This is a genomic window from Actinoplanes sandaracinus (assembly GCF_030009775.1).
GTDB classification, from domain to species: Bacteria; Actinomycetota; Actinomycetes; order Mycobacteriales; family Micromonosporaceae; genus Actinoplanes; species Actinoplanes sandaracinus.
The window spans coordinates 89,383-144,933 of sequence record NZ_JASCTH010000025.1; the positions used below are offsets into that span (position 1 = coordinate 89,383).

General features: G+C 71.6%; 54 protein-coding genes and 1 pseudogene (1 of these 55 only partly in view). 21 read left to right on the plus strand and 34 right to left on the minus strand.

Annotated features, from left to right (window positions below; all coding sequences use genetic code 11):
- Positions 1-108: 108 nt before the first annotated feature.
- Entirely contained in the window at positions 109-2,151 is a 2,043-nt protein-coding gene (gene paaZ / locus QLQ12_RS32780) for a phenylacetic acid degradation bifunctional protein PaaZ (protein ID WP_282764463.1), read from the minus strand.
- 186 nt (positions 2,152-2,337) lie between these two features.
- Here paaZ and paaA point away from each other — a divergent pair, with 186 nt between their 5' ends.
- From paaA to QLQ12_RS32815, 7 genes are all read left to right on the plus strand, one after another.
- The gene (gene paaA / locus QLQ12_RS32785) at positions 2,338-3,201 is read left to right on the plus strand and encodes a 1,2-phenylacetyl-CoA epoxidase subunit PaaA (RefSeq protein ID WP_456049092.1); all 864 of its coding nucleotides are present in this window, start codon (positions 2,338-2,340) and stop codon (positions 3,199-3,201) included.
- On the plus strand, positions 3,198-3,491 hold the full coding sequence (paaB, locus tag QLQ12_RS32790; protein ID WP_282764465.1) for a 1,2-phenylacetyl-CoA epoxidase subunit PaaB: 294 nt from the start codon (positions 3,198-3,200) through the stop codon (positions 3,489-3,491). The genes paaA and paaB overlap by 4 nt, the downstream gene beginning before the upstream one ends.
- A 10-nt stretch (positions 3,492-3,501) precedes the next feature.
- Positions 3,502-4,401, plus strand: coding sequence for a 1,2-phenylacetyl-CoA epoxidase subunit PaaC (gene paaC, locus QLQ12_RS32795; RefSeq protein ID WP_282764470.1), 900 nt, complete (start codon positions 3,502-3,504; stop codon positions 4,399-4,401).
- The gene (gene paaD, locus QLQ12_RS32800; protein ID WP_282764472.1) at positions 4,395-4,895 is read left to right on the plus strand and encodes a 1,2-phenylacetyl-CoA epoxidase subunit PaaD; all 501 of its coding nucleotides are present in this window, start codon (positions 4,395-4,397) and stop codon (positions 4,893-4,895) included. Before paaC ends, paaD begins: the two co-directional genes overlap by 7 nt.
- Entirely contained in the window at positions 4,895-5,968 is a 1,074-nt protein-coding gene (gene paaE, locus QLQ12_RS32805) for a 1,2-phenylacetyl-CoA epoxidase subunit PaaE (RefSeq protein ID WP_282764474.1), read from the plus strand. Before paaD ends, paaE begins: the two co-directional genes overlap by 1 nt.
- A 51-nt stretch (positions 5,969-6,019) precedes the next feature.
- A complete protein-coding gene (locus QLQ12_RS32810; RefSeq protein WP_282764476.1) occupies positions 6,020-7,198 on the plus strand; it encodes a thiolase family protein in 1,179 nt (392 codons plus the stop codon).
- Between the two features lie 64 nt (positions 7,199-7,262).
- Positions 7,263-8,084 carry a 3-hydroxyacyl-CoA dehydrogenase family protein gene (locus tag QLQ12_RS32815; protein WP_282764478.1) on the plus strand — a complete coding sequence of 274 codons (822 nt, stop codon included), beginning with the start codon at positions 7,263-7,265 and terminating at the stop codon, positions 8,082-8,084.
- 66 nt (positions 8,085-8,150) lie between these two features.
- Here the strand turns inward: QLQ12_RS32815 and QLQ12_RS32820 are convergent, their stop codons facing one another.
- From QLQ12_RS32820 to QLQ12_RS32835, 5 genes are all read right to left on the minus strand, one after another.
- Positions 8,151-8,771 (minus strand): TetR/AcrR family transcriptional regulator, encoded by a 621-nt coding sequence (locus QLQ12_RS32820; RefSeq protein WP_282764480.1) that lies wholly within the window; start codon positions 8,769-8,771, stop codon positions 8,151-8,153.
- Between the two features lie 44 nt (positions 8,772-8,815).
- Complete coding sequence (locus tag QLQ12_RS32825) at positions 8,816-10,033, minus strand: McrC family protein (protein ID WP_282764482.1); 1,218 nt, start codon at positions 10,031-10,033, stop codon at positions 8,816-8,818.
- A complete protein-coding gene (locus QLQ12_RS32830) occupies positions 10,026-12,224 on the minus strand; it encodes an McrB family protein (RefSeq protein WP_282764484.1) in 2,199 nt (732 codons plus the stop codon). The genes QLQ12_RS32825 and QLQ12_RS32830 overlap by 8 nt, the downstream gene beginning before the upstream one ends.
- 98 nt (positions 12,225-12,322) lie before the next feature.
- Entirely contained in the window at positions 12,323-12,553 is a 231-nt protein-coding gene (locus QLQ12_RS47195; protein WP_407651657.1) for a hypothetical protein, read from the minus strand.
- Positions 12,501-13,028 (minus strand): AfsR/SARP family transcriptional regulator, encoded by a 528-nt coding sequence (locus QLQ12_RS32835; RefSeq protein WP_282764486.1) that lies wholly within the window; start codon positions 13,026-13,028, stop codon positions 12,501-12,503. Before QLQ12_RS32835 ends, QLQ12_RS47195 begins: the two co-directional genes overlap by 53 nt.
- A 190-nt stretch (positions 13,029-13,218) precedes the next feature.
- Here QLQ12_RS32835 and QLQ12_RS32840 point away from each other — a divergent pair, with 190 nt between their 5' ends.
- Complete coding sequence (locus QLQ12_RS32840; protein WP_282764488.1) at positions 13,219-13,497, plus strand: hypothetical protein; 279 nt, start codon at positions 13,219-13,221, stop codon at positions 13,495-13,497.
- Here QLQ12_RS32840 and QLQ12_RS32845 read toward each other — a convergent pair.
- The 3 genes from QLQ12_RS32845 to QLQ12_RS32855 form a co-directional block, all read right to left on the minus strand.
- Positions 13,476-14,192 (minus strand): polyamine aminopropyltransferase, encoded by a 717-nt coding sequence (locus QLQ12_RS32845; RefSeq protein ID WP_282764490.1) that lies wholly within the window; start codon positions 14,190-14,192, stop codon positions 13,476-13,478. The genes QLQ12_RS32840 and QLQ12_RS32845 overlap by 22 nt on opposite strands.
- 40 nt (positions 14,193-14,232) lie before the next feature.
- Positions 14,233-15,819: a peptide chain release factor 3 gene (locus tag QLQ12_RS32850; RefSeq protein ID WP_282764492.1), complete on the minus strand. Its 1,587-nt coding sequence runs from the start codon at positions 15,817-15,819 to the stop codon at positions 14,233-14,235.
- 262 nt (positions 15,820-16,081) lie between these two features.
- The gene (locus tag QLQ12_RS32855) at positions 16,082-16,768 is read right to left on the minus strand and encodes a S1 family peptidase (RefSeq protein WP_282764623.1); all 687 of its coding nucleotides are present in this window, start codon (positions 16,766-16,768) and stop codon (positions 16,082-16,084) included.
- Between the two features lie 368 nt (positions 16,769-17,136).
- Here QLQ12_RS32855 and QLQ12_RS32860 point away from each other — a divergent pair.
- Positions 17,137-17,983, plus strand: a pseudogene (locus QLQ12_RS32860) (hypothetical protein).
- 80 nt (positions 17,984-18,063) lie between these two features.
- Here the strand turns inward: QLQ12_RS32860 and QLQ12_RS32865 are convergent.
- The 4 genes from QLQ12_RS32865 to QLQ12_RS32880 form a co-directional block, all read right to left on the minus strand.
- A complete protein-coding gene (locus QLQ12_RS32865) occupies positions 18,064-18,456 on the minus strand; it encodes a nucleoside triphosphate pyrophosphohydrolase family protein (RefSeq protein ID WP_282764494.1) in 393 nt (130 codons plus the stop codon).
- Entirely contained in the window at positions 18,453-19,652 is a 1,200-nt protein-coding gene (locus QLQ12_RS32870) for an MAB_1171c family putative transporter (RefSeq protein ID WP_282764495.1), read from the minus strand. The genes QLQ12_RS32865 and QLQ12_RS32870 overlap by 4 nt, the downstream gene beginning before the upstream one ends.
- A 4-nt stretch (positions 19,653-19,656) precedes the next feature.
- Positions 19,657-20,181 carry a hypothetical protein gene (locus tag QLQ12_RS32875; RefSeq protein WP_282764497.1) on the minus strand — a complete coding sequence of 175 codons (525 nt, stop codon included), beginning with the start codon at positions 20,179-20,181 and terminating at the stop codon, positions 19,657-19,659.
- Between the two features lie 72 nt (positions 20,182-20,253).
- Positions 20,254-20,748, minus strand: coding sequence for an aldo-keto reductase family protein (locus tag QLQ12_RS32880; RefSeq protein WP_282764625.1), 495 nt, complete (start codon positions 20,746-20,748; stop codon positions 20,254-20,256).
- Between the two features lie 346 nt (positions 20,749-21,094).
- On the opposite strand from QLQ12_RS32880, the gene QLQ12_RS32885 reads away from it, so the two are divergent.
- On the plus strand, positions 21,095-23,137 hold the full coding sequence (locus QLQ12_RS32885) for a GDSL-type esterase/lipase family protein (RefSeq protein WP_282764499.1): 2,043 nt from the start codon (positions 21,095-21,097) through the stop codon (positions 23,135-23,137).
- 43 nt (positions 23,138-23,180) lie between these two features.
- Here QLQ12_RS32885 and QLQ12_RS32890 read toward each other — a convergent pair whose 3' ends face one another.
- The 5 genes from QLQ12_RS32890 to QLQ12_RS32910 form a co-directional block, all read right to left on the minus strand.
- The gene (locus QLQ12_RS32890; protein WP_282764501.1) at positions 23,181-23,654 is read right to left on the minus strand and encodes a hypothetical protein; all 474 of its coding nucleotides are present in this window, start codon (positions 23,652-23,654) and stop codon (positions 23,181-23,183) included.
- A 62-nt stretch (positions 23,655-23,716) separates the two neighbouring features.
- Positions 23,717-25,453: a putative bifunctional diguanylate cyclase/phosphodiesterase gene (locus QLQ12_RS32895; protein WP_282764503.1), complete on the minus strand. Its 1,737-nt coding sequence runs from the start codon at positions 25,451-25,453 to the stop codon at positions 23,717-23,719.
- A 103-nt stretch (positions 25,454-25,556) separates the two neighbouring features.
- Positions 25,557-26,417 carry an NAD(P)-dependent oxidoreductase gene (locus QLQ12_RS32900; protein ID WP_282764505.1) on the minus strand — a complete coding sequence of 287 codons (861 nt, stop codon included), beginning with the start codon at positions 26,415-26,417 and terminating at the stop codon, positions 25,557-25,559.
- A gap of 127 nt (positions 26,418-26,544) precedes the next feature.
- Positions 26,545-27,066, minus strand: a complete 522-nt coding sequence (locus QLQ12_RS32905) for a hypothetical protein (RefSeq protein ID WP_282764507.1) — start codon at positions 27,064-27,066, stop codon at positions 26,545-26,547.
- On the minus strand, positions 27,063-27,704 hold the full coding sequence (locus QLQ12_RS32910) for a CDP-alcohol phosphatidyltransferase family protein (protein WP_282764509.1): 642 nt from the start codon (positions 27,702-27,704) through the stop codon (positions 27,063-27,065). Before QLQ12_RS32910 ends, QLQ12_RS32905 begins: the two co-directional genes overlap by 4 nt.
- Before the next feature lie 264 nt (positions 27,705-27,968).
- On the opposite strand from QLQ12_RS32910, the gene QLQ12_RS32915 reads away from it, so the two are divergent.
- The 3 genes from QLQ12_RS32915 (at position 27,969) to QLQ12_RS32925 (ending at position 33,115) form a co-directional block, all read left to right on the plus strand.
- Positions 27,969-29,183 (plus strand): hypothetical protein, encoded by a 1,215-nt coding sequence (locus QLQ12_RS32915; RefSeq protein WP_282764511.1) that lies wholly within the window; start codon positions 27,969-27,971, stop codon positions 29,181-29,183.
- A 213-nt stretch (positions 29,184-29,396) separates the two neighbouring features.
- A complete protein-coding gene (locus QLQ12_RS32920; RefSeq protein ID WP_282764512.1) occupies positions 29,397-30,047 on the plus strand; it encodes a hypothetical protein in 651 nt (216 codons plus the stop codon).
- Entirely contained in the window at positions 30,044-33,115 is a 3,072-nt protein-coding gene (locus tag QLQ12_RS32925; protein WP_282764513.1) for a helicase HerA domain-containing protein, read from the plus strand. The genes QLQ12_RS32920 and QLQ12_RS32925 overlap by 4 nt, the downstream gene beginning before the upstream one ends.
- Before the next feature lie 24 nt (positions 33,116-33,139).
- Here QLQ12_RS32925 and QLQ12_RS32930 read toward each other — a convergent pair whose 3' ends face one another.
- The gene (locus QLQ12_RS32930) at positions 33,140-34,642 is read right to left on the minus strand and encodes a class I SAM-dependent methyltransferase (protein WP_282764515.1); all 1,503 of its coding nucleotides are present in this window, start codon (positions 34,640-34,642) and stop codon (positions 33,140-33,142) included.
- 189 nt (positions 34,643-34,831) lie between these two features.
- Here QLQ12_RS32930 and QLQ12_RS32935 point away from each other — a divergent pair, with 189 nt between their 5' ends.
- Entirely contained in the window at positions 34,832-35,467 is a 636-nt protein-coding gene (locus QLQ12_RS32935) for a TetR/AcrR family transcriptional regulator (RefSeq protein ID WP_282764517.1), read from the plus strand.
- On the plus strand, positions 35,464-35,913 hold the full coding sequence (locus QLQ12_RS32940; RefSeq protein ID WP_282764519.1) for an acyl-CoA thioesterase: 450 nt from the start codon (positions 35,464-35,466) through the stop codon (positions 35,911-35,913). The genes QLQ12_RS32935 and QLQ12_RS32940 overlap by 4 nt, the downstream gene beginning before the upstream one ends.
- Before the next feature lie 76 nt (positions 35,914-35,989).
- Here the strand turns inward: QLQ12_RS32940 and QLQ12_RS32945 are convergent, their stop codons facing one another.
- From QLQ12_RS32945 to QLQ12_RS32955, 3 genes are read right to left on the minus strand one after another with little or no spacing between them, the layout of a single operon-like run.
- Entirely contained in the window at positions 35,990-36,835 is an 846-nt protein-coding gene (locus QLQ12_RS32945; protein WP_282764520.1) for a geranyl diphosphate 2-C-methyltransferase, read from the minus strand.
- A 1-nt stretch (position 36,836) separates the two neighbouring features.
- Positions 36,837-37,901 (minus strand): family 2 encapsulin nanocompartment cargo protein terpene cyclase, encoded by a 1,065-nt coding sequence (locus QLQ12_RS32950; RefSeq protein ID WP_282764522.1) that lies wholly within the window; start codon positions 37,899-37,901, stop codon positions 36,837-36,839.
- Entirely contained in the window at positions 37,901-39,313 is a 1,413-nt protein-coding gene (locus tag QLQ12_RS32955; protein ID WP_282764524.1) for a family 2B encapsulin nanocompartment shell protein, read from the minus strand. Before QLQ12_RS32955 ends, QLQ12_RS32950 begins: the two co-directional genes overlap by 1 nt.
- A 121-nt stretch (positions 39,314-39,434) precedes the next feature.
- On the opposite strand from QLQ12_RS32955, the gene ispH reads away from it, so the two are divergent.
- Positions 39,435-40,373 (plus strand): 4-hydroxy-3-methylbut-2-enyl diphosphate reductase, encoded by a 939-nt coding sequence (gene ispH, locus QLQ12_RS32960; RefSeq protein ID WP_282764525.1) that lies wholly within the window; start codon positions 39,435-39,437, stop codon positions 40,371-40,373.
- Here ispH and QLQ12_RS32965 read toward each other — a convergent pair.
- From QLQ12_RS32965 to QLQ12_RS32975, 3 genes are all read right to left on the minus strand, one after another.
- On the minus strand, positions 40,306-41,280 hold the full coding sequence (locus QLQ12_RS32965; protein WP_282764527.1) for an AraC family transcriptional regulator: 975 nt from the start codon (positions 41,278-41,280) through the stop codon (positions 40,306-40,308). The genes ispH and QLQ12_RS32965 overlap by 68 nt on opposite strands.
- A 106-nt stretch (positions 41,281-41,386) precedes the next feature.
- The gene (locus tag QLQ12_RS32970) at positions 41,387-42,199 is read right to left on the minus strand and encodes a Rossmann-fold NAD(P)-binding domain-containing protein (RefSeq protein ID WP_282764529.1); all 813 of its coding nucleotides are present in this window, start codon (positions 42,197-42,199) and stop codon (positions 41,387-41,389) included.
- A gap of 77 nt (positions 42,200-42,276) precedes the next feature.
- On the minus strand, positions 42,277-43,083 hold the full coding sequence (locus tag QLQ12_RS32975) for an alpha/beta fold hydrolase (RefSeq protein WP_282764531.1): 807 nt from the start codon (positions 43,081-43,083) through the stop codon (positions 42,277-42,279).
- A gap of 54 nt (positions 43,084-43,137) precedes the next feature.
- Here QLQ12_RS32975 and QLQ12_RS32980 point away from each other — a divergent pair, with 54 nt between their 5' ends.
- Entirely contained in the window at positions 43,138-43,461 is a 324-nt protein-coding gene (locus QLQ12_RS32980; RefSeq protein WP_282764532.1) for a hypothetical protein, read from the plus strand.
- 43 nt (positions 43,462-43,504) lie between these two features.
- Entirely contained in the window at positions 43,505-45,790 is a 2,286-nt protein-coding gene (locus QLQ12_RS32985) for a putative bifunctional diguanylate cyclase/phosphodiesterase (protein WP_282764534.1), read from the plus strand.
- Here QLQ12_RS32985 and QLQ12_RS32990 read toward each other — a convergent pair.
- The 6 genes from QLQ12_RS32990 to QLQ12_RS33015 form a co-directional block, all read right to left on the minus strand.
- Positions 45,772-46,956: a S8 family peptidase gene (locus QLQ12_RS32990; protein ID WP_282764536.1), complete on the minus strand. Its 1,185-nt coding sequence runs from the start codon at positions 46,954-46,956 to the stop codon at positions 45,772-45,774. The two genes, QLQ12_RS32985 and QLQ12_RS32990, sit on opposite strands and share 19 nt — an antisense overlap.
- Before the next feature lie 82 nt (positions 46,957-47,038).
- The gene (locus tag QLQ12_RS32995; protein ID WP_282764538.1) at positions 47,039-47,434 is read right to left on the minus strand and encodes an ATP-binding protein; all 396 of its coding nucleotides are present in this window, start codon (positions 47,432-47,434) and stop codon (positions 47,039-47,041) included.
- A 262-nt stretch (positions 47,435-47,696) separates the two neighbouring features.
- Complete coding sequence (locus QLQ12_RS33000) at positions 47,697-48,305, minus strand: hypothetical protein (RefSeq protein WP_282764539.1); 609 nt, start codon at positions 48,303-48,305, stop codon at positions 47,697-47,699.
- Between the two features lie 329 nt (positions 48,306-48,634).
- The gene (locus QLQ12_RS33005; protein ID WP_282764541.1) at positions 48,635-49,249 is read right to left on the minus strand and encodes a hypothetical protein; all 615 of its coding nucleotides are present in this window, start codon (positions 49,247-49,249) and stop codon (positions 48,635-48,637) included.
- Positions 49,250-49,476: 227 nt separating this feature from the next.
- Positions 49,477-50,463 (minus strand): permease prefix domain 1-containing protein, encoded by a 987-nt coding sequence (locus tag QLQ12_RS33010; RefSeq protein ID WP_282764543.1) that lies wholly within the window; start codon positions 50,461-50,463, stop codon positions 49,477-49,479.
- Complete coding sequence (locus QLQ12_RS33015; RefSeq protein ID WP_282764545.1) at positions 50,460-50,819, minus strand: PadR family transcriptional regulator; 360 nt, start codon at positions 50,817-50,819, stop codon at positions 50,460-50,462. The genes QLQ12_RS33010 and QLQ12_RS33015 overlap by 4 nt, the downstream gene beginning before the upstream one ends.
- Before the next feature lie 210 nt (positions 50,820-51,029).
- Here QLQ12_RS33015 and QLQ12_RS33020 point away from each other — a divergent pair, with 210 nt between their 5' ends.
- Both QLQ12_RS33020 and QLQ12_RS33025 read left to right on the plus strand, forming a co-directional pair.
- On the plus strand, positions 51,030-51,494 hold the full coding sequence (locus QLQ12_RS33020; RefSeq protein ID WP_282764548.1) for an Asp23/Gls24 family envelope stress response protein: 465 nt from the start codon (positions 51,030-51,032) through the stop codon (positions 51,492-51,494).
- Positions 51,495-51,608: 114 nt separating this feature from the next.
- On the plus strand, positions 51,609-52,199 hold the full coding sequence (locus QLQ12_RS33025; RefSeq protein ID WP_282764550.1) for a hypothetical protein: 591 nt from the start codon (positions 51,609-51,611) through the stop codon (positions 52,197-52,199).
- A 32-nt stretch (positions 52,200-52,231) separates the two neighbouring features.
- Here QLQ12_RS33025 and QLQ12_RS33030 read toward each other — a convergent pair whose 3' ends face one another.
- From QLQ12_RS33030 to QLQ12_RS33040, 3 genes are all read right to left on the minus strand, one after another.
- The gene (locus tag QLQ12_RS33030; RefSeq protein ID WP_282764552.1) at positions 52,232-53,155 is read right to left on the minus strand and encodes a PfkB family carbohydrate kinase; all 924 of its coding nucleotides are present in this window, start codon (positions 53,153-53,155) and stop codon (positions 52,232-52,234) included.
- Between the two features lie 103 nt (positions 53,156-53,258).
- A complete protein-coding gene (locus QLQ12_RS33035; RefSeq protein ID WP_282764554.1) occupies positions 53,259-53,777 on the minus strand; it encodes an RDD family protein in 519 nt (172 codons plus the stop codon).
- Between the two features lie 29 nt (positions 53,778-53,806).
- A complete protein-coding gene (locus QLQ12_RS33040; RefSeq protein ID WP_282764556.1) occupies positions 53,807-54,196 on the minus strand; it encodes a DUF2752 domain-containing protein in 390 nt (129 codons plus the stop codon).
- A gap of 311 nt (positions 54,197-54,507) precedes the next feature.
- Between QLQ12_RS33040 and QLQ12_RS33045 the strand changes: the two genes are divergently transcribed.
- On the plus strand, positions 54,508-55,551 hold the 5' portion of the coding sequence (locus QLQ12_RS33045) for a protein adenylyltransferase SelO (protein ID WP_282764558.1). 384 nt of this gene lie beyond the right edge of the window; only the first 1,044 of its 1,428 coding nucleotides appear in the window; it begins with the start codon at positions 54,508-54,510; the stop codon falls past the right edge of the window.

Below are 55,551 nucleotides of genomic sequence, written 5' to 3' on the forward strand. Positions count from 1 at the left end.
GGGTTTGGGCGGGGGGGGGGTTTTTGTTCCCCCCCAAACCCCCCGCCCCGGCTCCACCGGGCACGCGGCCGGTGGAGGGTCTGTTCAGTACGGCGGCGGCGCGTGCCGTCAGCCCTCGGACGGCCAGGTCTTGGCGACGAGGGTGAGCACGTCGTAAGTGGCCACCGGCTGGCCGTCCTGGTTGGTGACCACGGCGTCCCAGCGGACCTCGCCGTAATCGGCGCTGTTGCGCGGCTTGATCTGCTTGACGGTCAGCGTGACCGCGATGGTGTCGTCGGCCTTGACCGGCGTCAGGAACCGCAGGTTGTCGACGCCGAAGTTGGCCAGCACCGGGCCCGGTGACGGCTCGACGAACAGACCGGCCGCCAGCGAGACGACCAGGTAGCCGTGGGCGACGATGCCGCCGAACAGCGGGTTGCGGGCCGCCGCCTCGGCATCGGTGTGCGCGTAGAACGTGTCACCGGTGAACTCGGCGAAGTGTTCGATGTCGGCGAGGCTGACCGTGCGCTGCCCGGACCGGATCGTGTCACCGATGCGCAGCTCGGCCAGGCTCTTGCGGAACGGGTGGACGTCGTCGTCACGCCGGGCCGCGCCGGTGGTCCACTGCCCGGTGACCGCGGTCAGCAGGTCCGGCGACGCCTGGACGGCGGTGCGCTGCATGTGGTGCAGGACCGCGCGGATCCCGCCGAGTTCCTCGCCGCCGCCGGCGCGCCCCGGACCGCCGTGGACCAGCGTCGGCAGCGGGGAGCCGTGACCGGTGGACTCCTTGGCGTCGTCGCGGTCGAGCACGAGCACCCGGCCGTGCCACGGCGCCAGGCCGAGGACGATGGCGCGGGCGACGTCCGGGTCATGGGTGGCCACGGACGCGACGAGGCTGCCCTTGCCGCGGGCGGCCAGGGCGACGGCCTCGTCGATGCCGTCGTAGGCCAGCACGGTGCTGACCGGCCCGAACGGCTCGACGTTGTGCGGTTCGGCCGCACCCGGCCGGGCCCGCAGCACCAGCGGCGTCAGGAAGGCGCCGCGTTCGGCGTCACCGTCGAGCAGCGGCCCGCCGTCGGGGTCGCCGAAGACGATCTCGGAGCCGGCCCGCAGCGACTCGACCGCCTTGCGGACCTCGTCGCGCTGACCGAGACTGGCCAGCGCACCCATGCGCACGTCGGGGTTGCGCGGGTCACCGACGGTGATCTTGGACAGCCGTGCGGCGAGGGCGTCCTCCACCTGGCCGGCGATCTGCGACGGGACGATGACACGACGGATGGCGGTGCACTTCTGGCCGGCCTTGACCGTCATCTCGGCGACGACGCCCTTGATGAACAGGTCGAACTCGGGATCGTCGGACCGCACGTCCGGGCCCAGGATCGAGCAGTTCAGGGAGTCGGCCTCGACGCCCAGCCGTACCCCGCCGTCGAGGATGTTGGGGTGGCGGCGCAGGATGCCGGCGGTGTGCGCCGAGCCGGTGAAGGCCACCGAGTCCTGCAGGGTCAGCTCGTCGAGCAGGCTGCCGGCGCTGCCGGAGATCAGCTGCAGAGCGCCGTCGGGCAGCAGCCCGGACTCGATGATCCGCCGGACCACCAGCTCGGTGAGGTACGCCGTCTGGCTGCCCGGCTTGACGATCGTCGGCAACCCGGCCAGGAAGGCGGGCGCGAGCTTCTCCAACATGCCCCAGACCGGGAAGTTGAAGGCGTTGATCTGTACGGCCACGCCGGGCCGGGACGTGTAGATGTGCCGGCCGACGAAGGTGCCGCCCTTGCTGAGGGGCTCGACGGCGCCGTCCAGCACGATCGTGTCGTTGGGTAGTTCGCGGGTGCCCTTGCCTGCGAAGCTGAACAGCGTGCCGATGCCGCCGTCGACGTCCACCGCGGTGTCGCGGCTGGTCGCGCCGGTGCGCACGGACAGCGCGTAGAACTCGTCCTTGCCGGCGAGCAGGTGCTTGGCCAGCGCCTTGAGGGCGGAGGCGCGCTCATGGAAGGTCAGTGCCCGCAGGGCCGGCCCGCCGACCTCCCGGGCGTGGCGCAGCATCGCCCCGGTGTCCAGGCCGCGGCTGGAGATCCGTGCGACCTCCTCGCCGGTGGCGGCGTCCAGCAGGGGTTCGCCCTCGTCTGCGGAGCGGAACCATCGTCCGGCGGCGTAGCTCTCCAGCAGCGTGCTCACGCTGACTCCTTCGGATGTCGGGACTGTTGCGTAAAGCGGCAGGCTCTGTCACCGTATTACAGACCGATCGTTTAGTAAATGCGAGGGGCTATGACGACCACGCCGATGCCGCCCACCGAGGCCGCCCTCCAAGCCTCCTTCGACGCGACGATCGCGCACCACGACCGCATCGAACCCCGTGACTGGATGCCCGAGGGCTATCGCAAGACGCTCATCCGGCAGATCGCCCAGCACGCGCACTCCGAGATCATCGGCATGCAGCCGGAGGGCAACTGGATCAGCCGGGCCCCGTCCCTGCGGCGCAAGGCGATCCTGCTCGCCAAGGTCCAGGACGAGGCCGGCCACGGGCTGTACCTCTACTCCGCCTGCGAGACGCTCGGCGTCTCCCGCGCGGAACTGGTCGAGCTGCTGCTCGCCGGCAAGCAGAAGTACTCCTCCATCTTCAACTACCCGACGCTGTCCTACGCCGACGTCGGCACGATCGGCTGGCTCGTCGACGGCGCCGCGATCTGCAACCAGGTGCCGCTGTGCCGCACCTCCTACGGGCCGTACGGCCGGGCGATGATCCGCATCTGCAAGGAGGAGTCCTTCCACCAGCGGCAGGGCTACGAGCTGCTGATGACGATGATGCGCGGCACCGACGAGCAGCGGGCCATGGTGCAGGAGTCGGTCGACCGGTTCTGGTGGCCGTCGCTGATGATGTTCGGGCCGCCCGACGACGCGTCACCCAACAGCGAGCAGTCGATGGCCTGGGGCGTCAAACGCAACTCCAACGACGAGCTGCGCCAGAAGTTCGTCGACATGACCGTGCCGCAGGCCGAGGCGCTCGGCGTCACTCTGCCCGACCCCGACCTGCGCTGGAACGCCGAACGTGGCCACCACGACTTCGGCGAGCCCGACTGGGCCGAGCTCACCGCCGTGATCCGCGGCAACGGCCCCTGCAACGCCCAGCGCATGGCGCACCGCCGGGCCGCTCACGAGAACGGCGCCTGGGTTCGCGAGGCCGCGACCGCATTCGCCGCCCGCACGGCACAGGAGGCACAGCGATGACCGGCGACCGGCGGGACTGGCCGCTCTACGAGGTGTTCCTGCGCGGCAAGCGGGGCCTCAACCACGTGCACGTCGGCTCCCTGCACGCGCCCGACGACGCGTTCGCGCTGTCGCACGCCCGCGACGTCTACACCCGCCGCAACGAGGGCGTCAGCATCTGGGTGGTCCGCGCCGACGCGATCACCGCGTCCAGCCCCGACGAGAAGGACCCGCTGTTCGCCCCCAGCGGCGACAAGGTCTACCGGCACCCCACCTTCTACGAGATCCCCGCCGACGTCCCCCACATGTGAGAAGGCCACGATGAACGACAGCGTCTACGACGGCCTGCTCGGCGGCGACTCGTCCCAGTGGGCGTTCGGCACGGACTTCGAGGACCCCCTCGCCGGCGTCGACACCAGCGTGCCGGCCGGGATCGACGCCGCCGAGCTGGCCGCGTACTGCCTGATGCTCGGCGACGACACCCTCGTGCTCTCCCAGCGACTGTCCGAGTGGTGCAGCCGCGCCCCGGAGCTCGAGGAGGACATCGCGCTGGCCAACATGGCCCTCGACCTGCTCGGGCAGGCGCGGCTGCTGCTCGCCCGGGCCGCCGCCGCCGACCCGGCGTGCGTCCCGTCGCTGCCGGCCGGCTCACCCGTCCCCGACGAGGACGCCCTGGCGTTCTTCCGCGACGCCGGGCAGTTCCGCAACGTCCGCATGGCCGAGGTGCCCAACGGCGACTTCGCCCACGTCGTCGTACGGCTGCTGCTCTTCTCGAACGCCCGCCTGGCGATCCTCTCGCGGTTGCGGGACAGCGCCGACGCGGTGCTCGCCGCGGTGGCCGCCAAGGGCGTCAAGGAGCTGACCTACCACCGTGACTGGGCCGGCCGCTGGTTCGTCACGTGCGCGCAGGGCACCGAGGAGTCCCGCCGGCGGCTGATCGACGCGCTCGGCATGCTCTGGCCCCTGTACGACGAACTGTTCGCGGCACACCCGGTCGAGCGGTCCCTGGCCGCCGCCGGCGCGGGCGTCGACCCGGAAACCGTCCGCGCGGAGGCCGACGTCGTCCTCGACCAGGTGTTCGCCGTCGCCGACGTGCCGCGCCCGCCGCTCGTCGGCGTCCGGGGGCGCACCGGACGCGACGGGCTGCACACCGAGGCGCTGAGCCTGATGCTGGCCGAGATGCAGGTGGTCGCCCGCGCCCACCCCTCCGGCCGATGGTGAGCGTCCGGGAGCGGGCCGCCGCCGTCGCCGCGGAGGTGCGCGACCCCGAGATGCCGATGCTGACCCTCGCCGACCTCGGCGTGCTGCGCGACGTCCAGGTCGACGGCGACACCGTCGTCGCGTCGATCACCCCGACCTACTCCGGGTGCCCCGCGATGGCCACGATGCGCGACGACCTCGTGCACCGGCTCACCGACGCCGGGTTCGCGCGGGTCGAGGTGCGGGTGGTGCTCTCCCCGGCGTGGTCCAGCGACTGGATCACCGAGCACGGGCGCGCCGCGCTGCGCGCCGCCGGTCTCTCACCGCCCGGCCCGGCGCCTCGATCATCCGGCCCGGTGCCGCTGACCCTCGGCCCCGCCCGGCGCGCGCTGACCTGCCCGCTGTGCGGCTCGTCCCGCACCGAACCGGTCTCCGAGTTCGGCGCCACCGCGTGCAAGGCCCTCTACCGCTGCGCGGACTGCCTCGAACCGTTCGACCACGTCAAGGAGATCTGATGACCGTCGCCGCGCGCCCCCGGACCGCGTTTCATCCGCTGCGGGTCGCGGCCGTCGACCGGCTGTGCGACGACGCGGTCGCCGTGACCTTCACGGTTCCCGAGGAGCTGCGCGACGCGTACGCGTTCCGGGCCGGGCAGGCGCTCACCCTGCGCCGCGTGATCGACGGCCGGGAGGAACGCCGCTCCTACTCGATCTGCGCGCCGGTCGGGTCGGCGCCGCGGATCGGCGTCCGCGAGATCCCGGACGGGCTGTTCTCCTCCTGGCTGGTCCACGACGTCACGCCGGGAACGGTCATCGAGGTGCAGACACCCACCGGCGCCTGGGACGCCGACCCGGCCGGCGGCGAGCGGCACCTGTGCGTCGCGGCCGGCTCCGGCATCACCCCGCTGCTGTCGATCGCCGCCACCGTCCTGACCCACCCGGCCGCCGAGGTGTCCCTGCTCTACGGCAACCGGGCCGGCAACACCGTCATGTTCGCCGAGGAGCTGGGCGACCTGAAGAACCGGTACGGCCACCGCCTGCAGGTGTCGCACGTGCTGTCCCGCGAACCCCGCGACGTGGAGCTGTTCTCCGGCCGGCTCGACCACGACCGGCTGCGCCGGCTGCTCACCGACGTCATCCCGGCCGAGACGTACGACCACGTCTGGCTCTGCGGGCCGCTGCAGATGATCGAGGACGCGCGTACGGTCCTCGCCGGGCTCGGGATTCCGGACGGGCGGGTGCACGTCGAGTTGTTCTACGTCGACGCGCCCCCACCGCGGCCGCGCCGCGCCGCGGTGGAGATCTCCGGCGCCACCACCGCGCTGACCACCGTTCTCGACGGCCGGCAGGCCACCGCGACCGTCGCGCAGGACACCACCCTGCTCGACGGCGCCCAGGCCAGCCGGGCCGACCTGCCGTTCGCCTGCAAGGGCGGGGTGTGCGGCACCTGCCGGGCCCTGGTGCGTCACGGCGAGGTGGACATGCGCCGCAACTACGCCCTCGAACCGGGCGAGGTCGCCGCCGGCTTCGTCCTGACCTGCCAGACGTTCCCGGTCAGTGACGCGGTCACGGTCGACTACGACGCCTGATCGCCTTCGGTCACTCGTACCCACCCTCGCCTTTGATCTGGAGTCCCACCGATGTCTGAAGCCTTCGTCCTGTCCGGGGTCCGGACGCCGATCGGCCGTTACGGCGGCGTGCTGGCCCACGTGCGCCCGGACGACCTCGCGGCACTCGTCGTCGCCGAAGCCGTCGCCCGCGCCGGCATCGAACCGGACACGATCGACGAGGTGATCCTCGGCGCCGCCAACCAGGCGGGCGAGGACAACCGCAACGTCGCCCGGATGGCGGCACTGCTCGCCGGGCTGCCCGACACGGTTCCCGGCTTCACCGTGAACCGGCTGTGCGCCTCCGGCCTCACCGCGGTGGCGACCGCCCGGGCGATGATCGCCGCCGGTGACGCGGACGTCGTCGTGGCCGGCGGGGTGGAGTCGATGACCCGGGCGCCGTGGGTCACCGAGAAACCGGCCAAGGCGTTCGCCAAGCCCGGGCCCAGCTTCGACACGTCGATCGGGTGGCGCTTCACCAATCCCCGGTTCGCGCCGGCCGTCACCGCCTCGATGCCGCAGACCGCCGAGACCGTGGCCCAGCGCTGGAACCTCACCCGCGAGGAGCTGGACGCGTTCGCGCTGCGATCGCACGAACGGGCGGTCGCCGCGATCAAGGACGGCCGTTTCGCCGCCGAGATCGTCGCGGTCGGTGTCCGTGACACCCTCGTCGACACCGACGAGGGCCCCCGCGCCGACACCAGCCTGGAACGACTCGCCCGGCTGCGCCCGATCCACGGCGACGGCGGCCTCGTCACGGCCGGGAACTCGTCGTCGCTCAACGACGGCGCGGCAGCGGTCGTGATCGTCAGCGGCCGGTTCCTCGACCGGACCGGTCTGCGGCCGCGGGCCCGCCTGGTGGCCGCCGCCAACGCCGGGGTCGCCCCGGAGATCATGGGCGTCGGCCCGGTCCCGGCGACCCGCAAGGTCCTGGAACGCGCCGGGTGGACCGTCGACGACCTGGACGCCGTCGAACTCAACGAGGCCTTCGCCTCGCAGTCGCTGGCCTGCATCCGCGACCTCGGCCTGGACCCCGACCGGGTGAACGCCGACGGCGGCGCCATCGCCCTCGGCCACCCGCTCGGCGCGTCCGGCGCCCGCATCCTCGTCACCCTGCTCGGCCGCCTCGAACGCGGCGGCGGACGCCGGGGCCTCGCGACCATGTGCGTCGGCGTCGGCCAGGGCAGCGCTCTGCTGGTGGAACGCCCGTGACCGCACGGCCGGCCGGAGGCGTCCGCCCCGACACGCTCACGCGCAGACGAAAGGCCCGATTCTGATGAGCGCACTACCCGCCACGGTGGGAGTCTTCGGCGGCGGGCGCATGGGCGCCGGGATCGCGCACGCCTTCCTGACCGCGGGCAGCGACGTGATCGTCGTCGAGACCAGCCTGCAGACGGCCGGAGCGGCCCGCGAGCGGGTCCAGCGTTACCTGGACAAGGGCGGGCCGCTCCGGACCGGCGCACGGCTGCGGGTCACCACGGAGGCGTCCGCGCTGGCCGGGTGCGGCTTGGTCGTCGAGGCCGTCCCGGAGGACGCGGCGCTCAAGCGCGCCGTGCTGGCCACCGTGGAACGACACGCGCCGGGCGCGATGCTGGCGACCAACACCAGCAGTCTGTCCATCGACGCCCTGGCCGCGGCGCTGGACGGCCCCGGCACCCTCGTGGGCCTGCATTTCTTCAACCCGGTCCCGGTCAGCGGCCTTGTCGAGATCGTCGCCGGGCCCCGGACCCGGCCCACACTGGTCGCCGAGGCCCGCGGCTGGGTGGAGGAACTCGGCAAGACCCCGATCGTCGTGCACGACACCCCGGGATTCGCCAGCAGCCGGCTCGGCGTGCACCTCGCTCTGGAAGCGATGCGGATGCTCGAGGAAGGCGTGGCCAGCGCCGCCGACATCGACACCGCGATGACGCTCGGCTACCGGCACCCGACCGGGCCGCTGCGCACCACCGACATCGTCGGCCTCGACGTGCGGCTCGCCATCGCCGAACATCTGGCACGTGAGCTCGGGCCACGCTTCGAGCCGCCGGCCATCCTGCGCGAGCTGGTCGCCGCCGGGCACCTCGGCCGCAAGACCGGGAAAGGGTTCTTCACCTGGTGAACCAGCGCAACGGCGCCGGGACCGGGCCGGCGGGGAATGCCGCCGGCCGGGGTGCTCTGTCGAGGGTCAGCGCCGCACCAGGCCGTCGAACGCGATCGAGGCGATCGCGTCGGCGACCGTCGCCGCGTCGTGGGCGCCTTCCGGCCGGTACCACTCGACCAGCGAGTTCACCATGCCGAACAGCAGCCGGCTGACCAGGTCCGGTGAGATGTCGTCGCGCAGCGCGCCCTCGGCCGCGGCGTCGCGCACCAGCCCGGCGAGCTGATCGTCGAGCCAGCGGCGTCGTTTGACGGCCTCCACCTCGGTCGGGGTGTTGCCGCGCACCCGCAGCAACAGCGTGACCGCGGGCTGGTGGGCGGCGAGCACCTCGACCGAGCGCCGGAGCACCTCGCGCAGCCGGTCGCGGGCGCTGGCGCCGTCGGCGTCGCTGACCGCGGCGGACACCACCGCGGTCAGCTCGTCGAGGGCGTCGTCCAGCGCCAGCCGGAGCAGGTCCTCCTTGCTGGCGAAGTGGTGATAGATCGCGGACTTCGTGACGCCGAGCTCGGCGGCGAGGTCACCGATGCTGGTCGCGTCGTATCCCCGGCGGTTGAACAGCGCGACCGCGGTCCGCAGCACCGCCGCCTGATCGTGCCCGGGTCGTCCGCGGCCGCGGCGAGGTGGCGCTGCGGGCTCGGGTGCTGTCACAGCGGAAGCGTCTCACGTCGCCGCCGCGAGCCTCCACCGGCCCGTCAGCCGGTCCCCGCCGCGCCGGCGTGCCGGACGGGGCCGGGCGGCTCGCCGAGCGCCGCGCGGGCCACCGCGCCGACGGCTTCCAGGATCTGTCGCGGTGACGCGGTCAGGTCCAGCGGGTGGTGCACGATGTCGATGCCGCTGTTGCGGACGCGGTGGCGCGACGGTGTGGCGCCCTGTGCGTAGATCAGCCAGCCGGTCGGAAGGTTCAGGGCGGTGCAGTAGGCGAGCATCTGATAGGCGTCGGCGTTGGGGTATCGCGAGCCGGGACCCTCGAGTTTGTACTTGGCGTCGAAGACGGCGACCGGGCGGTGGCCGACGACGTGGACGGCGTCGGGTCTGATGGGAACGGCCCGGCCGGTGTCGAGATATGCCGGGTACTGGCTCTGCGTGCGTCCCGGGTACGGGGCCAGCGCCTCGCGGAGCGCGGTCGTGACGAAGTCCTCGAAGACCTTCGCCATGGAGACGACGAACGCCGCCGTGGTGACGCCGCCGGGGCCGGGTTCGGCGGACTGGTGACGCAGGATGATCTCGGCCAGTCGCAGGGCGGGGACGTACCGGGCGTTGAGGCGGCTGGGCCGCCACGCCGGCGCGGTGGCCCCGGGGGCGAGGACCCGTACGCCGTCGAGCCGGCTGTCGAGGTGGGCCAGCCGTGACCGGGCGGCCGCCGGCAGCCGGGGCACGGCCGTCATCCGGCGCAGGGCGGTGCGCAGGATCCGGTTCTCCGCGATGTCGGTGGCGTACTCGTCGTAGCGGACCTCGATGGGCAGGAGCATGCCGGGACGGCGGGCGAACTGGTCGGCGAACCTGATGCGGCCGCGGACCAGCGGCAGCGCCTCGTCGACACGGAGGTAACCCTGCAGGACGCCGGGCGCGAGGGCGTGTTCGGCCTGCCTGACCAGTGACTCGGCCAGCGCCGGCCACAGGTCGGGTTCGGCGTCCGCCGTGCTGTCGAAGGCGCGGAAACCCGGGTCGAGAGCGTAACCGAGCAGGAACAGCAGCCGGGTGATGCCGGCCTTGGGCTGAACCCGCACGTCCAGGCCGCCGATCCGGACGGCGCCGACCTTCCCGGTGGGCGTCAGCCGCCACCACCCCGCGCCGTCGGGACGCGTCTCCAGCAGCCCGGTGGCGGTGAGGGCGTTCGCCGTGTCGTCGTCGAGCCGGCGCCGGACTCCGATGAGGTCGAGTTCCGCGAGAACGATGGGCGGCTCACTCATGGTGCTGGATCCTGGCGCGGATGGCGGCGAGCCCGAACCGGTCACGAATCTGCGCGCGGCTGAGCCGGCCGTAGTAGTGCTCCTCCAGCAGCGGCATCAGGTCGTACCGCCAGACCCGGTCGAGAGCGGCTTCGCTGTCGAGGTTCGGGCGCATCAGGTACGACGGGCCGATCTTGAAGTCGCGGTCCTGCTCGTCGTCGATCGCGTCGTTGAGCGCGGTCAGCAGCGCCGCCCGTTCGTCTCCGGGTTCGGCGTTGCCGTCCAGCCAGGTGGAGAGCACCTCGCGGACCGGGGATTCGTCCGGGTGCAGTTCGATGAACGCGAAGCGCCGCCGGATCGCCGCGTCGACGAGGGCGATCGACCGGTCCGCGGTGTTCATGGTGCCGATGATGAACACGTTGGGCGGCAAGCCGAACGGATCCGAGGGGGAGTACTGCAGTCGTACGGTGGCCTGGCGGTACTCCAGGAGGAAATACAGTTCGCCGAACACCTTGGCCAGGTTGGCGCGGTTGATCTCGTCGATGATCAGAACGTACGGCTGCTCCGGGTTCTCCTTCGCCTCGGCGGCGATCTCGCGCAGCGGCCCGGGTGTCTTCGCGAAGCCGACCGTGCCGTCGGCGCCCTCGACCGGGCGGAAACCTTCGAAGAAGTCCTCGTACGCGTACGACGGGTGGAACTGCACCAGCCGCACCGCGTCGCGATCGGCGACGTGCGAGGCGAGAGCCCGGGCCAGGTATGTCTTGCCGGTGCCGGGCGGGCCGTAGAGGACGATCTGGGACCGGTCGCGCCACACCTCGATGATCTCCTGCAGCCACGGCCGGCCGATGTGCACCCGGCCGGCGAGCTCGTCGGTCGCCGGCTTGAGTTTCGGCGCGGTACGCGGAGCCGGTGACGTCTGCTCGGGCTCTCTGGGGGCGTCGGCGTCCTCCTCAGCGCCGATCATGGGGGTGAAGAGGTCGATCGCCCCGGTCAGGTCCACCACGGCGCCCTGCTGATCGAGTTCCGTGGGCAGGGACTCCACCGGGATCGGGTCGTGGGTCAGCCACCCCGTCGTGCGGCGCAGCGACGCGGCGTCGTCGTCGGGGTGGTGCTCCGGTTCACCGGCGAGAACGCCGACGTGCAGATGCTCGTCGAGCAGGGTCACCACGATGTCGTCACCCGCCATCCTCGACAGGAAGGCGTGGAACTCGATGGCCAGGCTCATCCGTTGCGCGTAGTCGACATGCGGGTAACCGGCCTCCACCGCGGCACGGACCTCGGCCCGCGACGCGCCCGGCGCCACCTCACCCAGATGGGAGGCGGCCAGCGACACGAACGATTCCGCTCGCCATCGGCGCACGAGTTCCGGGCCACCCTGTCGCGGGCGCACCAGCCAGGCCCGGCGTTCTCCGGGCGGCCGTTCCGCCTGCTTGCGCCACATGTGCGCGAACGCGCTCTGCCGGTAGAAGTCGACCGGCTGTCCCGTCTGCCGCTGAATACGTACCGTGATCTCGAACAGATCCCGGTTCAGGTCGCCGGTGAGGGGCGTGCCCGGGTCGGCGAACGTGTCGCGGATCGCCTTCTTGTCCGCGACGCTGAGAATGGGCAGGAAGTGCGTCGGGAACGCCAGGTACAGCAGCTCCTCGCGCAGCGACGGCATGTATCCGCGCCGGTAGACGACCTCCTGCCAGGCCCAGGGGCCGGCGAGGGCCGCGTCGCGCTGATCGGACGGCAGCGACCACCAGTAGCCGAGGAAGTCGACGGCGTCGGCCAGCCACTTCCACAACATGGTGTGCGCGCCGATGCCACCGCTCCACGTGCCCTGACTGAACGCGGCGAGGACGTGTGGCGGGATGCTGACCGGCCGGCGCATCCAGCTCAGGACCTCGGTGACCCGCTCGCGCAGCGTCGCCGCCGTCAGATTGACCAGCGGTAGCCCCTGCAGCGTGAGGAGCTCCGCCGCCAGCTGGATGGCATCGTCGGACGCCGTGGCGAGCTGGCGGCGGAGCTTGACCACGAACCGGTCGGCGCTCGTGTCGGGCTGCTCGTTGTAGAGCCTGTGCAACTCGGTCACGGTGGGCTCGGTCCACACCGCCCGGTCGGGTGTGAACATCGAGCGGCCCTGGCCCAGACCCCGTTCCAGCAACTCCCTGCCCACTCGCCGGACCAGTTCGTCGGGTCGCGGCGGCATGATCACCGGATCGTCGCTCACTCGGGGGTCTCCTCTCCGTCCGCTCGCGCCGGCCCTCGCTCACCAGGACCGTCCGAACGGGCTCGCCGATGCCTGCGTCGTGGGGCGGCGGACGTACGTTACGTCATCGCGTAGCGACCTGGTGTGTTTCGCGCCGGTCCCCCAGGCGTGCGGCGACGAGGGGTTCCACCCGGTCGATGAGCCGCGCCGCCCGCGCCCCGGTCGCGGCGGCGGTCTCGGCGTCCCCATCGGCGGGCGGCTACCAGCTCACGCACCTCGGGCACGAGTGGCTGGGCGTCACCGCACCGCAGGTCGGCCTCGACGCGGTCCTCCAGCGCGGTGACCCGCAGTTCCTTCCAGCCGGACCGCGAGCGGCCCGGCGAACGACGCCGCGCCGACGTCGGCCAGCGCGGGTCCACGCCACAGCGCCAGCGCCTCGCGCAGCACCGCGCCGGCCCGCGCGTCGTCGCCCTCGGCGAGAGCGCCGCGCCCGGCCCGGACGAGCCGCTCGAACCGGTGGACGTCGACGTCGTCGGCGGCGGCCGTGAAGCGGTAGCCCGCCGGATCCGAGGCCACCGCGTCGCCGACGAGCCGGCGCAGCCTGGCCACCTGTGAGCGCAGCGCGTTGACCGCGCCAGCCGGTGGGCGGTCGCCGTACACGCCGTCGATGAGCTGTTCGACCGTGACGGCCCGGCCGGCGTGGGCGAGCAGAAGGGCCAGCAGCGCCCGCAGTCGCGGGCCGCCGACCGGCACCACCCGGCCGTCGGTGGACCGCGCCAGGGTCGAACCCAGGATGCCGAATCTCACCGCAGCGCTGAACGTCACTCGAGCATTGTCACGATCAACGGCGGCTCGTGCCGTCCCGGTGACCGGTTCGTGCCCGGCCGGTGCTCGGCACGCCGCATGGTGAGGCCACAGACCCGGTGTCGCCGGGGACGCCGGCCGCGGCCGGCGGGGGGCGCGCGGCGCGCTGACGACGCTGACTCCGACGAATGCGATCGACGGGAAGACATAGATGCGAAGGATCGTCATGGCCGCGCTCGCGGCGATGCTGGGCACGTTCGCCGCCGTGCCGGCGTACGCCGAGCCGGCCGGCGTGACCACCACGGATGTCACGTTCGCCGGGGCCGACGGCGTGGTGCTGCACGGCACCGTCCTCACGCCCGCTCACGCCGGCACGGGGACGCGGCGCCCGGGCATCGTGATGCTGGAGGGCGCGGGCAACCGTGGCCGGGAGTACCGGTCATCGTCGCCGGGCGCCGGCGGTTCCCGTCAGGAGGGCCGCGCCAGGTAGACGGTGTTGGTGCTGATGCGCCGCTGCAGCGGGTTGTCGAACTCGACGACGTCGGTGCGGACGGTCGGGAAGACCTCGTCCAGGTTCTTGAGGAACTCGTCATCGGGCCCGTCGTTGGACCAGAGCCCGAACACTCCCGCCGGCCGGAGGTGCCCGGCCAGGCGCCGCAACCCTGCGACGGTGTAGAACGGGCTGTTCTCGGACCGCAGAAGATGTCGCGGGCTGTGGTCGATGTCGACCAGGATCGCGTCCAGCCGCCGGCCCGGCTCGTCCGGGTCGTACCCGGCGGCGCCGGCGGTGAGCGCGAAGAAGTCGCCGTGCACCAGCCGGCAGCGGTCGTCCCCGGTCAGCTTCCGCGCTTGCGGAACCAGGCCGCCGCGATGCCACTCGATGAGCTCGGCGAGGGCGTCGACGACGATCAGGGACCGCACCCGCGTGTCCGCCAGCACGGTCGCCGCGGTGTAGCCGAGCCCGAGGCCGCCGACGACCACGTCGAGGCCGTCGCCGTCCAGTAGGGCCAGCGCGCGGCTGGACAGCTCCTCCTCGGCGACGGTGAACAGGCTCGACATCAGGAACTCGTCGCCCAGCTTGACCTCGTAGACGTCGGCGCCGGTGACCGGCTCGTACCGTCGCCGCAGGCTGAGTTCGCCCAGCGCCGTGTCGTGCCAGGCGAGTTCCTCGAAACGTGCTGACATCGCGTCCGTCATCCCCTCAGTCGCGTGACGCCGGCCGGCGTCACGCGTCGAGCCGCAGGTCGGGGTGCCGGCCGGCCACCGAACGCATCCGCCACCGGTGCGGGAACACCGCCAGCAGGGCGTCGTCGCGCACGCGGGTCATCACCTCGACGTTCGCCTCGGTGCGCAGGATCTCGCGGCCGGCGGCATCGGTGCGGGCCGCCACCTCGTACGGCAGGTGGTCCAGTTGCACCTTCACCCCGAACTCGGCCTCGAGGCGGAAGGTGGCCACCTCGAACTGCATCGGCCCCACCGCGGCCAGCACCGGAGCCTGGTCGCCGCGCTGCTCGGAGCGCAGCACCTGGACCACCCCCTCGCCGTCGAGCTGCTCGATGCCGCGGCGGAAGCGCTTGAAGGCCGAGGTGTCGGAGGTGCGCACGACGGCGAAGTGCTCCGGCGGGAACGACGGCAGCGGCGGGTACCGCACCGGGTCGCCCGCGTACAGGGTGTCGCCGATGCCGAGCGTGGTGGCGTTGACCAGGCCGACCACATCACCGGGGAACGCCTCGTCGATGGTGTCGCGGCCCTGCCCGAAGATCTGCTGGGCGTACTTGGTGGCGAACGGCTTGCCGGTGCCGGCGTGGGTGACGATCATGCCGCGCTCGAAACGGCCGGAACAGATCCGCATGAACGCGACCTGGTCGCGGTGGGCGCGGTTCATGTTCGCCTGCATCTTGAACACGAATCCGGAGAACGCGCCGTCGACCGGCTGATCCGTGCCGGCGGCGGTCGGCCGGGCCGACGGCGGCGGGGCCAGTTCCACCAGCAGGTTCAGCAACTGTCGTACGCCCAGGTTGGCGACCGCAGCGCCGAACAGCACCGGCGTGGTCGTCGCCGCCAGGAACGCGTCCTGGTCGTGGTCGGCGCCGGTCATCGCGAGCAGTTCCAGTTCCTCGGTCGCGGTGGCCCAGTCCGCGCCGTACCGCTGCGCCGCCTCGGCCGCGCTCATCTCCTCCTCGATGGCGAGGTCGGCGCCGCCGGGGGAGCGCTGCATGCGGGTGAACACGCCGGTGCGGCGGTCGATCACGCCGTGGAACTGCCCGGCGATACCGACCGGCCACGTCAGCGGGGTCGGCTTCAGCCCGATCCGCTGTTCGATCTCGTCCATCAGCGCGAGGGCGTCATGGCCGGGCCGGTCCCACTTGTTGATGAACGTCATCACCGGGATGTTGCGCTGCCGGCACACCTCGAACAGTTTCAGCGTCTGCGGTTCCAGGCCCTTGGCGGCGTCCAGCAGCATCACCGCGCTGTCGACCGCGGTCAGCACCCGATAGGTGTCCTCGGAGAAGTCGGCGTGCCCGGGCGTGTCCAGCAGGTTGATCACGGTGTCGCGGTAGGAGAACTGGAGCGCCGCCGAGGTCACCGAGATGCCGCGCTGCTGCTCCATCGCCATCCAGTCGGACACCACGCCACGGCGGTCGCCCTTGCCGTGCACCGCGCCGGCCTGCCCGATCACCCGCGCGTGCAGGGCCAGCGCTTCGGTCATGGTGGACTTACCGGCGTCCGGGTGTGAGATCACCGCGAACGTACGCCTCCGGCTCGCCTGGACGGCGACACCCGCCGCCGACGCCAGTACGTTCTGACTCACGATCCGCTCCCCACGACCACAGTATCGACGCCGCCACCACACATCCGGTGTACGACCTGCCGCACGCTATCTCCTCGTGGGCGACTTAGAGTCTTACCAGGCCGTGATGGCCCTCACCCACCCGGCACCGACTGCTCGAACGGGCGTGCGCCTGGCGTATGTCCGGCGTCACGAACGGCGGCCGTAGGTGTGGACGTGCCCGGACAGACAGCCGGGCGGGACGGCGAAGGGCTTCGCCGTCCCGCCCGGGTGCGGGGGAGGATCAGGCGGGCAGGCCGCCGACCTGGGTGTTCACCCAGGCCCGGATGGAGGACAGGTCGCCGTAGATGGACGGGGCGGTCGCGCAGGTGGAGCTGTTGTTGCCGGCCCGGCTGGTCACGCCGATCAGGGCCCAGCGGCCGCTGACCTGACGGACCTGCGGGCCGCCGGAGTCGCCGTAGCAGGCGCCGGCGTTGCCGTTCGTGTTGTTGGTGCAGATCTCGTACGCGGCGTCGATGCCGGAGCAACGGCTGTCGGCGACGATCGACGTGTTCAGCTCGTTGGCGACGCGCGGAGCCGAGCCGCAGCCCCGCGTCGGGCAGGTCTGGCCCCAGCCGATGATGCGGGTGGCGGTGCCCACGGCGCCGGACGCGGTGGGGATCGGGGCCGGGGCGTACGTCACCGAGGAGGCCAGTTCGAGCAGCTTGACGTCGATCCTCGGGTGGTTGACGGCCCGGCGCACGGCGACGACGGTGCCGCCGCTGGAGCGGTCGATGCTGCCGACGCGTACCGAAGCCGGCGTGGGACAGTGTTTGGCGGTCACGGCCCAGTTCGCCTTGATCAGCGAGCCGGTGCAACCGGACACGTAAACCATGAACGGGTAGTTCTGGGTGGCCGGCTCGCCGCCGACCACCTGCGTGCCGGGTGTCGGCTCGGCCGGGGCCGCGATCGCGGCGGCCGGTGCGAACATGCCGGCTACGGCGATGGCCGCGGCCAGGAGGATCCGGGCGGGGGTGCGCATGGGGGAACGTCCCTTCTGCCTTCGGGGAACGGGCGGATGCCCGGGCACGAAGGTAGCGGGAAATTAACATTTGTCGATACATCTCAAGCGCCGCCTCTATCCGAGGTGATGACGCGACGTCGCCTGCCGCCGCCGCCGGCGGCGGCGGAGCGCGGTGATGACCTTCCGGCCGATGGGCGGTGGCCCACTTTATCGATGCCCGGGTAGCGAAACGGGCGATGTGTGTGGTTCGATTTGAAGCGAAAGGCCGGGCATCTCCCCCCGTGGATGCCTGGCCTTTCCTATGAGCCGAGGTGGGTCGAGGGAGGTGTTCGCCGGTGACGGCAGCTCCGCTCCCGGTCTCCGAAGCGTTCTTCAGCGACCCCTACCCGGCCTGGGCGCGCCTGCGGGAGAGCGCGCCCGCCTGCCTCGCCGTTCTGCCCGACGGATCGCCGGTGTGGCTGGTCACGCGCCATGCTGACGTGCGCGCCCTGCTCGCCGATCCGCGGCTGTCGGTGGACAAGGCCAGCGGCGACGGCAGCTGGCGCGGCTTCTCGCTGCCGCCGGCGCTCGACGCGCACCTGCTGAACATGGATCCGCCGAACCACACCCGGATCCGCCGGCTGGTGTCGCAGGCGTTCACTCCGCGCCGGGTGGAGGGGCTGCGGCCGTTCATCCAGGAGACCGCCGACGCCCTGCTGGACGAGCTCGGCGACGGCGAGGCCGACCTGGTCCGTGACTTCGCCGGGCCGCTGCCGGTCGCGGTGATCTCCGACCTGCTCGGCGTGCCCCACGCGGACCGGGCGGACTTCAAGTCCTGGTCCGACACCATGCTGGTGCCACCGGCCGGCGACCGCCGCGCCGTCGCGCGGGCCATCGGCGCCATCCACGCGTACCTGGTCGGGCTCGTCGCGGCCAAGCGTGCGGAACCCGCCGGCGACCTGCTCTCCGCGCTGATCGCCGCGCGGGAGGACGAGGACCGGCTCAGCGAGGACGAGCTGACGTCGCTGGCCTTCCTGCTGCTGCGTGGCCGCTCCGCTCGCCCGGATCGAGCTGGAGATCGCCCTCGGCACGGTGCTGCGCCGCTTCCCGGCAGCGCGCCTGGCCGTGCCGGCCGAGGATCTGCCCTGGCGCCCGTCGTTCCGGGCCCGCGGCCTTGCCGCGCTGCCGGTCCTGTTGCGCTGAAGCGGCGCTGCCGGTCCCGTTGCGCTGAGGCCGCGCCGCAGGTCCTGTTGGGGTGCGGCTCATAAGCGTTGGGGTGCGGCTCAGAAGCGCACGCCGCCGTGGCGGTAACCGTTCAGAGTGTCGGCCGTCTTCGCGACCAGGGCGGCACCGAGATCGACACCCAGATACTCGGACAGCTCCAGAGTCCGGATGAGGATGTCGGCCAGTTCGAGGCTCAGCGAGTCGTCCGGGCGCCGGGCGGCCGGGTGGAGATCGAGCGACCGGTCGCGGATCTCCTGCAGAGCCTCGCTGACCTCGCTCTGCAGCAGCGCCATCCGGGTCGCCGCGACATAGGCCCGCCCACTCGGATGAGCGGCCTCGATGTCGTCGGCGCCGGAGAACAGATCGATGCTCCGGGCGTACGCGTGGGCGCTGCGCTGTGCCTCCGGCAGCAGCGCGGCGAGTGCCTGGATGTGCCGTAGTGCGTCGCTCATCGTGCCGCCATCCGTTCGGTCCCGGCCGTTCCGGGGATCTCGAGCGCCCGCAGTTGCCGGGCGATGCGCAGCAGGTGCGCCGTCTCCTCCGCCATGTCGGTGCCGCCGCGCGGACCGGGGGTCCAGCGTTCCACCGGCTCCTCGCCGCGGGCCTTGGCCCGGGCCGCCGCGACGAGCACCGCCGCGTGCACCCGATCCTCGCGTTCGTCGTCCGGAAGGCCGGCGGCCCCGGCGGCTTCGACGGCCTCGCGGGCGACGCGGGCGTCGAACCAGGGCCGCAGCGCCAGCCAGCCGTCGCGGATCTCCACCACCAGGCGGACGAGCCGGTACTCGATGTCGCGGACGGCGACGCGGCGTGACCGGCCGGGGTCGAGCGCGATCTCCGGGGTGGCCCGGCGGAGCAGTTCCCAGAGCGGGTGCAGGCGCTGGTAGGTGCGCAGCCGCCGCGGCCAGGCGCCGGCCGCCGCGGCCCGCGGCCCCCAGGCGGGGATGGTGAACCCGATCAGCATCAGGACGCAGCCCGGCCCGGTGAGCAGGGGCGACAGTTGTTGCTGGACCTCGGCCGGGATCGGGTCGTAACCGGCGTTGCGGGCCGCGATGTAGAAACCCTTCTCCAGGCAGTAGGCGAGGCCGAAGACGGCGCCGTAGCTGACCAGCCGCAGCCCGGCGCGCAGGAACCGCTGCCGGGTGAGGCCCGCGAAGCGCGCGGACAGGCGCAGGATGTCGACGAGGGCGACCACGAAGTAGCCGAGGTACACCAGCATGTACTGCGCCATGTACGGCGCATCGCCGTAGCGGACGGTGAACCCGCTGGTCAGTGAGGTGTCGAGAGGTGCCAGCACGAAGAAGACGGCCATCGCCACGACGGCCGCGCCCACCGCCAGAAGCCGCAGCCAGGTGCTCCGGCGCGGCGGGTTCTCGACCGTCCAGTGCAGCAGCAGCAACTGCACCGAGACGGCGAACCCGATGATCCCGTAGTGGGCGATCAACCGGGCCAGGTTCGGCACGCCGATCAACTCGTCGAAGCGCACGTAGACGAACGGGGTGTTCATGGCGGGGGCCCACGCCAGGCAGGCGAGCATCGCCACCAGCGCGCGGCGTGCGGGTTCGCGCGGATCACGGATCAACGGCGGGATCTTGTACGCCAGCGCGATCAGGGCCAGCACGGCGACCACCGGGTAGATCACCTTGGACACGGGTTCACCCGCGCCCGGGATCGATGAGCGTGTGGTGCAACCGGCCGAGCACGGGCGACGTGCCGGCGTCGTCGTGCGGGGCGTGGCCGGCGCCGGCGAGCACCGAACGGCGCAGCAGCAGGGAGGCGATCAGCTCGGCCTCCTTCTCCTCGACCTCGCTGTAGTTGGTGCGGCCCAGCACGGCGCGCACGAGCGACGGATCGAGGTCGGGCAGCAGCAGCCGGGACGCCTCCGCGTCGAGGACCGGGGCGGTCAGATGGCCGCAGATCAGGTGGCCGAGCTCGTGCCGGATGATGTGGTCCTGGTGCAGCCGGCTCGTGCCGGCCTCATAGAAGATCGCGTCGAAGCGCTCGGTGCGCACGGCGAGCCCGCACGGGCTCATCGCCGGCAGGTGTTCCGCGATGAGGTGGATGGGGCGGCCCTGGCGCTCGGCGAGGACGTCGCACAGGTCCCGGACATCGATGGCGTCCGGAAGACCGAGGCCGGTGAGGATTCTCTCGCATCGGCGGCGGAGCGTGCGGTCTGCCATGTTCCTCCCTTCGGCGTCAGCATGATGTCATCGGCCGACCATCGTGGATAGTGCCGGGCGATCCGCCGACGGTCAGCTCTCGTCGAGGCCCTCGAGTTTGCGGCAGCGGTCGACGAGCAGCTCGATGAGGTGGGCGCTGTCGTCGGACAGGCCCTGCTGGCGCAGCACCCGCCGCAGCGCCACCTGCTGGACCTTCATCTGCCGGAGCTCGTTGAGCATGTCGATCTGCTCCCGCACCCGGCGGGTGACCTGGTCGTCGACGAAGAATCCGGGGTCGACGCCGAACGCCCGCGCGAGGGCCTGCACGTGTGAGGTGCGCGGGTCGGTGGTGATGCCGCGCCGCATCTCACCGACGTAGGCGGCGCTGATCGTCACCCCGGTGCCGTCCCTGCGGGCGGTCTCGTTGATCTTGTTGGCGATCTCCTTAGTGGTGTACCTGCGGCCGGGCTCCTCACCCGCCCCCAACTCGCCCGCGGTGGGCCGCACCCGCTCGAAGAGGAACTCCAGCCGGGCGGCCAGGGTGTCGAGCGGAGGCAGCTCGCTTCCCGCGGGCTCGGTTTCGTTCAGGGCCACCACTCCTCCTAGGTGGACGTTCGGAAACATCCGTATCACGTATCGCCGGAGGACGATACGTTCGTTGACATTGCTACGGCTCGACAGCGTATAGTCACGGCGGCGAGAAACATGCGTGGATCGTTGCCGAAATCTAGAGCAACAGGCGTGTTCTAAGCCAGTGCGCTGCCCCACGGGGACTGAGGGGCGTGGCGAATGCGGCCGCGCGCCTCTGGGGGTTGGGCGGCCGGCAGGGGCATGCCCCTGCCGGCCCGCCCCCCGCCAAGCCCCGACAGGCGCGAGAAAACCGGATGAGGGCGCCCCCATCCGGCGACGGTGGGACCGTCGCGAGGTGACACCGGTGGCTGATGTGTACGGGCCGATGCGGCGAACATCGATCTTCATTCTGGCGCTGTCCGCGCTGCTGGGCGTCGCCCGGCACGAAGCGCCCGCGCTGACCGTCTGGGTCATGTTCGCGATCTTCATCAGCGTGGCGACGGTCTGGATCCGCGGGCAGTACGCGGACAGCCTCGACGGGCGGCAGTGGGTGATCCCGTACTGGATCGGGGTGCCGGCCTTCGTCCTCGCGACCGGGCTGGCGGTACTGATCTTCGTGGCCGACCCGAGCACGTTCGACAAAGGGCTGCTCACCATCAGCGCCCTGGCCCTGGTCTACCTGGTGATCGGCTCCGGCCTCACCCAGCTCCGGCAGAGCCCGTCGGTCCCCCTGGCGGGCCGGTCGATCAGAACCGGGCACTGCGGCGCCGGCATGACCGCCGCCGGCCTCACCTGTGTGGTCGGCGGCGCGGCTCTCCTCGGGCCCGCTGAACTGGAGCTCGCCGGTGCTCTGCTGATCGCGGGCGGCGTGCTCGTGCTGATCCCGGTCGGCCTGGCCCTGTGGTCCGAAGGGCTGCTCCGCCGGCTGTGCGAACAGAACGTCGCCAATTCGCGGCTGTTGGCGCTCGGCGGCGCCGGTCTCGCCGTCTTCGCCGGCGCCACCGCCGCCGCCGCGTACTTCAGCCACTCGACCTGGTTGGTCACCGTCCTGGTGGTGCTCGGGCTGCTGATGGTCGCTCTGGTCTCGACGACCCAGGCCGACATCGTCGCCGTGACGGCCGTCGTCGCCCTGATGGGCGTGACGCCGCCACAGGCGCCGAAGGCGGAGACGCCCGCGCCCGGTAAGGCCAGTAAGGTGCTGGTGGCCCTCGGCGACTCCTTCATGTCCGGTGAAGGCGCCCAGGTCTACCACCAGGGCACCGACGACGGCGGCGAGAACGAATGCCGGCGGTCACCGACGGCCTGGGCCGCCCTGGCCGCCCAGAACCGGATGAACTTCGACGGCCTCATGTTCCTGGCCTGTTCCGGAGCCCGGACGGAGAACATCCTGTCCACGGCCGGCGACGCGTTCTACTCCGAGACCCGCCAGGGCGTAATCGGGATGCCGGAGCCGAGCGCGCAGCCCGGCGAGGGTCACACCCAACTGGACGCCTACGGTCTCCGCGGGCGGTTCAGGACGGAGCTGGTGGTCCTGAGCATCGGCGGGAACGACGCGGGCTTCTCGACGATCGGCCTGATGTGCATGGCGCCCGGCAACTGCGACGAGAAGGAGTATCTCTGGACGGAGTCGATCGACCAGGTGCGGGCCCAGCTCCACGAGACGTACCGGCAGGTGAACCAGGCCTTCCCCGGGGTGCCGGTGGTGGTCGTGCCCTACCCGGACCCGATCCGATTCGTCGAGGGGCGAAAGTGCCGCCAGGTCGCCCTGTCGGAGTCCGAGCAGCGGTTCATCCACACCTACCTGACCCACCATCTGAACAGCACGATCCGGGATGTCGCCCAGCAGTACGGCTTCTACTACCTCGACGAGATGCAGAACGCGCTCGCCGATCGGGGGCTTCAGCTGTGCGACGAGCACAACGGCGAACGACCGGGGATCAACTTCATCGGCCTGCGGTCGGTACGCGGGGTCGCTGAGCAACGCTTCAACCCGGCCAACTGGCTGCACAGTAGCCTGCACCCGAACGAACGCGGTCACGCCGCGATGCTGGGCGTGTTCGAGACCTGGCTGGCGGCTAAAAAGACGGTGATCAAGGAGCAGCCGCGGGCCGTGCCGTCCCGTGCCGTGACGCCGGCGCCCACCGGGCCGGGGAACGGCCGAGGCGACGTGTCGCAGAGGTTGGGACCGTGCGGCCTGTTCGACACCACCGGCGGTGACGGATGCCGCACACAGGGCCAGCGGTGGGCTTACCAGCAGCTCGGCCACACCCTGCTGGGCAAGGCGCTCTGGCTGTGGATCGCCCTGGCGTGCGGTGGCGCCTGGTGTGCCGCGATCGCGTTCTTCGGGTACCGCCGCCGGGTGTGGGCCCACAGGCTGTCGTGCCCCCTATCGGAGGACCGGTCCTGAGCTCCGGCCCGCCCATCGACCACCCGGAGCGGGCAGCCGCGGATCACTTCCGCCGGCGGCCCTCGGCGAGTTGCAACGCGAGATGCCCGGCGAACTCCACGGCCGCCATCCGCACCGCCAAGGCCCGTGTCGGATGCGGGTGGCCGCTGCCGGTGAGCCGCGTCAGCCACCGCTTCTCCAGCCGCCGGCGGCCGATCATCGCCGCCACGGACAGGCCGACGACGCCCGCGGCGACGATCGCCTTGCGCTTGTCGAACTCGACGTCCGGCCCGTCGTGCTCGCCGGCCGGCGGCGGATCGGTCACCGCGAACGGACGGTCGGCGAGGACGATCTCGCCGGACTGGCCGGACTCCTTCGGAGCGGCGGCCCACACGATCGCCGTCGCCGCCGAGACCGCCCCGAGCCGGGCCAGGCGTCGCTTGGCCGGGGACAGTTCCCCCGCGGCGATCCAGGCGCCACCGAGAGCGGCTTGCAGGGCGGCCTTCGCGACGGCCCGTGGGTAAGAGACGACTGCCATGGCAGAACGGTAGCCCCGAAGGTCAACGTCGCCACCCGGGCGTCACCGTGCCGGGGATGATCTCAGACCGCGGCGATCGCCGGGCCCGCCGCGGTGGACCGGGACAGCCAGTCGGTCAGGTCGGCCGCCGGGAGCGGCCGGCTGATGTGGTAGCCCTGCGCCTCGTGACAGCCGAGGTCGCTGAGCGCCTCGAGCGCCGTCGCGGTCTCGACCCCTTCGGCGACGACCTTCAGGTGCAGGTTCTTGGCCAGCTCGACGACCGCCCGCACGATCGTCTCGTCCCGGGCGTTCTCACACATCTTCATCACGAAGCTCCGGTCGATCTTCAGCTCGTGCGGAGGCATGTCCCGCAGGTGTGCGATCGACGAGTATCCGGTGCCGAAGTCGTCGATCGAGATGTTGACACCCCGCGCGCGCAGCCCGGCCAGCACCTCGCCGGCGCGCAGCATGTCCCCGATCACGGCACTCTCGGTGATCTCCAGGGTCAGCAGCTCCGGCCGTACCCCATGGCGGGCGAGAGCCACGGCGATCGTCTCCGGGAAGGTGTCGTCGGCCAGGGACCGCGCCGGGATGTTGACCGAGACCGGGAGCTCGTGACCCAGCACCGACCACCGGGAGATCTGCGCCAGCGCCTGGTCCAGTACCTCGGCGGTGACCAGGTCGATCAGCCCGCTGTCCTCGGCCAGCGGAATGAAGGTGTCCGGGCCGAGCAGCCCGCGCACCGGGTGCTGCCAGCGGACCAGGGCCTCGGCCCCGCACGGCGTCCGGGTGGCCAGGTTGACCTTGGGCTGGTAGAAGACGACCAGCTCGCCGCGCTCGATGCCCTGCCGCAGCTCGCTCTGCATGCTCAGCCGGCTCGCGTCGTGACCGTCCATCGCCGCGTCGTATCCGGTGACCCCGCTGTGCCGGCGCTTCGCCGCGTACATCGCGACGTCCGCGTGCTGCAGAAGCTCGGCGGCGTCATGGCCGTCGGCGGGGTACGACGAGACACCGATGCTCGCGTCGATGTCGATCAGAAGCCCGTTCAGCCTGATCGGCCCGCGGAGCGCCCGCAGCAGGCGGCGGCCGGCCTCCAGCGCGTCCGCCCGGCTCCGGGTGGTCGGCAGGACCAGGGCGAACTCGTCACCGCCGAGCCGCATCACGGTGTCGCCCGAGCGGCACGCCTGGACCAGCCGCTGGGCCACCTCGCACAGCAGCACGTCACCGGCGTGGTGGCCGAGCGTGTCGTTGACCTCCTTGAACCGGTCCAGGTCGACGAGCAGCAGGCTGAACGGCTCGCCGGCCTCCGCGCCGTGACGCACCGCCTCGCCGAGCCGCTCCTGGAACATGGCCCGGTTGCCGAGCCCGGTGAGCGGGTCGTGGGTGGCCTCGTGCAGCCGCCGCTTCGACTGTCGCTCGGCCCGCCGCTGGTGGCCGACGAGGACGAGTGCGCACACGGCGAAGAGCAGGACCACGACGGGGATCGTCAGCCCGGCCACGGTACGCAGCAGCGCCACGCGCCGGTCCACGATCTCCAGCTGGGCGGCGAGGGACCGCTCACTGCGACCGACGGTGCCGAGAACCTCGTCCCGCAGCGCACGCAGGTCCGCGTCCTGGGTGTCGATCCGCGCCGAGATGTCGGTCAGGACCCGGGTGACCTCCTGGGCGCGGCGTACCTCCCTGGTCGCCTCGGCGGTGACCGTGAAAGACAGCACGGCGCAGGCCGCCAGGACGGTGATGCCCACGGCGGTGCCGGCGATGGCCGCCCGTGCCGTCGTACGACCGACCTTGAACCTGCTCCACCGCGTACGTGACTCCACTGCCGCATCCCCGCTCACGGGGTCTGTTTCGGCGCGGACGCCGGGGAACTGCGCGCTCGGCCCAGACTGCAGCCGTCCGGCAACCCGGCCGCCCGCGCCGGAATCAGCCCGCCGGCCTGCGGAACTGCTCGATCAGCGCGGCGTAGCTGGATTTCGCGTGGCCCTCGGCGACCCCGCGTTCGGCGAGCGCCCGGAACGAGCGGGGCAGGGCGGTGTCGACGCCGCGCACCTCGCTCTCGTGCACCAGGTGGTGGATCGGTGACAGGTGCGTCTCCAGGGTGGCGTCGTGCGCCGGGTACGCGCCCTCGTCCACCTGCCGGGCCAGGTCCGGCAGGAAGGTGGCGACGCCGCCCAGCCATGAGGTCGCGAACGGCAGGAACGTCGTGGCCTCGACCTTCTCCGTGCCGACCAGAGCCAGTGCGTGCAGGAAACTGTTGAGCGTGCCCCACATGAGGCCGAGCAGCGCCACGTCGTACAACGCGGGGATCCCGTGGTCGTCGCTCAGGCGGGTGGTGCCGCCGCCCAGCCGGGCCAGGGTGGCCTCGTGCTCGTCGAACAGCTCCCGGGAGCCGCCGTAGAGGATGGCGGCGTGCGGCTGGCCGATGCCGGGCGGGGTCATCATGATCGCGCCGTCGAGGTACCGGGCGCCGATCCCGGCGGCCCACCCGGCGGTCGCGCGGGCCTCCTCGGAGGTGCCCGAGGTGAGGTTGACCAGGGTGCGCCCGGCCAGCAGGGCCTCGGCCGGCTCGAGCACCGACCGGACGGCCCGGTAGTCGCGGACGCAGATCACCACGAGCGGTGAGGCCTCGACGGCCTCGGCGAGGCTGCCGGCGTACACCGCGCCGCGGTCGGTCAGCGGCGCGGCCCGGCCGGGCGTGCGGTTCCACACCGTGACCGGGTGGCCGCCGTCGAGGAACGCCCCGGCCAGGGCGGTGCCCATCATGCCGAGGCCGAGAACTGTCACAGGGGCAGGGGAAATGGCGGACATCAATCCTCCGGGAATGGTGAGTAGAACCATTTCCAGAATGGCGGCGCCGATCATCCCGAACAAGTACCCACAAAATTGTCAGCACTTACCCCGAGGTTGGTGCTCAGCCCAGGATCAGCCCCGGCGCCAGCGCGATCGTCAACATCCGGACCGAACGGCCGGTCAGGCAGGTCAGCAGGAACACCGACGCCCGCATCTTCCCGGCCGCGGTCGTGAAGGTCATGATGATCAGCGGCGGGATGCCGACCACCGCGCTCAGCAGGAGGACCGGGACGGTCACCGAGGTGCGGTCGAGTTGGGCCAGCTTGGCCATCCTGGTCCGGGAGCGGCGCATCCACCCGGGGTTCTCCGGCTGATTCCCGGACTTGCGCGCCGCCTTGCTCTCCATCTGCTCGCGTTTCCTGGCGATCCACCGGCGTAGCGCCGGGGCCCGCAGCGTGCCCCGCACGGCCAGCAGCATGGCTAGTTTGCCGAAGCTCTGCCCGATGGCCGTCGCCAGCGCCAGAAGCACGGGATTCGCGCTGGTCGTCGCGACGGCGCCGAGGAGGTAGGGCTCGGCCGGCAGGCCGGGGAAGAAGGCGGAGACGAAACCGACGCCGAGCGAGGTGGCCAGGATCCCGATCATCGTGGCCCGGGGATCCCGGGAGCCGGCAGCCGCGACACGACGCGCAGCGACACCACCTTGATGACGGTGATGCCGAGGGCGAGCACGGCGCCGATCCACGGATAGTCGGCGGCGACGATCACCACCACCAGGCTGGTGGTGTTGAGCACCTTCGCCGGGGGCCACCAATTCCACCGGTAGACGCCCCGGTGCACCACCTCGAAGTAGTTGGGACTCAGGATCGGCCAGCGCAGGAAGGACAGGCTCAGCATCGTGTCGAGCGTCAGGAACTGGAACAGGAGAATGGCGCCGGCCAGGACCGACTCCGGCTGGAGCACCAGCAGGCCCGCCGCGGCGAGGGAGAAGCACGCTCGGTCGCAGATGATGTCGAACACCGCGCCGAACCGGGTCTCCTGGCCCAGCAGCCGGGCCGTCAGGCCGTCGAGGACGTCACCGATCCAGTAACACGCGTAGGCGGTGACGATCAGCCACATGCTGCCCTGCGCCAGCCCGGCCGCGGCGAGCGCCACCGAGGCAGCCGTCCGGACCAGGGTGATGACGTTCGGGACGTTGAGCTGGAAGACGTCGGACCGGGAATCGATCGCGAGGGGACCGGTCTCAGGAGCCGGCTGCTGAAGGGAGGGGATCCCCGTGGTCATGTCGATTCTCCGTATCTCGGTCGGAGAGTTGCGGTTCCGGTCCGGTCGCGATTTGCGCCCTTTCCCCAACAACGTAGGTCACGGCAGGCCACCGGGACACCGCCGTCCATACTCCGTCAACCTCGCAAGGAGCAGTCCGGTACGGCGCGAGCCGACACATCGATGAACTTGACAGTCTTCACGGGGGTGCGGAGACTTCTGGCAATCCCCCATGGGAGCGCTCACATGCCCCGATGTGAGTCGATTTTTGGAGAAGGAATCCCCATGACTTCCCCCGCACCCACCACATCCCCACGTCGTTGGCGGACCGCCCTGGTCGCGCTGGTCACCGTCGGTCTCGCCAGTGCCGGCGCCGCGGTCGGACTCCAGCGGGCCGACGCCGCCACCACTCCCACCACCGCCACTACCGCCGGCGCCGCGGCCGCCTGCGGCGCCGGCACCTTCCAGTCCCAGGTGACCGTCAGCGGCACCACCTGGACGGCCCGCAACGCCGCCGGCTCCAGCGTCTACAGCGGCGGCGACTTCCGCGCCGCGGTCCAGGCCGGCATCGGCAGCCTCACCCCGGGACGCACCTCGATCCAGCGGGTCGTCGTGCGCGGCAACGGCACCATGGCCGCGGGCAGCCGCATCTCGCTCGCCGGCTACACGTCACTGTCGGTGTGCGGCACGATCCACGTGACCGGCGGCGGCAGCGGCGACTACGCCCCGGTCTACGCGCGCGGCGTCAGCAACATCGAGGTCCCGTACCTCAACGTTACCGGCGCTCCGGTCTACGGCATCTTCCTGCGCAACGTCTCCAACGTCCACCTCGGTCAGATCGACATGCGGCTCAGCGCCGGCCTCGGCGTCCGCATCGACAACCGCGGCGACACCAGCCAGTGGACCCGCAACGTCAGGATCGACAACGTGTACGTGCAGGGCGCCAGCTCGCACGCGGTGGAGACCTACGGTGTCGACGGCATCACCATCGGCTCCGTGACCGCTCGCAACGTCGGCGAATCCGGCCTGCTGCTCAACCAGACGATCAACGCCACGGTCGGCACGGTCGACGCCGAGAACGCCGGCTCCGGCACCGGCTACGCCGCCTTCCGGATGGCCAACCGCAACGGCCGGATCGGTTCCGCGTACCCCGGCAACATCAAGGTCGGCACGGTCCGGGCCCGAGGCGGTGGCCGCGGGGTCTTCTGCGTCTCGGAGAGCGGCGGCGCCACCATCGACCGAGTCGACATCGCGAACACCGGAAACAACTCGATCCTCGTGGAGAACTGCTACAACGTCACGGTCGCCGCGGTGTCCGGCACGGTCAGCGGAGGCGGCGAGATCCGCATCGCGGCCCGTGCCGAGTTCGCGCCCTCGTCGGGCATCCGCTTCCAGAACCTGACGGTCAGCAACACCAACATCCGCTGGAGCCCGTGCACCGGCGGCAACAACACGATCAGCAACGTCACCCGTACCAACTCCTCCCTCACCTGGTGCTGACCTGAGCCTGCCGGGACCGGCTCAGCCCGGTCCCGGCGGCTTCTCCGGCACGGCCCGTGCCGCTCGATCGGCGGCCGGCAATCGAGCGACCGCCGTTTGTCCATATCGGATAGCTGACAGGGGCTGATCCGGCGATGCCGCACTCACATCCGGTAATGATGCATTCGACGGCGCGTTCGCGCGGTTCGCCGACTGCCCCCGGAGCTCGCATTCATGGCTGCTGACCTCAGTACCCCCGCACGACAGGCCCTCATCGCCCTGATGGTGAGCGTGGAGCGGGCGTCCAACCCCGATCTTCGCCGGAACTATCGGGTCGAGGTCACCAAGGGGGCCCGGGAGGAACTCGAGCGCGAGAAGCTGATCTCCTGGGAGAAGGGTCCGCGCGGCGCGATCTTCTACGAGCTCACGGACAAGGGCTGGCGGCGGGCGCGACAGGAGTTCCGGTCAGCGCCTCCCGAACGGGTGACCGGCCCCTGGCTGTTGCACTACGCCACACTGCGCCACCTGGACTCCCTGATGGAGCGGGCCGACTACAAGATCGCCGATGTGTTCGCCGGCCCCGACCCGGGCCCCGCCACCGCGGCGGGCGCGGCCGGGGAGCCCTCGGTCGAGGACCGTGTCCGCGCCGCCTACCTCGACCTCGCGCGGACGCCCGGCGACTGGATCCGGCTCGTGGCGATCAGGGCCCGGCTGACCGATGTCGCGCGCTCCGAGCAGGACCGCGTCCTGACGGAGATGGACCGGCGCCGCGAGATCCACCTGGACCCGGATCCGGCACGCAACGAGTTGCCGCAGGACGCGCTGGACGCCGCGATCCTCATCGGGGGCGAGGCCAAACATCTGATCACGATCGGCCGCGCGTGATCGAGGACGACCAGCGGCGCGCCCTGACCGAGCTGCGGCGCCTGGACTGGGCCCCGACTCCGGAGGATGTCTGGACCGCCCTGGACGTGCATCTCGACGAGTTGAACGGGGCCGCCGGCGCGGCTGTCCTGCAGGCGTTCGAGGAGGCGGAGGCACGCCGGACGGGCAGTCCGCTGGGACTGGCCATCGCGGGCCAGCACGGCTCGGGCAAGACCCACCTGCTGCGCTGGGCCCGGGAGAAGGTTCAGCAACGGCACGGGTACTTCTTCCTGATGGGCATGGCGGACGGCCGCACCTTCTGGCCGAACATCGTGCACACCCTGCTGCGCGGGCTGCGCCGCTCCGGCTACTACCGGCACACCCAGCTGGCGATGCTCCTGGAACGCCTCAGTGAGCGGTCGGAGATTCCGAGCGGGCTGCGCCGGCAGATCCGCGGCCAGGCGCCGCTCACCCCGACCGCGCTCGACGCCTTCGTGAACGGGGTGCGGGCCACCGACCCCGAGGCGGGCCGGGAGTGCCGTTTCACGATGCGGGCTCTCGTCCTGCTGGCCTCCACCGACCCCGGCGTCGCGGACCTCGGAGAGTCATGGCTGCTGTCGCTGCCTGGCCTCGAACCGGACGAGTTGCGACAGTGGGGCCTGCCGGCGAGCACCAAGCCGGAACAACAGGTGGCGGTCGAGATATCCCGGCTGCTCGCCCTGACCGGGCCCAGCATGCTGGCGGTCGACCAGATCGACGTCATCTTCGCGCAGAGCAACCCCGTGGAGACGGCCGAGATCGCCGGCGATCTCGGTCACGGCCTGATGGATCTGCGCGAGAAGATGTTCCGGACGGTGACCGTGGTCGCGTGCCTTCCGACGTCCTGGGACCGGATGAAGCACGACTCCCTGGGCTCGTTCGGCGGCCGGTTCCGGGAACAGACGCGGCTGGAGCGGCTGCCCTCGCCGGAGGTCGCCGAGAGCCTGATCGCCGCCAGGTTCGCCGCCCTGTTCGACGCCGCCGCGTTCAAGCCGTCCTACTTCACCTGGCCGATCCTGCCGGAAGCCTTCGGTGACGCTCCGAGCTACACGCCGCGGCAGCTGATCCAGCGGGCCGACGAGCACGTCCGGTACTGCCTGGCCCGCGACGAGGTCGTCCCGTTGGCGAACTTCGACGATCACCGGGAGAGCTCGGCGCCACCGAAGGCGCCGGCCCGGACCGATGATCTGACCCCGCTCGGCGAACGCCTCGCCCGGCTCGTCGCCGAGGCGGAGGTCAGCGCCGCCCTGGCCCCGGCGACCGAGGACACCGAGATGTCCCGCCTGCTGGAGGCCGGTCTGCGTGCCTGGGCGGTCGAGCAGGGCGCCGGCGCCGGCCGGTTCAGGGTGCAGCCGGCCGAGCAGAGCAACCCGTCGACACATGCCTGGCTGTGCGAGACCCTCGACGAGGACATCGAGGACGAGGCGCACTGGTCGTTCCGCGGTCTGTCGCACACCCATGCGCGTGCGGTGCAGGCCAGGCTGGCCCGGCTGCGGAGCTCCGCCGGACTGAACCCGCAGGTCAGCAAACGGCGTGCGGTCCTGCTGCGCAACATCGACTGGCCGACCGGCCCGGTGAGCGCGCGGGTGAGGCAGGAGTTCCTGGACCTCGGCGGCGTGATCACCACGGTCGGCGAGGACGACCTGCGCACCTTCGCGGCCCTGGAGCGACTGCTGCGGGAGAACGACCCGCTGCTTCCGGACTTCCTGCGGGCACACCGCCCGGCGGGTGGCACCACCCTGTTCACCGAGGTGTTCGGGCCACCGGTCGACGCGCCCGTGCTCGCCGCGGCGCGGGCCGAACCGGAACCGGAGCCGCCCGCCGAGCCCGGGATCCGGGTCGGAGCGGTCGCCGAGACCGGTGTGCCCGTGCGCCTGACGCTGGAGTCTCTGCGCAAACACACGGCGATCTTCGCGGGTTCCGGGTCCGGGAAGACCGTCCTGATCCGCAGACTGGTCGAGGAGTGCGCCCTGCACGGCGTGTCCTCGATCGTCCTGGACCCGAACAACGACCTGGCTCGTCTCGGTGACGCCTGGCCGCGGCCGCCGGAGTCCTGGCGTGACGACGACGGCGTCCGGGCTCGCGAATATCTCGACACCACCGACGTGGTCGTCTGGACCCCACGCCGCGAGTCCGGGCGGCCGTTGAGCCTGCAGCCGCTGCCGGACTTCGGCGCCGTGCTGGACGAGCCCGACGAGTTCGCCTTGGCGCTCGACGCGGCCGTCGCCACGCTGGCCCCCCGCGCCCGGATGGCGGCGGGCACCGCCAAGGCCGACCGGGGGCGGGCCGTCCTGCGCAAGGCTCTGGAGCACTTCGGGCGTTCCGGCGGCACGACCCTCGGTGACTTCGTCGAGTTGCTGATCGATCTTCCGGACGAGGTGACCAGCCTGGGGCGGGCGCGGGAACTCGCCGCCGACATGGCCGAGACCCTGAAGGCCGCGATGGTCAACGATCCGCTCTTCGGCGGCGCCGGCAGCCCGCTCAATCCGGGCGTGCTGCTCAGCCCGCCGCCCGGCCGTCGTGCCCGGGTGTCGGTCATCAGCCTGATCGGGCTGCCCGGCGACGAGCAGCGGCAGAGCTTTGTCAACCAGCTTCAGATGGCGCTGTTCTCCTGGATCAAACGGCACCCGGCGGGTGACCGGCCGCTGGGTGGGCTCTTCGTCATGGACGAGGCACAGACATTCGCTCCGTCCGGGGCGATGACCGCGTGCACGGAGAGCACTCTCGCGCTGGCCAGCCAGGCCCGCAAGTACGGCCTCGGACTGATCTTCGCCACCCAGGCGCCGCGAGGCATCCACAACCGCATCGTCGGCAACGCGGCCACCCAGTTCTTCGGCTTCCTCAACAGCCCCACCCAGATCGCGGCGGCGAAGGAGGTCGCCCAGGCCAAGGGCAGCTCGGTGCTGGACATCTCCCGGTTGCGCACCGGCCAGTTCTACGCGGTCACCGAGGGGAAACCGTTCCGCAAGCTGTCCACCGCGATGTGCCTGACCCATCACCCGCAGAGCGCGCTGACCGCCGAAGAGGTCCTCCAGCGCGCCCGTGCCTGAGCCCCGCCACTCACCTGCTCGTGGTCAGCTGTTGCGGGGGCGGCGGGCCACCACGAGCAGGTGGGTGGTGGGCCAGTCGAGGGGCCGGCCGTCGAGTTCGGTGAGCGCGGCCACCGGCGCGATCCGGTTGTCGATGATCCAGTCGTTGCGGATCGCGGCCGACGCCTGGTCGAGTTCGAACCCGGCCTCCGCCAGCAGCTGCGCCCACTCGGCGAAGGACAGGCCGCAGAACTGCTCCTTGGTCTCGGACAGCCAGTTGTCGACGTAGTCCTTACGGGTCAGGAAGTCCATCGCCGCGCCCAGTTCGAGGCGCACCGTGCCGTCGTCGAGAGCCGCGAACGTGAAGGGGAACGCGAAGTCGGCCGCGAACTGGTCGAGGCGCGCCCGGGTGGACAGGCCGCCGACGTACCGCCGGATCTCGTCGGACGTGAGACCGGCCAGGTCGCGCCGTGGTGAGGCGGGGTTGGCGCCGTCGTCGGTGGCGAGCCGCAGCACGACCTCGCGCCGGCGGTCGTCCGGACCGCACACGTCACTGTTGATCCAGACGCCGCCGGGCGCGGTGTGGTCGAAGATGCGCCGGGCGAACTGGAGCAGCGACTCCCGCTGCGAGCCGTACGACCAGATCTCGTGGGTCAGGGCGAAGGTGAGCGTGGTGTCCACCGACCGGTCCGCGAAGATCGCGCCGCCGAGGACGTTGCGCTGGTAGAAGTAGACGTTGGCGTTGCGGAAGACGCCCTGCGCCTTCTTGTGCACACACTCGGAATACAGATGGCGGGCCACCTCGACGCCGATCAGGTCGCTCTCGTGCAGGCCCGGTTCGCGGTCGGCCAGTTCCAGGACGGCCCCGGCGCCGCAGCCGATGTCCACGACGCGGCCGGGACGCACGTGCTGCCGGACCGCCGCCCACTTGCGCTCGGCGGCGTCGGCGAAGGCCTCCACGTAGGTCCGGTAGTCGCGGGTCGCGGTGAGACCGCCCTCGTCGCCGACGAGCGGGTCGTTGACCACGGTCCGGACCGTGTCGGCCAGCCGGTACCGCTCGAAGACGTCGATGGTCGCGGGGTGGGCCAGCTTCCGCCAGGACTCGTCGCCGGCGGCCAGGCGCAGCAGCACGTCCCAGGGCCGCTCCGCCGCGGTGCGCACCAGCGGGTCGGCCTCGACGAGCGCGATCGGGAAGCCGAGACGCTCGTACAGCTTCACCACGTCCGGCGTCGAACACGCGACCACCGTGTCCGCCGGGGTGAGACCGATGCCGGTGGCCACGGCGATGCTCTTGAGGGTGACCTCGGCGAACGCGTCGGTGGGCGCGGTGTCGAAGACCGGCACGACGAGTGAACGCAGCCCGCTGAGCATGCTGAACCGCTCGATGGCCGCCTCCCGCCGGTGATAGGGGACCGGGTTGCGCCTGGTGTTCTCGTGGTTGGCCGACGTCACGGCCCACACGATCGTGGCCGCGCTGTCGGCGGCGAGCCGGTGCAGATAGTCCGCCTGGAACCGGGTCAGCAGATGGTGACGCCCGGGAAACAGCACGAAGCGTGGCGACGGTTCGATGTGATCACCCCATCGGGTCGGTGAGCGAGGGCCCGGCCGCCGGCGGTCTCGCGGCCGAAAGGCAGGGTACTGCGGGCGCGTCCCCGCCGCGTCACGGACGCTCATGGGAGCGGGGTTGTGACCGGACTTATATTTACGAACGGTCGGTCGTTTTATAGGTTGGGCGGTATGACGCAGGACGGCAGATTGATCCGCGGGCAGCGCACCCGCAGCGCGGTGCTGGAGCAGGCCCTCCTGCTCGCCACCGTGTCCGGTCTCGACGGCCTGTCACTCAGCCAGGTCGCCGACGCGCTCGGGGTCAGCAAGTCAGGCCTCTTCGCGCACTGGCGGTCCAAGGAGGCGCTGCAACTCGCGGTGATCGACCAGGCGCGGGCGCAGTGGACCGAGCGGGTGATCCGCCCGGCCCTGAGCGCGCCGGCGGGGGTGCGCCGGCTCTGGGCCGTGCACGACAGCCGCATCGCCTTCTACGAGGCGAAGGTGCTGCCCGGCGGCTGCTTCTTCGCCAACGCCCACTTCGAGTTCAACGCCCGGCCCGGTCCGATCCGGGACAGGCTCGCCACCGAGCAGACCGACTGGATGACCTTCCTGACCGGGCTGGCCACCGACGCCGTCACCGCCGGCGACCTGCGGGCCGACGTCAGCCCGGCCGTGCTCGCCTACCAGGTCGAGGCCCTGGGGATCTGCGCCGTGATGCAGGCGCCCGTCCTCGGCCCCGGCACGACGTATCCCCACGCCCGCCGGGCACTGCTCGACCACCTGCGCGCCATCACCTGCGACCCGACGATCCTTCCGGAGCTGACATGACAACCGTCGCCATCGACGTCTCGCACGGCGCCGTCGTGCACACCCCCGTGCACTTCGACGACCTGGACGCCATGGGTGTGCTGCACAACTCGCGATACGCGGTGCTCGTCGAGCGCGCGGTCGCCAAGTGGTGGGCCGAGCGGGGCGTCTCGTTCACCAACGGCCGCCCCTCCTCACCGGACGCCTTCAACGTGGTCCGGGAGTATGCGATCACCTTCCACGCGCCGGTGAGCAGCGTCGGCGACATCGCGATCCACTTCTGGCTCGACAAACTCGGCACCACCAGCGCGGCGTACGGGTTCCGGGTCACCTCGACCGACGGCGCTGCGGTGTACGCGGAGGGCCGTCGCGTCAACGTGCGCCTCGACCCCGCCACCATGCGCCCCGAGCCGTGGACCGACCACGCCCGCGGTGTGGCCGCCACCCTGGTCGTCAACCGCGGCTAGCCACCGGTTCGGTGGCCGTACCGGATGCGGGGAAGTGAGCCGGGCGCGGCGGGACGACCGCGCCCGGCGGAGAGTGTCAGATGCGGTCGGCGGCGATCAGCAGGTAGTGGAAGCTGCCTTCGCGGTACGCGGTGAGGAACGGCTCCTCGATGCCGGTCGCGACCGACGACCGGGCGCGCAGCTCCCAATAGGGGATCGTCGCCGCGGTCAGGTCGGTCACGGCGATCGGGGCGAGGCCGTTGGCGGCGAGGGCCTTGAAGTAGTGGCTGCGCGGGTGGATGTCGCACGTGTAGTGCTCGTTGATCCGGCTGACCGCCTTGGAGCGCAGGCCGGTCACGTCGTTGGCGCAGCCGGTGATGCAGACGTATCGTCCACCGAACCTCAGCAGGCGGGCGAACTCGGCGTACAGGTCGCCGAGGTCGACGTACATCGTGGTCTCGTTGGTCCAGACGGCCTGGCGGCTGCCGGCCGGCAGGTGGGTGTCCAGCATGTTCCGGAAGTGGAAGCGGACCCGGTCGGCGATGCCGCGGCGGGCGGCCTGCTCGTTGGCGAAGCCGACCTGGTACTCCGAGATCGATACGCCGTCGACCTCGCAGCCGAACCGCTGGTGGGCCATGATGCTGGTGCCGCCGCGACCGGAGCCGCCGTCGAGGATCATGTCGTCCGGCCCGATCGGGCCCAGGTGATCGAGCAGCAGGTCGGCCTGTGCGCTCTCCAGGCGGTGCAGCTCGGCGATGATCCGCTGCTCGCGGGCGCCGGCCGGGGCGTCCAGAACCGACGGATCGTACGGGCCCACCCCGTAGTGGTGGTGGTAGAGATCGTCGACCTCGCCGAGGCGCAGGTTGACCGGGTCCTGCCGGTTGGTGTTCCAGTAGTCGGCGACCGACTTCTCGAAGTCGGTGCGCAGGACGGTCGTGGTCATGTCAGCTCCTTTGGTAACGGCCGGTGGTCGCGTGCCACCGGCGGCTGCCGCCGAGCCAGGCCCAGGTGTCCGCGAGGAACCGCCGCAGGTTCGGCGACCCGGCGGCGCTGAGCTGGGCGGCCAGCCCGACGAAGGTGTGCATCAGCTCGTTGTGGATCTCGACGGTGCGAGCCATGGCCTCGTCGCGGGAGAGGTCCTCCCGCAGAGCCAGCACCCGCGGCAGGTTGAAGTCGGTGTCCGACTCCGACGGCCCGGAGTGCAGGTCGTTGACGAGCACCGCCGCGTTGCCGGCGGTGGTGAAGGCGCGCCGCACCTCGGGGTGGTAGAACTCGTGCGCCGGCAGCTCGTACCCGGCCAGCACGTCGATCAGGATCATCGGCGGCAGGTAACTGTTGAGGTGCCGCTGCACGAGGTACTCCCAGACCGGGGGAGTGCGCTTGTTGACGTGCCAGTCCGCCTCCTGCGTCCAGGCCAGGAAGAGGATCGCCATCTGGTGCTGGAAGCGGCCCATCTGGGTCGTGGAGGCGTAGACCGCCAGGTGCTCCATGGCGGTGCGGAACGCCTCAGAGATCGGCTGGAGCCGGTGATAGCGGTCCATGTCGGCGGTGTAGCGCGGGACCATCCGGGCCGGGTCGACCACCGACATGAGCCGGGCCAGCCGGGAGCCGACCACCGCCGGCTCGGCGCCCAGCTCCACCTCGTCGACGTAGTAGTCGTCCGCCGCCCACTCGGCGACCAGGCACTTCGTGGCGGCGAGCAGTCGGTCCGGGTCGCTGACGGCCGGGTGGGCGAGCATCATGTAGCGGCCGAACCCGTAGGACCGCAGTTTGTCCAGCCGTCCCGGATAGATCCCGATCCTTCCGGCCCAGGCGATCAGCTGGTCGTCGACCAGGTCGCCGAGAGCCGGGTCGTCACGCAGCGCGTCGGGGCAGAAGAGCTGCCCGTCGGCCGACGGCAGGATCAGCGGGCCGGCGAAGGCCCGCATCGCCGACATGCCGAAGCCCGGCAGCAGCTTGCGCAGCTCTCCCGGCGGCGCGCCACGGACATCACTCAGCAGGGTCGACATCAGTGCGACAGTTCGACGTGGTCGAGGATCCCGAGCGCGTCCGGGACCATCACCGCCGCCGAGTAGTAGGCGCTGACCAGGTACGACATGATCGCCTGCTCGCTGATGCCCATGAACCGCACGTTGAGGCCCGGCTGGTACTCGTCCGGCAGCTTGGTCTGGTGCAGGCCGATCACACCCTGGTCCTGCTCGCCGACCCGCATCGCCAGGATCGACGTGGTGTGCGTGTGGCTGATCGGCACCTTGCCGCTGGGCAGGATCGGGACGCCGCGCCAGGACGGGACGGTGTGGCCGTCCATCTGCACCGGCGGCGGGTAGATGCCCCGCTTCGTGCACTCCCGGCCGAACGCGGCGATGGCCTGCGGATGGGCCAGGAAGAATTTCGTGCTGCGCCGCATCGACAGCAGCTCGTCGAGGTCGTCGGGGGTGGGCGGGCCGGTACGGGTGTGGATGCGCTGCCGCAGGTCGGCGTTGTGCAGCAGGCCGAACTCACGGTTGTTGACCAGTTCGTACTCCTGCCGCTCGCGCAGCGCCTCGACGGTGAGCCGCAGTTGCTGCTCCATCTGGTCCATCGGGTCGTTGTAGAGGTCCGCGACCCGGGTGTGCACTCGCAGCACGGTCTGGGCGACGCTCAGTTCGTACTCGCGTGGGCTGATCTCGTAGTCGACGTAGGTGCCGGGCAGGGGGTGCTCCCCGTGGTGGCCGGCGGCGACCGCGATCTCCGCCTCTCCGTGCTTGTTCTGCGGTTTCCGGCTCTTGTCGCGGAACCCGTCCACGTGGTTGCGCAGCGTCTCGCTGCGGGAGGTCAGCTCGGCGAACGCGGACCGTGGCAGGGCCAGCATGGTCACCGCGGTCATCGCCTTGGCGGTGTACTCCCAGATCGGGTCGTCCTCGATGAGCACCCGCTCACCGAACTTCTCCCCGTCGGCGAGCACGCCGAGGCTGACCGGGTCGCCGTACGCGCCGACGCCGATCTTGTCCACCTTGCCGTGCGCGATCAGGTAGAGGTTGTCGGCGACCGACCCGAACTCGACGATCACCTGGCCGGGCTGGTACTCCTGCTGGACGAACCGGTCGGCGATGCCGCGCAGCAGCTCCTGGTCGTCGATATTGGCGAGCACCCCGATCTCGCGCAGCTCGGCCGGCACGACCTGAACCGAGGCCCCGGTGGCGATGAAGGTCAGCCGGCTGTCGCCGAGCCGGTAGGTCATCCGCCGGTTGACCCGGTAGGTGCCGCCGGAGACCTCGACCCAGGGCAGCTTGCGCAGCAGCCAGCGGGAGCTGATCTCCTGCATCTGCGGGAGCGACTTGGTGGTGTGGGTCAGGTTCCGGGCCGCCGCGGTGCTCAGGCTCTGCCGCTTCTGATGGTCCTGTTCCTCGCGGGTCTCCGACGACTTCACTGAACTGGTCACGGCTGTTAACGCCCCGTTTCATCCGCAATGTGGCTTACAACCTGCTCGTTTTATCCCAGCTCAGCGGACTATTTGTCGGTTTTTACAGTTTTGCGAATAGTCATGCCTAAGCTCCGTGATCATGGAAGTCACCGTGCTCCTCGCCGTCCCACGCGCCTTCTGCGCCGGTGTCGAACGCGCCATCGACATGGTCGAGCAGGCTCTGCGCCGGTACGGCCCGCCGGTGTACGTACGCCGCCGGATCGTCCACAACGCCCACGTCACCGCCGCCCTGGAAGCCCGCGGCGCGATCTTCGTCGACGAGGTCGGCCAGGCGCCAGACGGCGCCGTCGTCGTGTTCACCGCCCACGGCGTCGCGCCCGCCGTCCGCGCCGAGGCCGCCCGGCGCGGCCACCACGTGATCGACGCGACCTGTCCCTTGGTCGCCAGGTCACACACCGAGGTCCGCCGCTACGCCGCCCGCGGCGACACCGTCCTGCTCATCGGTCACGCCGGCCACGACGAGGTGCAGGGCGTCCTCGGCCAGATCCCCGGCGGGATCCAACTGGTCCAGGACATCGCCTCCGTCGACGAGGTGCTGGTCGAGGATCCCCGGCGGGTGTCCTATCTGACCCAGACCACCCTGGCCGCTGACGAGACCGGGGAGATCATCGACGAGTTGCGGTCCCGCTTCCCGCACCTGTCCGGGCCGGACGCCGGCGAGGTCTGCTCCGCCACCACCGAGCGCGAGGAGGCGGTCGCCGCCATCGCCGGAGCCTGCGACCTGGTCCTGGTAGGCGGCTCTGCGGGGTCGTCCGACTCGTCCCGGCTGGCCGAGGTCGCCCGCCGCCACGGCACACCCGCACACCTGATCGAGGATGTACGCGACATCCGGCCCGAGTGGCTCGACGGCGTCCGCACGGTCGGCCTCACCGCCGGAGTCACGGCGTCGCCCCATCTGGTCGACGAGGTGGTGGCCGCCCTCGCCTCGGCCCGGATCAGCGGCTCCGCGCTTACGCCTGTCCCACGCCCACCGGCCGCCGGCGGTACTCCTGCGGACTCATCCCGCGTTCACGCTTGAAGGCGGCGCTGAGCGCGAACGCGCTGCCGTAGCCCACCCGGCGGGCCACCGCGCCGATCGTGGCCTCGGGCTCACGCAGCAGGTCGGCGGCGAGCGCCAGCCGCCAGCCGGTCAGGTACGCCATCGGCGGTTCACCGACCAGCTCGGTGAACCGCCGCGCCAGCGCCGACCGGGACACCCCGGCCCGCGCGGCCAGGGCGGCGACCGTCCACGGCGCCGCGGGCTCCTCGTGCAGCAGCCGCAGCGCCGGGCCGACCACCGGATCCGCGCGGGCCGTGTGCCAGCCCGGAGCGCCGGCCTCGGCCAGCCAGGTCCGCAACACCGACACCAGCAGCAGGTCCAGCAGCCGGTCGAGGACCAGCTCCTGTCCCGGCTCGTTGCGCGCCATCTCGGTGGCGAGCAGGCCCACCAGCGTCTGGTCGGCCGCCGCCGCGGGCCGCACCAGCAGCCCCGGCAAGGCGGCCAGCAAACGGCGGCTGACCTCGCTGTGCAACTGGTAGACGCCGGTGAGCAGGACCGTGGCCGCGTCGGACCGGTCGCCCCAGGCCCGTACGCCCAGGTTCATCGCCTCGGCCTGCCCCGTGCCGTCGAGTTCCGTGCCGTCGTGCCCCGCGCCGTCGAGCGGGACGCACACCTGCCCCGGCCGGATGACGGTCCGCCACGGGGTCGCCGGGTCGTCGGCCACCGTGTACGGCTCCGGCCCCCGGACCACGGCGAGGTCGCCCGGCGCCAGCCGGACCGTCTCGTCCCCGCCGCGGACCAGCCAGGCGCCACCCCGCACCACGGCGATCAGGGTGAGCGGGGCCTCGTCCTCGATCCGCAGCGCGAACGGCGGGTCGAACACCGAGCGCAGCAGGAACGCGCCCCGCGCCCGCGGCCCGTCGAGCAGCCCGCTCAGCGTGTCCACCCGGCCACCGTAGCCGTCAGGCGCTCCGGGCGCCGTCCGGGAGAACCGGCCGCCGCAGTCGTCACACGCTTCGGGTGCCGTCCGGGAGAACCCGCCACGGCAGTCGTCAGGCGTTCCAGGCGCCGTCCGCCGCCGCGGCCCGGGCGAACTCCGCGAAGTCCCGCGGCGGGCGGCCCAGCACCCGCCGCACCCCGTCACCGAGATGGGCGTTGCGGCCGTCGGTGACCAGGTCGAACAACTCGGCGAACTCCTCGGGCATCCCGCCGGCGCGCAGCGCCTCGACGTACTCGCCCCGGCTGACCGGCACGAACCGGATCTCCCGTCCGAGGGCCGCGGACAGTTCGGCTGCCACCTCGGCGAAGGTCAGCAGCCGCGGACCGGTCACGTCATAGGTCTGCCCGGCGTGCCCGTCACCGGTGAGCGCCGCCACGGCCACCTCGGCGATGTCGGCGGCGTCCACGAACGGCTCGGCGGCGTCACCGACCGGCAGCACGATCTCCCCGGCCAGCACGTCCGGCTGGAAGAAGTCCTCACTGAAGTTCTGCGCGAAGAAGCTCGCCCGGACGACCGTCCACTCCACGCCGGAGTTCCGCACCACGTTCTCGGCCGCCTCGGCGGCCGGCTCGCCCCGCCCGGCCAGCAGCACGATCCGGGTCGCACCCTGCTCCACGGCCTGGCCCACGAACGCCCGCACCGTCTCGGTGGCGCCGGGGAACGCCAGGTCCGGCTGGTACGACAGGTAGACCGCGCCGACCCCGTCGAGGGCCGCCTTCCAGGTCTCCGGGACGGTCCAGTCGAACGGCGGCGCGGCCCTGCGGGAGCCGATCCGCACCGATGCGCCCTGTTGTTCGAGGAGTCGTGCCACCCGCCGGCCGGTCTTGCCCGTACCGCCTAGCACCAGAATCGTCTTGTTCGTCATGACAGCCAGTCAACCGGCCTTCTCGTGGACGGGCCATGGCCGTGGCGCCGCGACGCATACGCGAGCGTCCACGCGTTCTACAGGAAGCCGGTCACCAGCGCCCGGAACAGCTCGGGCTCCTCGACCCAGGGGCGGTGACCGGATTCGGTCATGATTTCAAGGCGGCTGCACGGATGGGCGGCGGCGACCACCCGGGCCGGCGCGATGCCGATCATCCCGTCCGAGGCTCCGGCCACCACCAGCACGGGGGCCAGCACCGGCCCGGGAGTGGCCGTCCCGGAGTAGAAGGCCTCGCGCAGCCACGGCAGCCGGCTGGCGTGCGAGGGGTGGTATTCGTGGCGGCGCTCCGGTGTCCACCGGTGCCAGTGGAACGGGATCAGCCGAGCTCGTGTGATCGGGTTGGTCACATCCTCGGCCAGGGCCGCCGCGGCATGCGGGTACCACGGTTCGGCCGCCCGGCCGGCCCGGATCCCGGCCAGTTCGGCGGTGTCGATGTCGCGCCCGGCACGGCCAATCGGGGTCACCAGGACCAGCCGGCGGACCCGGTTGCGGTGGCGGACGGCGTACTCCTGGGCGGTCAGCGTTCCCGCGGAGTGCGCCAGGATGTCGAGCCGCTCCATCCCGAGGTGTTCCCGCAGAGCCTCCACGTCGTCGGCCTGCCGGGTGAACGACACCGTCGTCCGGTCCAGCGGGACCCCGGAACGGCCGGCGGCTCGCCCGTCGAGCCGGATCAGCCGGCGGGACGCGCTGAGTCCGCCCAGGTCACCGAGGTAGCGGGCGTCCATGCCGGGACCTCCGGGCAGCACCACCAGCGGGTCGCCCGTACCCTCGCCGACCACGTCGTAGTGCAGGGGCAGCCCGTCGAAGGAGGGGAAGTGCGGCATCCGGCGATCCTGCCACGAGGATTGGAACCCGCGCCGCCGGGCAACCTTGAGTGGGTGAACTGGCTCGAATTCGCTCTCATGCACGTCGACGAGCCCTGCACCGTTCGGGTGGAGGCGCCCGGCCGGCGGCCGGTGCCAGTCGGCCCGTGCGTCATCGCGCACCGCGCGGACGGCACGACCCTGCTCTGCCCGCCGGACACCGAGGCGCCGCCCGGTTCCCGGATCACGCTGCCTGCCGGTGACACGGTCGAGGTGGTCACCGCCTTCCATCTGCAGGCGCACGGCACCCGGCTCCCGGAGCACCAGCAGCTCGATCTCGCCGGCCGCGGCCCGGGCCGTCCGGCCGGTCCGTGCCGCCCCGACTGCCGACCGCGCTGACACTTCCGCTCAAGATCTCGGGCGAGGCTCCGATAGGCCTGGCATGCGGCTCGGATCGCTTTTCGCGGATCTGACGCGACGCGAGCGCGCGGCGTGGTGGATCCTGAGCGCCCTGACCTTGGTCCAGTCGGTCATCTGCGCCCTTGAGGTCGCCGGCTCGCCGATCGGCGACACTCCCGTGGGCGGCCTGTTCAACATCACTCTCCACCTGATGCCCGGCCTGATGGTGGCGGCGCGTGCCCGCCGCGCGCCACGGCCGGTGCGGGCCGCCTGGCGGTTGCTGGCCGCCGGCATGATCTCCTACGGCGCCGGCGGCACGTACTGGTGGCTGTCCGCCCGGCATCGCGACCCGCAGCCTCTGGTCACACTGGCCGAACCGTTGTGGCTCCTGTTCTACCCCTGTTTCGTGGTCGCGCTCGTGCTGCTGCTGCGGCAGCGGTTGCCGAAGGTGAGCGCCCAGGCCTGGCTGGACGGCGTGATCGCGTCCGCCGCCGTCTGCGCCCTGGTGGCGCTGCCGATGCTGGCGGCCGTCGATCCGGCGCCGCATTCGACGGTGATGGGCGTCGTCGTGAACGCGGCGTACCCCGTGTGTGACATCGCGGTGGCCGGCTGTCTGCTGGGCGCCTGGGCGCTGAACGGATGGCGTGCCGACCGCCTTCTGGGCCTGCTGATCGCCGGGATGGGGTTGTTCGCCGTCGGGGACGCGTTCAGCATGGTGCTGCTCTGGCAGGGCAGCGACGTGCCGGCGTGGGTCCGCCTGATGTGGATCCTCGCCCTGATCATCCTGGCCGTGGCCGCCCATCAGCCGGCCGGGCCGTCACGGACCAGCCGGCCGAGCGTGTGGCTGAGCACCGCCGTGCCCGCCGTCCTCGCCTTCCTCTGCCTGGGCCTGCTCATGTACGCGGCCCTCAGCGACCGGTCGGTGACCGCGATCAGCAGTTTGCTGGCCGGGATCGCGGTCACCGCGGCGATCGTGCGGATGCTCGCCAGTGTCCGCACCGCGGAGGCCCTCGGCGCGGCCCGCCGGCAGGCTCGCACCGACGAGTTGACCGGCCTGGCGAACCGGCGGTTCTTCGTCGAGCGACTGGACCGGGAACTGGAGCAGGGCACCGAGGACCTGGCTGTCGCGTTCGTCGACCTGGACCGGTTCAAGGAGGTCAACGACAGTTTCGGCCACGACGTCGGGGACAACCTGCTCACGCTGGTCGGTCAGCGGATGCGCGGGGCGCTCGGCAGCGACGTGCTGCTGGCCCGGCTGGGCGGCGACGAGTTCGGGCTGATCATGCCCGGCGCCGGGCGGGACGGGGCCGCCGCGATCGTCGACGGGGTGCTGCACGCGCTGCGGGAGCCGTTCGTGCTGCCGGAGGTGGACCTGCACGTCGACGCCAGCATCGGCATCGCCGTCAGCCCCGACGACGGCGCGGACCGGTCGACCCTGCTGCGCCGCGCGGACGTGGCGATGTACGCGGCGAAGGCCGCGCACGGGCCCCCGGTCTTCGCCACCGGCCTGGACGATCACGCCCGGGCTCGCCTGACGATGCTGGAGGAGCTGCGGGCCGGCCTGGAACGCGCCGAGCTGGTGCTGCACTACCAGCCGAAGGTGACGGTCGACGCCGCCGCCCGGGTGGTCGGGGTGGAGGCGCTGGTCCGCTGGCAGCATCCGGTGCGGGGGCTGGTCTATCCGGACGCCTTCCTCTACACCGCCGAGAGTGCCGACCTGATGAGCCGGGTCACCACCGTGGTCCTCGACCTGGCCTGCCGGCAGAGCCGGGCCTGGCACGACCAGGGCATGCCGGTGCCGGTGGCGGTCAACCTGTCGGTCTCCGACCTGCGTGACCGGACGTTGCCCGAGCAGATCGGCGAGCTGCTGCGCCGGTACGGCCTGCCGCCCACCGCCCTGGAACTGGAGGTCACCGAGAGTGTCCTGATGACCGACGCCGACGACGCGCTGGCACAGCTCGGCCGGTTGCGCGACATGGGTGTCCGGCTCGCGGTCGACGACTACGGCACCGGCTACTCCAGCCTCAGCTACCTGCGGGTGCTGCCGGTCGACGACCTCAAGCTGGACCGGGCGTTCGTCAGCCGCTGCCTCGGCGACCCGCGCAGCGCGGCGATCGTGCACAGCACCGTCCAGTTGGCGCACAGCCTCGGCATGTGCATCGTCGCCGAGGGTGTCGAGGACGCGGACACCTTCGAGCGGCTCCGCGAGTACGGCTGTGACCTGGCGCAGGGCTACGGAATCGCCCGCCCGCACGATGCCGGGACCACGACGGCCTGGCTGCGCGGGCGGGAGATCGCCGGAGTGGTGGTTCAGAGGGCCGCGGTGTAGAGCAGGCGGTTCGGCGAACCGGAGCCGGGGCTGGTCACCACCGAGGGCGTGGCGGTGTTCACGATCGCGGCGTGCACCTGTGCCGGGGTGTCGGACGGGTGGGTCGCCAGGTACAGGGCGGCCGCTCCGGCCACGTGCGGTGCGGCCATCGACGTACCGCTGATCGTGTTGGTGGCGGTGTCGTTCGTGTTCCAGGTCGACGGGATGCTGATGCCCGGCGCGAACACGTCGACGCAGGTGCCGCGGTTGGCCCAGGACGGTTTGGCGTCGCTGCTGTTGGTGGCCGAGACGGTGATCGCGGTGGCCACCCGGGCCGGTGACTGGGTGCAGGCGTCCAGGGCGAACAGGCCGAGGAAGCCGTTGCCGGCCGCGATCGCGTAGGAGACGCCGGAGGTGATCGAGGCCCGGACCGCGTTGTCGAGGACGGTGTCCGCGCCGCCGCCGAGGCTCATGTTCGCCACGGCCGGCTTGACCGCGTTGGCGGTGACCCATTCGATCCCGGCGGCGACCTGGGCGGTGGTGCCGCTGCCCTCGCAGCTGAGCACCCGCACCGCGACGAGCTGGACCTGCTTGGCGACACCGTAGGAGGTGCCTCCGACGGTTCCGGCCACGTGGGTGCCGTGGCCGTTGCAGTCGTCGGCCGTACCGCCGTCGACGGCGTCGAACCCGCTGGTGGCGCGGCCGCCGAAGTCCTGGTGGGTGGTGCGGATGCCGGTGTCGATGACGTAGGCGCGCACGTTGGACGCCGTCGTGGTGTAGGTGTAGGCGGCGTTCACCGGCCGGTTGCGCTGGTCGATGCGGTCCAGGCCGTAGGACGGCGGGTTGGTCTGGGTGTCCGAGATCCGGTGGATCACGTTGGGCTGCACGAACGCGACGTCCGAGTCGGCGGCGACCTGCCGCGCCTGGCGCGCCGTCATGGTCGCCGCGAAACCGTTGAAGGCTTTGGTGTACGTCCGCAGCGCCGCCGTGTCGTGTTCGGCGGCGACGGCCCGGGCGACTTTCCCCGGCTTGAGGACGACGATGTAGCTGTCCGGGACCACCTCGGCGCCCGGAACCGCGAGCACGGCGGCCTCCGGTGGCGCGGCGCTGACGGCGGTGGACAGTCCGAAGACGGACAGAACGGCGGCGGCCGCGGCAGCGGCACCTCGGCGAACGGTTGAACGCACCTGTTCCTCCCGACGTTGGGTGGCCGTGCGACCACGTCAGGTGACGCTAACAGGCTTATAGAAGTCTGTGAATATTGAGAATTCAGGCGGCGGACTCGTCCAGGGCCAGCGTCGCCCACACCGCCTTGCCGCCGGGTTCGGGTCGCCAGCCCCAGTCGGCGCTGCTGAAAGCCACCAGGCGCAGACCGAAACCACCGGGCGTGGTGGTGTCCGAGTCGCGGCGTGGAATCGGCGGCGCACTGCTGCCGTCACGCACGGTGAGACACACGAAACTGTCGTGCCGGCTGATCTCCAGGGTCATCATGGTGTGCGCGTGGTCGACGACGTTGCTGACCAACTCGGAGACGATGAGCGTCGCCGGGCCGGTCAAATGATCGAGATCCCACCGCACGCATGCCTCGGTGACGACGTCCCGCGCGTGCCGGGCCGCCTGGGTCACCGGGAGCAGATCCTCGGTATAGAGCTCCAGGCTCGGCATGATGTTCTTCCCCCCGTGTCACGTGGCTCCCTGGTCGAGGGATCCACGCTTCTCTCGCTTAACGCTTCTTCTCGCTGAAGGAACCGGATACCACGACACGGACGAGGCAAACCCGCGGTTCGCGACCCGCGCGTCACCGCGTGCGGCGGGGTTCCGGCCGCGGCGGCACAGGGTCGAGAACGATTACGCCCCGCTGTGCGGCGATCACCACAAGGTGTACCGGCGGTCCGGCCTTGTCATCACCGATGGTGAGCCGTCTCCGTCAGCCCTTTCGGATCACCTCGCTCAGCCGGTGCAGCGCCTGCGTGCCGGACAGGTGCCCTTGATGGAGCACGGTCAGATCCTCGACCGCGCATGCCGGCGGGGCGAACCCGACCGCGCCCGCCAGCGCCGGATGCTCGCGTCCCCAGGCGAGCACCGTCTGCGACAGCCCGGCCTCCAACTCGCCGAGCGTCATCGCGTCACTGAACCACCGCATCAGCTCCTGCCGGTACGGCCAGAACGACCACACCTTCGTCTCGTCGAGGAGCTGCTCCACCGCGTCGCTGCGCAGGTAACGCCAGGCGATCTCGATCGCCCCCGGCCGGCCGTCCCCGATCAGGTCGTCGACCATGCGGTGCCGCGCGTGCGCCCCCGCCACCTCGTAGAACGTGCTCCGGCACCCCCGCGGCCCGGCCGCCGCGACGATGCTTTTCCAGGTCAGTGGCCGCTGCTGCGCCTCGAGGAGCGTCGCCGCGGCCCGGTAGTAGAGCTGCCGGGTCCGCCAGTGGTTGCGGCGTGGCGCGGTGTTCCCGGCGAGTCTGCGCACCCATGCGCCCACGGCGGTGCCGTCGAGCCCAGCGACCCTCGCCGTCCCGGCACCCGTCACCATCGGCCTCCCCGCCCGGTCCGGCGCGCCCGGTGTCTTCGCCCCGGGCGGCCGGTTCCTCGACCGCGGGCCGTCCTGGCGACCGCGCGGGTTGTCCCGACCGCCGATTCTGGTCGTAGACGATGATCAACTTAAGACCCTGGGCGGCCTTTCTCTCCTGGTGCCGGTCCGATGGCCGTACGGTCACTCCTTCAGGTGGTACGGCCGCCCCGCTCTCCGGCCTTCCGCCACCGGTCCCGCCGCTCTCACCGGCTCCGCCGGACACGGCGAGGCGCCCCCGGCGTGCTGCCGGGGGCGCCTCGTGTCGTACCGCGCGATGGTGGTCTTGTGAATCAGCGGGTCAGGGCGGGAACGTTGTGGACCTGACGCTCGATGAGGCGGGTCGCGAACTTCCGCACCTCGGCGTGGCGGCCCTCCGGGCTGAAGTCGCGGCCCGGCTTGTTCGCCTCGACCCACCGCTCGGACCGCTCCACCATGCGCAGCAGATCGGTCACCGCGCCCGGGTGCTGCCGGCACAGCTCGACGGCGATCGCCAGACGGTGCTGCGGAACACCCCTCAGGTACTCCGGCATGCCGGCCTTCCAGGCGAGCGGGTGCACCAGGTAGCCGGCGGGCAGGTTGCCCGGGCCGCCCAGCGGAGCCAGGATCTGCAGCGGGTCCAGCCGCAGCGGCGGTGCCTGAACACCGGTGTAGGCGAGCCCGGCCATCGCCAGCAGCACCACGGCGATGAGGGCGAGCAGCGGGTTGCCGGTGCCGGCCGCCAGGATGATCCCGAAGGCGACCAGGACCATCCCGCCTCCGGTGATCGTTCCCGCGTTCCCGGTGGTGTCGCACACCTCCGCCCGGGCCTCGTCGATGTATTTGCGAATGACGTTGTCCAGCAGGGGGTTGACCGGTTTCCACCGGTCACCTCGCGTGGGAACGGCGTGTTCGGAGATGTTGCTCATGGGGGTGGAGTCCTTCCCGCTCATCCGTGTGCGGATTCCGGACTTCGAGTCGCGGCCCGATGTGACCGCGCCTTCTCCGGCAGTGCCGCGAGAATCGGCATCCCGCGGACCGAGTTGAGCTCAATCTCAGGGCCTCTTCCGCCGTCCTCCCTCGCCGGCCGCCACCGAGCTCAGGACGTCGATCGGACCGGACTGGACCGGGCCGGGCGTGCGGGGCGCGGGTGGGATCAGGACAGGGGCGAGGTGAACTCGCGGCCGGTGCCGGGAACCGGGGTCGCCAGGCCGCGGCGGGCGCGTTCGGCACGGACCCCGACCTCGACGACGTCCCAGATCGCGGCGAGCACCGTGATGACGATCACGACGCCGGTGAGCCAGTCCAGCGGGTCGGTGGCGCCCCAGTTCAGCGAGGCGATCCACTCCGGGTTGAAGAACCGCCCGGTCGCGGCCAGCCAGATCACCGGCGCGGCGAACAGCACCGCCAGCGCCGCGTTGACGGCGGTCGCCGTGTGCGTCCAGGCGCCCCGGCGCAACAGCCACACCGGATAGAGGGCCTCCAGGATCAGGACCCCGATGAGGTACGGCCACCAGAACGACCAGTTCGCCGGGTCGAGCACGGGCGCCTCGGTGAACCCGAACTGCTGCAGAACCAGGCCCGCGATCAGCAGCACCGGCCACACCACAGCGGCCGCCGTGTTGGCGGGAGTCAGGAAACCGGCCTCGTAGTGCGGCAGATCGTCCGGCGACCAGGGCTTGCGGCGCAGCTGGGGCCCGGCCACCCCGGCGCGGTCCAGCAGCGCGAAGATGAGCGTCACCCAGAACACCATGTGCGCGCCGACGGTCAGCGCCGTCCCGACGACGGTGCCGATGACCTCGCCGATCGTCGCCTGGTCGAGGACCCGGATGACGGCGGCGACGGTGACCACCACCGGAAGCACCGTCGAGAGCAGCATGACCAGCATCCGCCGCCAGATCTGGTAGAACTCGGGGCCGATCAGGTATCGCGGGCGGCCGGCGTAACCGTCGGCCAGCCGGTCGGGGTCTCCCAGCTCCAACAAGGCCTGCTCGACGGCGGTGTCCGGGGCCTCGCCGGAGCCGACCCGGGCGTCGACCGCGTCGTCGATGGAGGTGCGCAGCTCCTGCTCGATGTCGGATCGCTGCTGCTCGGGAACCCGGCGCAGCACGGTGAAGACGTAGCGGTCGATGAGGCTGTTCATTGCTCGCTCCCTGCAGTGGTGCCGGTGGGGGTGTCCAGGTCTCCGACCGCCTTGTCCAGCCGCGCCCACTCGCCGCGCAGCGCCGCCGCGATGGCGTCACCCTGCTCGGTGGTGCGGTAGAACTTCCGCGGCCGTGCCTCGTCGGTGTTCCACGAACTGGTCAGCAGGCCCTGCGCCTCCAGGCGCCGCAGCAGGGGATAGAGGGTGTTCGCCTCCACCTCGAATCCGGCCGCGCTCAACGTTTCGAGCAGCGAGTATCCATAGCCCGGCTCCCGCAGGACGGTGAGACTCGCGACGACGACCGTGCCGCGGCGCAGCTCTTGCAGATGCCCCGAGAGCGTCGCATCCATTGTCATGCGGCTAACGATAGTGTGTCTCACACACTATTGCAAGCAACACATCGACGTGTGGCTCGTCCGTCTGGTTGGCGGCGAGGCAGGCGCGAGGGGCGCGGGTATGCCAGGAACCCGTTGGCACGCCTCGGGCCTCGGGCCTCGGGCCTCGGGTGAGGAAAGTTCACTAGTAGGCTCTGCCCGTTCTAATTCGGATGGGGCAGAGGGACGGATATGAGTGACGAGGCCGAGTTCCACGCGGACCGCACGCAGGAGTTCTACCTGCCGGCCGTGGTCCCGGCCGTGCCGCCGCAGCACGGCGGCGCCGGGGTCATCGAGGTCGCGGCCTACCGGGGCGCGACCAAGTTCGAGCGTGAGGTGATCGAGAAGATCGCCTCCTCAGCCGCCCGCTCGGTGCCCGGTGTGACGGAGCTCGGCGGCGACGTGGCCCGGTTCTTCAACTCGGTGCTGGACAAGATCGGCCTGGACAAGGTCGGCGACGCCACCCGTGGCGTGCGGGCCAAGGTGGACGGCACCGACGTGGAGATCACCGTCGTGCTGGTCATCTCGGCCGGCGAGGTGGTGGCCGACGTCACGGCCGCGGTCCGCAGCGCCGTCATCGAGGCGGTCGAGAAGTACGGGCTGCACGTCAGCGACTGCACGGTCAAGGTCGACGACATCCGCCTCCCGGATCACTGACGGGCCTCCCACCGGCCGGCCGCCGGCGTGCTGACTTTTCGCGTATGCCCGCCAAGCGCCGCCGCGCGGCCGGTAACGTGCGGTTCGTCGGCGGCGCTAGCACCGGGAGGAACGATGATCACCGTGCCGGCCGGGAGCAGTCTCACGCTGCGCTGCCCGGATACGCAGGCGATCGTCCTCGTCTCGCTCGCCGAGGTGCGGGCGCCGTTCGTCGCCGAGCTGCCGCCGATCCCGGTGCTCAGCCTGGACGGGCCCGGCGTCCGCCGGATCGGCGTCCTGGAACTGGTCACCGCCTCCGGAGTGACCTGGGTCGAGGCCGAACTCCGCAACGACCAGCTCTCGGTCCTCGGCGACGCCCCGACCGACGTGGTCCAGCGGCGCGGCGCGGCCCGGCGGCCCGGCACCTATCCGGCCGTCGGCACCGCGCAGGTCGAGAACATCGACGGCCGCCGCCTGGTCCCGCTCACCGGCCGCGTCGAGGACATCTCCATCGACGGCCTGCTGCTGCGGGCGACCACCGACGACAACCTTCCCTCCCTGCCGTACGGGATAGAGCGCACCCTCCTGCACGTGTCGATGCCGTGGGGCGAGATGACGGCCGCCGTCAAGACCGTCGACCAGCGGGCCGACCTGCTGCGCGGCACCTACGAGTGGATGGAGCCGAAAGGCACCGAGGAACTGGCCCGCTTCTGCGCCGCACGCTGACCCGGTCGCCCCGGACCGCCGCGGGAGCCCGCTCAGCCGAGTCGTTCGCGCAGCTCTTTGTCGCGGAGATCGGGACGACCCCCGGGATGACGCACCGTGACACCGGCCGCCGCGACCGCGTAGCGCGCCGCCACCTCCACGGGCTCCCCGCGCAGCAGCGTGACGGCGAGCGCCGCCGTGAACGCGTCACCGGCCCCGGTGGTGTCCACGACCTTCTCGTCGGTGAGCGGAAGCAGCAGGTCACCCGCGCCCCACCGGGGATTCCGCCAGACGAACAGGTTGCCGTCCGCCAGCCCCAGCACCACCAGTCCCGGTCCGGCGGCGAGCAGTTCCCGGGCGGCCGCGCGCAGCCGGTCCGGGTCGTCGCCCGGCGACCCGGTGAGCAACCGCGCCTCCTGCTCGTCGACGCGGAGCACGTCGGCGGTGGCGAGCAGCGCCTCACGCTCATCGTCGCCCGGCACGCCGTCGAGCACCACGAGCGCGCCACCGGCCCGCCCGTGCCGGGCGGCGGCGAGGGTCGCGGCCGGCGGCTGCTGCAACTGGACGAGGACCGCGCCGGCCGCCCGTAGCCGGCCGGCGGCCCGGTCGACGTCCGCCGCGGTGAGCAGCATCGGCTCGGGCAGGTGCTGCAGGTAGCGCCAGTGCCCGGCACCGTCCAGCGCTTCGACGATCAACCCGGTGGGCGCCCCGGAGCGGCGGGCCACCATCGACACGTCGACGCCGTCGCGGTGGGCCTGGGCCAGCAGTTCGTCGCCGGCCGGGTCGGTGCCGCAGACGGCGACCAGCGCGGGGAACATGCCGAGCTGAGCCAGGGCGACGGCCTGGTTGGCGCCTTTGCCGCCGAGCATCTCGCGGCGCAGCCGCACGTCCGCCGCGCCACCGGCATCCGGCATGTCGTCGACGAGGAGCACCAGGTCGCGTGCCAGTTGCCCGACGACCACCGCATCAGGAGTCACGGCCGGAGGCGTACCCCGGAGAACGACCGGAAAACCGGAGGCGACCGGAAATGCGACGGCCCGGCCGGTCTTGGAGAAGACCGGCCGGGCCGTCGGGTCAGGCTCAGCGCACGACGAGGGTCTTGCACACCTTGTCGGCGAAGGTCTGCTTCTTGGCGTCCCACAGCGGGAACAGGTAGCCGATGCCGCAGGCCAGCGAGTCGAGGATGTGGGCCAGGTCGCGCACGAACGCGCCGCCCGCGCCGATCGGCTGACCGGTGTTCTCGCCGACGAGCCGGATGCCCAGCGCCTTGCGGCCCCAGCTCTGGCCGGTCTTGCCGGCCAGGAACCAGCGGTTGTAGCCGCTCACGACGATGGCGAGCAGGAAGAAGATGTAGTAGAACGCGTTGATGGTCGGCAGGCCGGTGGCCGCGTCCGTCCCCATGCCGAGAACCACGGCGAGGATGCCGAACGGCACGGCGACGAGGTAGTCGACCAGGTAGGCGCCGACCCGGGCGCCCCAGCCGGCGTAGGCGGCGGTGGCGGGCTGGCCGTAAGCGGGCTGGCCGTAGGCGGGCTGGCCGTACGGCTGAGACGGCTGGTTCGAGTAGGGGTCATTGGGGGGCGGGGGCGGGTAGCTCATACTTCGATCCTTAAGAAGGGCGGGCTCGGTCAGAGCCGATGCAGTTGGAAAAGCCAGCTCGCGACAGCGAGCAGCCCAGCGATCCAGCCCATCCGCCGCCGTTGTCGCGGCGACCACGGGCGCGGCCGGTCCAGCACACCCGCGGCACGCAGCGCCACGAGTGGACCGGCGGCGACGGTCAACGCCGCCAAGCCGAAGATCAGAGGGTTCGCGTGGAGAGCCGTGTCGAACTGGCCACGCACCAACGCCACGGCGGCGGTCGTCAGACCGCAACCGGGGCACGGCACGCCGGTCATCGTCCGGAGTGGGCACGGCAGGCCCAATCCGGTACTGGCGGTGACCGTCGGCCAGACCACCGCACCGACGGCGGCGAGCGCGCCGAAGGCGCCCACCCGTTCGGGCACGGAGAACTCACGCATGCAAACACCTCGAGATCTATAGAGCCCGAGGATCATAAGGGTGGCCCCTGATCTGCGGCGACCCCTTAACCGGCAGTTTTGAAGGGGTGTCCGGCGTTGTTGATCACCACTGGCCGCCGGACGGCCGTGCGACCGGCACAGGGGTGCCACCGGCCCCGCAACGCATGCCGCGTCCCGGCCACCTAGTGTGTCGGGTTTTCACCTTTCGGAGTACACGGATGCGGGCCTCCGCCATCCGTCAGCCCCGCCGCCCCGGCCCTCTCGCGGCCCGCGGGCGGCGGCCCGGCGGATCGCGACGTAGCGTTGGTGCGGTGAGCGACGCCCCCACCCTCGGTACCCGTTTCGCCGACGAACTGCCTGAGATGGCGGTGCCGTGGCAGGCCGCCGAGCCGCCCGCGCCGCGCCTGCTCGTCCTCAACGAGCCGCTCGCCGCCGAGCTCGGCCTCGACGCCGGCTGGCTGCGCGGCCCCGACGGCCTGCGGTTCCTCACCGGCACCGGCCTGCCCGACGGCGCCAAGCCGGTCGCCCAGGCCTACGCCGGCCACCAGTTCGGCGGCTACTCACCCCGCCTCGGCGACGGCCGGGCGCTGCTTCTGGGTGAGATCGACGGCCGCGATCTGCACCTCAAAGGCTCCGGCCGCACCCCCTTCGCCCGTGGTGGCGACGGGCTGGCCGCGGTCGGGCCGATGCTGCGCGAGTTCGTGATCAGCGAGGCCATGCACGCCCTCGGCATCCCCACCACCCGGTCGCTCGCGGTGATCGCCACCGGGAAGTCGATCGTCCGGGACAATCTCGCGCCCGGCGCGATCCTCGTCCGGGTCGCCGCCAGCCACCTGCGGGTCGGCAGCTTCCAGTTCGCCCGCGCCACCGGTGACGACGGCCTGCTGCGCCGTCTCGCCGACCACGCCCTCAGCCGCCACCACCCGGGCGCCGGCGACGCGTTCGGCCTCTACCGGGCGGTCGTCGGCGCGCAGGCCGACCTGGTCGCCGACTGGATGCTGACCGGCTTCGTCCACGGCGTCATGAACACCGACAACATGACGATTTCCGGCGAGACCATCGATTACGGTCCGTGCGCCTTCATGGACGCCTTCGACCCGGCGACCGTCTTCAGCTCGATCGACGAGGGTGGGCGCTACGCCTATGGCAACCAGCCCACCATCGCCCAGTGGAACCTCGCCCGTCTCGCCGAGGCGATGCTCCCGCTCTTCGACGACGACCAGGACCGCGCCATCGCGAAAGCCACCGAGGCCCTGGGCGGTTTCCGCACCCGCTATGCCGCCGCGACGCTCGCCGGATTCCGCGCCAAGCTCGGCCTGCGCGAGGCCGACACGGCCCTCACCGAGGACCTGCTG

Bases quoted from the DNA above. Each gene is read 5' to 3' on its own strand.
- paaA (WP_456049092.1), top strand. From the start codon at position 2,338: ATGCCCGAGGGCTATCGCAAGACGCTCATCCGGCAGATCGCCCAGCAC.
- paaB (WP_282764465.1), top strand. From the start codon at position 3,198: ATGACCGGCGACCGGCGGGACTGGCCGCTCTACGAGGTGTTCCTGCGC.
- paaC (WP_282764470.1), top strand. From the start codon at position 3,502: ATGAACGACAGCGTCTACGACGGCCTGCTCGGCGGCGACTCGTCCCAG.
- paaD (WP_282764472.1), top strand. From the start codon at position 4,395: ATGGTGAGCGTCCGGGAGCGGGCCGCCGCCGTCGCCGCGGAGGTGCGC.
- paaE (WP_282764474.1), top strand. From the start codon at position 4,895: ATGACCGTCGCCGCGCGCCCCCGGACCGCGTTTCATCCGCTGCGGGTC.
- QLQ12_RS32810 (WP_282764476.1), top strand. From the start codon at position 6,020: ATGTCTGAAGCCTTCGTCCTGTCCGGGGTCCGGACGCCGATCGGCCGT.
- QLQ12_RS32815 (WP_282764478.1), top strand. From the start codon at position 7,263: ATGAGCGCACTACCCGCCACGGTGGGAGTCTTCGGCGGCGGGCGCATG.
- QLQ12_RS32825 (WP_282764482.1), bottom strand. From the start codon at position 10,033: ATGAGTGAGCCGCCCATCGTTCTCGCGGAACTCGACCTCATCGGAGTC.
- QLQ12_RS32840 (WP_282764488.1), top strand. From the start codon at position 13,219: ATGCGAAGGATCGTCATGGCCGCGCTCGCGGCGATGCTGGGCACGTTC.
- QLQ12_RS32845 (WP_282764490.1), bottom strand. From the start codon at position 14,192: ATGTCAGCACGTTTCGAGGAACTCGCCTGGCACGACACGGCGCTGGGC.
- QLQ12_RS32855 (WP_282764623.1), bottom strand. From the start codon at position 16,768: ATGTTCGCACCGGCCGCCGCGATCGCGGCCCCGGCCGAGCCGACACCC.
- QLQ12_RS32865 (WP_282764494.1), bottom strand. From the start codon at position 18,456: ATGAGCGACGCACTACGGCACATCCAGGCACTCGCCGCGCTGCTGCCG.
- QLQ12_RS32875 (WP_282764497.1), bottom strand. From the start codon at position 20,181: ATGGCAGACCGCACGCTCCGCCGCCGATGCGAGAGAATCCTCACCGGC.
- QLQ12_RS32890 (WP_282764501.1), bottom strand. From the start codon at position 23,654: ATGGCAGTCGTCTCTTACCCACGGGCCGTCGCGAAGGCCGCCCTGCAA.
- QLQ12_RS32905 (WP_282764507.1), bottom strand. From the start codon at position 27,066: ATGATCGGGATCCTGGCCACCTCGCTCGGCGTCGGTTTCGTCTCCGCC.
- QLQ12_RS32910 (WP_282764509.1), bottom strand. From the start codon at position 27,704: ATGACCACGGGGATCCCCTCCCTTCAGCAGCCGGCTCCTGAGACCGGT.
- QLQ12_RS32915 (WP_282764511.1), top strand. From the start codon at position 27,969: ATGACTTCCCCCGCACCCACCACATCCCCACGTCGTTGGCGGACCGCC.
- QLQ12_RS32920 (WP_282764512.1), top strand. From the start codon at position 29,397: ATGGCTGCTGACCTCAGTACCCCCGCACGACAGGCCCTCATCGCCCTG.
- QLQ12_RS32935 (WP_282764517.1), top strand. From the start codon at position 34,832: ATGACGCAGGACGGCAGATTGATCCGCGGGCAGCGCACCCGCAGCGCG.
- QLQ12_RS32940 (WP_282764519.1), top strand. From the start codon at position 35,464: ATGACAACCGTCGCCATCGACGTCTCGCACGGCGCCGTCGTGCACACC.
- QLQ12_RS32945 (WP_282764520.1), bottom strand. From the start codon at position 36,835: ATGACCACGACCGTCCTGCGCACCGACTTCGAGAAGTCGGTCGCCGAC.
- QLQ12_RS32950 (WP_282764522.1), bottom strand. From the start codon at position 37,901: ATGTCGACCCTGCTGAGTGATGTCCGTGGCGCGCCGCCGGGAGAGCTG.
- ispH (WP_282764525.1), top strand. From the start codon at position 39,435: ATGGAAGTCACCGTGCTCCTCGCCGTCCCACGCGCCTTCTGCGCCGGT.
- QLQ12_RS32970 (WP_282764529.1), bottom strand. From the start codon at position 42,199: ATGACGAACAAGACGATTCTGGTGCTAGGCGGTACGGGCAAGACCGGC.
- QLQ12_RS32975 (WP_282764531.1), bottom strand. From the start codon at position 43,083: ATGCCGCACTTCCCCTCCTTCGACGGGCTGCCCCTGCACTACGACGTG.
- QLQ12_RS32985 (WP_282764534.1), top strand. From the start codon at position 43,505: ATGCGGCTCGGATCGCTTTTCGCGGATCTGACGCGACGCGAGCGCGCG.
- QLQ12_RS32995 (WP_282764538.1), bottom strand. From the start codon at position 47,434: ATGCCGAGCCTGGAGCTCTATACCGAGGATCTGCTCCCGGTGACCCAG.
- QLQ12_RS33000 (WP_282764539.1), bottom strand. From the start codon at position 48,305: ATGGTGACGGGTGCCGGGACGGCGAGGGTCGCTGGGCTCGACGGCACC.
- QLQ12_RS33005 (WP_282764541.1), bottom strand. From the start codon at position 49,249: ATGAGCAACATCTCCGAACACGCCGTTCCCACGCGAGGTGACCGGTGG.
- QLQ12_RS33010 (WP_282764543.1), bottom strand. From the start codon at position 50,463: ATGAACAGCCTCATCGACCGCTACGTCTTCACCGTGCTGCGCCGGGTT.
- QLQ12_RS33015 (WP_282764545.1), bottom strand. From the start codon at position 50,819: ATGACAATGGATGCGACGCTCTCGGGGCATCTGCAAGAGCTGCGCCGC.
- QLQ12_RS33020 (WP_282764548.1), top strand. From the start codon at position 51,030: ATGAGTGACGAGGCCGAGTTCCACGCGGACCGCACGCAGGAGTTCTAC.
- QLQ12_RS33025 (WP_282764550.1), top strand. From the start codon at position 51,609: ATGATCACCGTGCCGGCCGGGAGCAGTCTCACGCTGCGCTGCCCGGAT.
- QLQ12_RS33035 (WP_282764554.1), bottom strand. From the start codon at position 53,777: ATGAGCTACCCGCCCCCGCCCCCCAATGACCCCTACTCGAACCAGCCG.
- QLQ12_RS33040 (WP_282764556.1), bottom strand. From the start codon at position 54,196: ATGCGTGAGTTCTCCGTGCCCGAACGGGTGGGCGCCTTCGGCGCGCTC.